Raw genomic sequence first — 44,319 nt, 5'->3', positions numbered from 1 at the left:
CAAACATCAACACCAACACCTGCGCCCAGCCGTCGTCAGCAACCTCAACGACGTACGCCGACCACCAGGTCGTCATCCAGAACGACGGTCAACACTAGTTCCTTGTCCGGCCGCCGGGAGGTCGGCGAACAGACTTCGTGCGTCGTCCCAGTACACGGCCCGCAACTGCGTCCATCGAACTCTCGCCTCTTCGCTCAACGATGCGACGCGGTCGCTGTCGCCCACCTGTTCGTGCAGCCGGGCGGCCGAACGTAAAGCAAGGACGAACATGTAGTCCAACGCGGCGTGTTTGCGAGCGGAGTGCGTGGAGCGATCGACGAACTCGTAGCTCCAGTCAATGAGATTCCAATGTCGGTCAGGAGGGAGGATGACATGGTCAGGTCCGACCCAGGATCGGAAGGTATCAAGGATCGCATCGATCTTCGGGAGGAAGCCCACGACGAACTCGGAGCTTCCCGTATAGAGCAGGAAATCCTCGAGGATGAATGTCACATAGAGGTTGGCAGCCGGCAGGACCAGCCAGTCGGGTGGCCGGACGTCTCCCAAAGCGGGAACATCACCGGCCGGAGCGACGGCAGGAACGAGGCCGTCGTCGCGCACTTGAGAAAAGAGCAGCCGCAGGCAACGTTCGGTGAGTCTGCCGTCACCGAACGCCTGCAGCGCGCTCAGGCTCTCGACCGGGACATCTGTCAGCCACAGCGCGTTCTCGCGCCATGGGCAGTCCACGAAGACATCCGTAGCACAGGACTTGAGCGTTTCGACGCAGGCGTTCCACACCTGGTTGAGCCTGGCGTCAGTGCACGAGAACGCGGCACGATCGACGTAGGGAAACCGCCGTTGAACCGCTCGGACCTCATGCAGGGTTACCGGCCCAGCGGCATCGCGGAAGACCAGTTCGACGAGCCTGAAACCGCGACGGCCGAAGATCCCAGTGACGGTTTGGCGGCTGCCAGAAAGGATGTGCCGGTCGGCGAACCGGTAGTCACCCGCGGCCGTCGACAGTCGCCGATTGCGGTTGAGCTGTTCGTCGTAGCCGAGATCGAGAACCGTGCCTCTCGGCGCGGTCACGGCGATCTCGACCGCCCCGTTGACAATCTCACCGAAGTCGATGATGAGGCCTACACCACCAGCCGCCGGCGGGCGCTCCAGTTCGATGCTTCGGGACGGCTCCTGCAGCAGGCCGCTCACCCCGGGAAGTGACAGGTTGGAGTGAGGCTCGGTCGCCAGGTTGCCGGCTATGCTGGCCTGTCCGTCCTCTGCTGGAACGGAGAAGACAGTCCGGACTGCGCTGGGACGGACCCGTTGGTCGGTCAGAAAGGGAATATCACGCGGGAACAGATCCTTGTCGATGCGGACGGCAGCGGCAGCCGTCCAACCCGCCGCCACGTCACCACCGACGGACCATGACGGGGCCAGGTCCGCGTGATTCTGCCATTCTGTAAAGCCGATCTGGAACGTGTACATCTCGACGTCGGGTCGCCAGCCGGGCATCAGGCAGACCTGCCACCGGGCATCAGTCGCTACGTCGTCGCCATCATCGAGTTGGGCAATGACGGCAGGCGCTTGGGGCGACGCCTGGAACGTCGGCGTGTTCGGCGAATGGGCGGCGATGGCGATCCAGTTTTCGCCGTCTTGCAATAGCTCGGTAACGTCATAAGTATCGAAATACGTAACCGCCGCCGTGCCGCGCACAGGGCCTCGTCCGGCGAGCGCACCATTGACGTAGAGAAGGTAGCTGCTCTCAGCCCCGATATGCAGAACCGAACGCCGTGGTCTGGACGAACCGAGCCTGAACGCATGCCGACAGAGAAAGGCCACGTTCGTCGCCCCCTCGGCCACGCTCGGGCCGATCCAGTTCGCGCGCCACCCAGGAGGTTCCTCGACCGGCCACACCTGGCGCACCCGCAAGTCGAGAGGCGATGACATCATCATCTCGCTCCTGGCGCCGCGTCGTAAACGGCCTCGCGCAAACGCGAAAGTTGGATGGGACGGTCCTCCTGGCACGACATCTCTGCGCCAAGAGCCGTGATCACGGCTTCGAGTCCCTCCCGCAGGCCGGCCGACGGTTCGATGGCGCTCCCGGCAGCTTGGATGACTGCTTGTCAACCGCGCTCTGTGATCAGGCGGCGCGATTTGCGCCGGCGATCGCGTCCAGGCGCAGCGGTCTGCCGAAGTAGCGCATCTCGTTCAGCGTCGGGCAGATCCAGCCGCCCTCGAGATTCTCGTTCCAGGCATAGATGAGGACGCTGTTGGCGGCCGTGTTCGACAGGTGGATCTTGGTCCAGTTCACCTGGCTGAGCTCCGGGCAGCCTGTGCCACGGCCGGTGTGAACCTCGAATGCTTCCTCGTCGACCATGGCGACATCACACACCCCGCCGAAGGTGACCACTGGATCGATTGGATCTCGGACTGGGTGCGCGTGGGAGAGGCGCTGGGAGCCGACAAGTTCGCGTTTCTGCCGGGAGCCAAGAGCCCACGAGCGCAACGATCTCCAGGAGCGTCGACGGACTGAGGACCCTGGCAACCCGTCATGAAGGGGCGCGCCTCCTGGTGGAGAACTGGCGGAACCTGCTGAAAGACGCACAGGTCACGCTGGGGGTCCTGAAGCGATGTGAAGGGTGAATCGGATTCCTCGCTGACTTCGGCAACTGGACCGGGCCGGGCAAGTACGACGAGCTCGCCCAGGTCGCCGGCTTCGCAGAAAGCTGCCAGGCGAAGGTCCGCACCTTCCCGGACGGATCGATCGACGCCGAAGACTTCACCGCGCGCCTCAACGTCATGGATTCGGCCGGATACACAGGTTCGCTGTCCCTCGCCTATGACCGTCATGAGGGAGACTTGTGGAGCAAGTTGGACGAGGTCTATGCACTGATTCGCTAGTTCTCGCCGCGTTTGACGGAGGCCAGCAGGAGCTGGGCGACGTCGGCGACCTCGACGGACTCGCGGGCGGAGCCGTCGGCCTGCTTGGCGGTGAGGCCGTCGGACAGCATCACCCGGCAGAACGGGCAGCCGGTGGCGATCTTGTCCGCGCCGGTCTCGACCGCCTCGGTGGTCCGGTTCAGGTTGATCCGGCTGCCGATCTTCTCCTCCATCCACATCCGGGCGCCGCCGGCGCCGCAGCAGAAGGACTTGGTCTGGTTGCGCGGCATCTCGGCGTACTCGGCGCCCGGGATGATGTCGAGCAGCTCGCGCGGGGCGTCGTACACCTGGTTGTGGCGGCCCAGGTAGCACGGGTCGTGGTAGGTGATCTTCTGGCCGTTGAGTGAGCTGTCGGCCGGGGCGACCGGGGTCAGCTTGCCGTCGCGGACCAGGCGGTTCAGCAGCTGGGTGTGGTGGATGACGTCGAGCTCGACGCCGAGCTGGGAGTACTCGTTCTTCAGCGTGTTGAAGCAGTGCGCGCAGGTGGAGACGACCTTGCGTACGCCGGTCTCCTTGAAGACCTCGGCGTTCTGCATCGCCAGCTGCTGGAAGACGAACTCGTTGCCGGAGCGCCGGGCCGGGTCGCCGGTGCAGGTCTCGCCGTCACCGAGGACGGCGAAGCTCACGCCGGCGATGTTGAGCAGCTCGGCGACGGCCTGCGTGGTCTTCTTCGCGCGGTCCTCGAAGGCGCCGGCGCAGCCGACCCAGAACAGGTACTCGACCTCGTCCAGCGACTCTACGTCCGAACCGACTTGCTTGACCTCGAACGGCAGGTCCTTGGCCCAGTCCATCCGGCCGGACGGGTTCATGTTCCACGGGTTGCCCTTGTTCTCCAGGCCCTTGAACAGCCCGTTGAGCTCGGACGGGAACGAGGACTCGATCAGCACCTGGTAGCGGCGCATGTCCATGATCGCGTCGACGTGCTCGATGTCGACCGGGCACTGCTGCACGCAGGCGCCGCACGACGTGCACGCCCACAACGCCTCCTCGTCGATGACCGCGACGTCGGCCGGGCCGACCAGCGGCTTGTCCTGCTCGGCGAGCACCAGCTCGGGCAGCGACTTGCGGGTGTCGTCGTCACTGGCCAGCAGGTACGGCGCCTTGGCGTACGCGTGCTCGCGCAGGTTCATCATCACCAGCTTGGGCGACAGCGGCTTCTCGGTGTTCCAGGCCGGGCACTGCGACTGGCAGCGGCCGCACTCGGTGCAGGTGGTGAAGTCGAGCAGGCCCTTCCAGGTGAAGTCCTCGACCTTGCCGACCCCGAGGGCCGCGTCCTCGTCCAGCTCCTCGATGTTCTCGAAGTCGATCGGCGCCCCGTTGACCATGATGGGCTGCAGGGCGCCGAGCGCCGTACCGCCGGAGGCTTCGCGCTTGAACCAGATGTTCGGCCAGGCGGTGAACCGGTGCCAGGCGACGCCCATGGTCGCGTTCAGCGAGATGGTGATCATCCAGGCGAACGAGATCAGGATCTTGACCATCGCGACCAGGTAGACCGCGTTCTCCAGCCCCTGCTCGCTCAGCCCGCCGAACAGGCTCTCGCCGATGAAGAACGTGCCGGGGAAGTGGAACTTGTCGCCGGCGCCGAGTTGGTACTCCAGGCCGCGTAGCAGCAGGATGCAGACCAGCACGCCGAGGATCGTGTACTCGACGTAGTACGCCTGCCAGGCGCGGGAGCCGAAGAACCGGCTGTACCGGGCCAGGTGACCCTTCGGCAGGTTGAGCAGCCGGATCACGATCAGCCCGATGATCGACACCAGGCCGGTCCAGGTCAGGAACTCCGTCACCCACTCGAAGACGAACCAGTGCCCGATGACCGGCAGCGCGTAGTGCGCGTCGAAGAGCTGGCCGAACGCGGTCACCAGGCTGAGGAACAGCCCGATGAAGCCGAACGCGACGAACCAGTGCAGGATGCCGATGTGGCTCCACTGCAGCATCCGGGTGTGGCCGAGCGTCTCCTTGGCCAGCGTGACGGTACGCTGCCCCGGATTGCCGGACCGGCCCGCGGTGGGCTGACCGAGCTTGATGACGGACACCATGTGCCCGATCGTCTTGCCGAACAACGCGACGCCGACAGCGGCGATCGCGAGCGAGACGACGATGGCGAGGATCTGCATGATGGCCATCCCTCAGTCGAAGTTGGTGGCGAAGAATCGGCTCGTCATCGGGCGAGCCAGACACCGTGGTCGCGCGCAAGGCGATCCGTCACGGTTTGTTTGCTGGCGACCAGGACATGCGCGTCCGCCGGAATTCGCCAGTCTGCGTCCCCGAAGTTGACGACGACCTGGGTCGAGACCGCGTCGCTCCGAATCTCGTACCCGAGGAGGTCCTCGCCCAGCTCGAGTTCGACAACTTCCCCGGCGCCCAGGCCACGGGCCCGCCGTACCCGCAGGAGTGCGCGGTACAGCTCCAGCGTGGATTCGCGGACGCCTGCCTGCTGATCGACAGCCAGGTCGCCGTACGCGGCCGGCTGCGGAAGCCACGCTTCACCGGTCGTGTTGAAGCCGAACGCCGGCGCGTTCTTCGACCACGGCATCGGGACTCTGCAGCCGTCTCGGCCAAGCGTTGCCCCTTCGGTGCGCCTGAAGGTGGGATCGCGCCGAGCGTCAGGCGGTAGATCGACCACCTCGAAGAGGCCTAGTTCCTCGCCTTGGTACAAGTAGGTGCATCCGGGAAGCGCAAGCATCAGCACCGCGGCGGCGCGCGCCCGGCGCAATCCGGCGGCAAGGTCGGCCGGAGGTTCGTCCGCCAGAAGCCAGCTGGTTTCGCGCGAGTTGGTGAAGCCGAGGCGGGTTGCAGCCCGTACGACGTCGTGGTTGCTGAACACCCAGGTGGTCGGCGCCCCGACCGCGGAGGCCGAGCGCACCGATTCGGCGATGCACTCTCGCAACGCCGGAGCGTTCCACTGCGTGGCGAGGAATGCGAAGTTGAAGGCCTGGTGACATTCGTCGGGCCGCACGTACCGGGCGAGGCGTTCGGCCGGTGCCACCCAAGCCTCGGCGACCATCGCAGGTTGATGGTCGTAGGAGTCGAGAACCTGTCGCCAGGTGCGGTAGATCTCGTGGACGCCATCCTGGTCGTAGAAGGGCGCCGTGTTCGTCGGCACCGCGAGACTGACGACGTCCTCCCACGAGCCATCCATGTCAGGCAGGCCGTCGGCCTTCACCAGACCATGCGCGACATCGATGCGGAATCCGTCGACCCCACGATCCAGCCAGAACCGGAGCACGCCGAGGAGCAGCTCGTGTACCTCAGGGTTGTCCCAGTTCAGGTCCGGCTGCTTGCTGTCGAACAGGTGCAGAAACCACTGCCCATCGGGAGCACGGTCCCAGGCCGGTCCGCCGAAATCGGATTGCCAGTTGTTCGGCAGCTCCGCGGAGTCGCGGAACCAGTAGCGCGCCCGCTCCGGCGATCCGGGACCGGCGGCGAGTGCCGCCTGGAACCAGGGGTGTTCGTCGCTCGTGTGGTTCGGAACGAGGTCGAACATGACCCGAATGCCGAGCTTGTGGGCTGTCTCGATCAGCGTCTCGGCATCCTGCACCGTCCCGAACACCGGCTCCACTTCCCGGTAGTCGATGACGTCGTACCCACCGTCGGCAAGCGGCGATCGGTAGAACGGCGAGATCCAGACCGCGTCGACGCCCAGGTCACGCAGGTACGACAGCCGGTCCGTGATCCCAGGCAGATCTCCGATGCCGTCCCCGTCGGCGTCCGCGAACGAGCGCGGGTAGACCTGGTAGACGACAGCGGACCTCCACCACTCTGCAGAGGAGTCGAGTACATCGTCGGGAACTTCGGAGGTTGGCATCGCGCTCCGTTCGTGGGTCCGGCCCGCCAACGCGACCACCCCGGGTGACACAATTGGCGATTGTCGACAATAATGTGCGATCGAGCGCAGGGCAACACCCTGTGCGAAAAGACCGGTCCAGAAGGTGGACCAGGAAGGACAGACATGGACGATCCTCGTCCCCGGATCCACTTCGCGCCGGAACGAAACTGGATCAACGACCCGAACGGGCTCGTCTGGCACGACGGCGAATACCACCTGTTCTATCAGTACAACCCGGCCGGAACGGATCACGCCAACCTCGCGTGGGGGCACGCGGTCAGCCCGGATCTCCTGACATGGGAGGAACTGCCGGTGGCAATCCCGGCTACCGATCGCGAGCAGGTCTTCTCCGGGTCGGTCGTGATCGACCACGAGAACACGGCCGGTTTCGGCGCCGGCACCATGGTCGCGATCTACACCGGATTCGACCCGGAGACGGGGCAGCAGAGCCAGTGCGTTGCCTGGTCGGCCGATCGGGGACGTACGTTCACGAGGTCCGAGTCCAACCCGGTCCTGGACATCGGTTCCACCGAGTTCCGCGACCCGAAGGTGCTCTGGTACGGCGATGCCGGCTACTGGGTGATGGCGGTCGCCCGACCGGAGGACCGGATGATCCAGTTCTATCGAAGCCACAACCTGACAGCATGGACGCACCTCAGTGACTTCGGCGCGGCCGGCTCGACCGAGGGAATCTGGGAGTGCCCCGATCTCTTCCCGCTCGCCGTCGACGGTGAGCCTGGAGCGACCGCCTGGGTCCTGTTGGTCAGCGTCGTACCCGGCGGACCTGCGGGAGGCTCCGCAACGCAGTACTTCCTCGGACGCTTCGACGGTGTCCACTTCGCCGTGGACGACCCCGAGGTGACGCGTTGGCTCGACTACGGCGCGGACTGCTACGCCGCCGTCTCCTTCTCGAACCTCCCGTCCGAGGAAAGGATCGTCATCGGCTGGATGAGCAACTGGGACTACGCGGCACAAACGCCGACTTCGACGTACCGGGGACAGATGACCATCCCGCGGCGGCTCACCCTCGAGCACAAGCAGGGAGAGCTCGTACTGCGCCAAACGCCTGTTGCCGGGGACGTCAAGCAGGCCGACAGCCAACGACTCCAGGTTGCAGCTGCTGAGTGCCTCGGCTCCTACGACATGCCCTGCCTGGTCAGCGCCCGGGTGAAGCGGCAGAACGCCGGCGAGGCCGGGTTCCAGATCGAGTTCGGTCGAGGTGACACGTTCACGGCGACCGTCTCGGCGGCAGGTGTACACGCGGATCGCACCGGGCTCGCAGACACCGGCTTCTCGCCGACCTTCGCAGCGCGACACACCGCCCCATCCGCTGACTGCGAGACCATCTCCGTGCTCATCGACCACACGGCCGTCGAAATCTTCGCGGACGAAGGGCGGGTCGTACTCTCAGAGGTGGTCTTTCCGAGCGGTACCGACCTTCAGCTGTCGGCAATCAGCATCGCGGGTGACACCGTGTTCGAGGACCTGTCCGTCAGACCTGTGTAGTGGCCCGTTCAGGTCCCGTCGCGAACATCGCTGGGGACCGTGCTCGTCAGGCGGATCTCTTCGAAGCGGGCCGTGCACTCCTCACCCCACGGGACCTGCACGAGCAGCCCGACCTGGAGTGATCCGCTGTTGCCGGAGAACCGGAACACGCGGACGAACTCCCAGGTCTCGCCATCCTCGGAGTCATGCATGACGAGTGTTTCGCCCGTACGCATAACCCGCAGGTACCGGCTGCCTACCGGCGCGGGCCAGTGCACGCCGTCGTCGGACCAGCCGTTGGTGACGACCGTGATGATGGACGGATCGCCCCGATGGTTTCGTTCGAAACACACCTTCGCCCAGCGTTCCTCGTCCTGCCACAGCAGCAACGCGCCGGACGACCACCGCCCGTCAGCCACAATGTGGGTGACCTTCGCCGAGAAGGCGAAGTCACCGGTCACCGGAAAGACCGCGGCCGGAGCGTCCGTCACTCTCGAGCTGTGCAGCGGCTCGTGGATCAAGTCGCTGCCTGGCGGAGCCGTCATGGTGAGTGCACCAGCCGCTGCGTCGAGCGACCAGGTCTCCGGCTCGACGAGCCAGCGACCTGCCGGCAGACCGGGGATCTGGACAGAACGTGACATTGCCGATTCCTTCCGACGCGCTGGGCGAATCCCCACGCAGCGTACCGACTGAGCGACCCGCGCGTCGCAAGACTCAGGCTCCGCTCGCAGCGATCTCGGGGCCAACGATCCGCACCTCGACACCGGCCTCGGCGAGCGCCGCACAAGCCTGCGGCGGGGCCATGGCGTCACTGATCACCAGATCCAGCTGGTCGGCAGGGCATACCTTCGCGGGGCCGCGACGGCCCCATTTCGCGCCGTCGATCAGGACAGCGGTCCTTCTCGCGATCGAGATGGCCTGCCGCTTGATGTCAGCTTCAGACGCGTCGACCGCTGTCAGCCCTCCTGCGGCCGACAGCCCGCAGGGACTGATCAGGGCAAGGTCGACCCGCATCGCCTGCAGCGAGGACACGGCCTGAGGTCCGACGAGGTACCGATCCGCTCCACCCGCTTCGCCCGCCGGCAGCACGAGGCGGACTCTCGGCGCGTCCCGCAGGAGCATCGCGCAACGCAGCGACAGCGGCACGACGGTCACCGCTCGCGAGACAAGCAGCTTCGCGACCTCGAGACCCGCAGGACCGTGGTCCAGGACGAGCGATTGGCCGTCGTCGATCAGCTCCACCACCGTCCGGGCAATCGCCTCATCGGTGACGGACGGCCTCCGATCCGACAACAGATACCTCTCGGCATCCTCGAGAATCGCTGGGACAGCACCGCCGCGAACGCGCTGCAGCGCGCCCCGCTCGTGCAGCAGGGCCAAGTCTCGCCGGATCGTCATGGCTGACGATCCGGTCAAGGACGCCAGCTCGTCGATGCTCACTTGGCGGCTGTTCCTGACCCGCTCGACGATGAGGCGAAGCCGCTGCTCGCTATCCACGCGGACAGCCATGCCGCGAGCCTGTCAGCAGCGTGTCCTTCAGGCTCTGATCGCGGCGCCGTCCACGCACGGGGAAAGCGACATGGCCTTCCACGAACGACTTGTGCAATTGGCCGAGAGCAACCGCCTGTGGCGACTGTACGGCGCAATCCTGACCGAGACCCTCATGCTGATCCACACGGAGCGGGGCGTTCACATGTCCTCCCGAACCGAGATGGCCCACCACTCAGACCGGTCCTGAGACTGAGCCGAGCTGGGTCCGCAGCTGGATCACGACATCCTTGGCGCCTGCGATCACACTCGGCTTTCCGCCAACGCCGACGAAGTCGTGCCAAACGCCACCCGCAGCCGGTACCAGCGCCCGTCCTGCGGCATAGTCCCATTCGGCCAGGCCGAAGCCGACGAAGGCATCGAGCCGGCCGGTCGCGATCGCCAGAAAGTCACACGCCGCCGATCCCGATCTCCGAAAGTCCCTGATCCTGGGAATCAGCTCACCGATCCTGGCATGTGCATGCACGCGGAGTTGAAGGTCGTACGGGAAGCCAATTCCGATGAGTGCGTCCTTCAGCTCCGTGGTGCTCGAGCAGCTCGGCTCTCCGGAACTGGCACTGATCCCCGCGGTCCCACCGACCAGCCACTCGTCGTCCATGGGCCGGTGGATCGCCGCGGCAACGACCTGACCTTCTACCTGAGCCGCGACTGCGACGGCGAAGTCGATCCGGCCGTGGACGAAATTGGTCGTCCCGTCCAGGGGGTCCACTAGCCAGCGCACGCCGGTTGTGCCGGGATGTTCACCGGTCTCCTCGCCGAGTACGGCGTCATCCGGCCGACGCCGTCGAATCACGCCGAGAACCGCGGCCTCGGACGCCCGATCCACATCGGTGACCAGATCGTGCCCGGCCGACTTGGTGTCGACACCGAACCCGGATCGCGCGGCCAGCCGCTCCCGGATCACGCCGGCGCCCGCGGCGGCAGCCTCCCTGGCTACGTCGGATAACGCCTGTACGGTCATTGCGATCCCTTCTCAGCTCTGTCGTTCCTCGACCTGCTCGGTCGCCGCCGGGAGGACCGTGTGCAGGTCACCCACGACGCCGAAATCGGCCAGTTCGAAGATCGGCGCTTCCGGATCCTTGTTGACGGCAACGATCGTCTTCGACGTCTGCATGCCCGCACGGTGCTGGATAGCTCCCGAGATACCAGCCGCGACATAGAGCTGCGGCGCGACCGTCTTGCCGGTCTGTCCGACCTGATAAGCATGCGGGTACCAGCCCGAGTCCACCGCGGCCCGGGAGGCGCCGACCGCGCCGCCGAGGGCATCGGCCAGAGCCTCCACCGGCCCGAAGTTCCCCGCCGTTCCCCGACCGCCTGAGACGACGATCGCGGCCTCGGTCAACTCCGGCCGGCCCGAAGCCTGTCTCGGCTCGGACGCGGTGATCCGCGCACCCTTGGCAGCATCGGAAATCACGACATCGACCGCCTGCACGGTGCCCGCGCCGTCGATGGGCTGGGCGTCGACGGCGTTCGGCTTCACCGCGATCACAGGCGTTTCGCCCAGCACCTTCGTACGGACCGTGTAGTTGCCCGCGAACACTGATTGCGTCGCCACCGGACCAGGCTCGAGATCAACCGCGTCGGTGATCAGACCGGAACCGAGCTTGACCGCCAACCGGCCGGCAATCTCCTTCCCCGCGGCGGATGCCGACAGGAGGACCACCGCCGACGGTTCAGCACCGACCCGGACAGCAACCTGAGCCAGCGCCTCCGCAACCGGAGCGACGAGGTAGCCGTTGATCTCGGCGTCATCGATCGTGTAGACCTTCTCCGCGCCGTACGATCTCAACGCCGCGATCGCATCACCGTTGGGTCGACCGATGAACACCGCCGACGGCTCGCCCAGACGCCGAGCCGCTGTCAGCAGTTCGTGGGTCGTCTTCCGGACTGCTCCGTCGACATGGTCGACGAGCACCAGCACTTCCTTCACTGTTTTCACCAAGCCTGTCTCGAAAGCCGTCACACGAATTTGCCGGCCGCAAGAAAGTCAACCAGCGCCTTGGCACCCGAGCCATCGTCGTCGGTCACGATTTCGCCCTTGCTCCGTGGCGGGCGAGCCGCCACGCTCTCGACCACGGTGCGCGCAGCCGCGAGCCCGACCTGGCCGGCGGAGATCCCGAGATCGCTGAGGCTCCGCGTCACGATCTCCTTCTTCTTGGCGGCCATGATGCCCTTGAACGACGGATAACGGGCATCTCCGGACTGGTCCGTCACGGACACCACGCAAGGCAGGCCGGCTTCCACCGTCTCGGTCGCGACGTCCGAGTCCCGCCGAACGACCACCGTGCCGCCGTCGAGGCTGAGCGCCGACGCGAACGTGACGCCAGGTACGCCCAAGCGCTCGGCCAGCATCGCCGGGACAACGCCCATCACCGCGTCGGTCGAGCCCATCCCGCAGATCACCAGATCGTGCGGGATGGTCTTGACGGCTTCGGCGAGAACCAGCGATGTGGCCGGCGCATCGGAGCCCGCGATCGCGTCATCGACCACGTGAACCGCGCGGTCGGCACCTATCTGCAGGGCCTTGCGAGCCGCGTCGATCGCGTTCTCCGGCCCAACTGTCAACACGATCACCTGGGTGTCGTCGTCGCGGCTCTCCTTGATCCGGAGCGCCTGCTCGACGGCGTACTCGTCCAGCTCCGACAGCAGACCATCGACGCCGGCACGATCAACCGTGAAGTCGTCCTGGAAGCGCCGTTCGGCGGTCGCGTCGGGGACGTACTTCAAACACACGACAATGTTCACTGAAACCTCTCGGTTCTGCAGTTCTCTCAGTCGAGACTGACGACGACCTGCTTGAGCCGGGTGAACTCCTCCAGCCCGGCGGCGCCACCCTCCTTGCCGTAGCCAGAGGCACCGAAACCGCCGATCGGAACCTCAGGACCGACGGCCATGTGGTTGTTGACCCACACATTGCCGAACTCCAGCTCACGCGAGACGCGCAACGCCCGGCCGACATCCCGTGTCCAAACCGAAGCAGCCAGTCCGTAAGGCGTGTCATTCGCGAGCCGGAGCCCTTCCTCCTCGGTCGAGAAGGTCTGCACCGTCGCCACCGGGCCGAAGATCTCCTCCTGCACGAGATCATCGGTCTGATCGAGCCGTCCGATGAGCGTGGGGTTGAAGAAGTAGCCAGCCCCATCGGGCGCGTCACCACCGACGATCAGGTCCGACGTGGCCGGCCTGCTCTCGACCAGCTTACGCACGTGGCCGAGCTGAGCCTCGCTGATCAGCGGGCCCAACCGCGTGTCCGGATCACCCGCGTCGCCGAGCTTCCAGGTCTGCAGATGCTCTCCCAGCTCCCGGACCAGCTCGTCGTAGATGCCCTCAGCGGCCAGGATGCGCGTACCGGACATGCATTCCTGACCAGCGTTGAAGAGGACAGCGTTGGTCAGCGTCGGAAGCGCCTTGTCCAGATCAGCGTCGTCGAAGACGACCACCGGCGCGTTCCCGCCCAGTTCGAGAATCAGTCGCTTCGGTCCGGCAGCCGCCAGCTCGGCGATCCTGCGTCCAGCCCGCGTGGATCCGGTGAAGGAAATCAGGTCGATGTCCGGGTGCCGTACCAGGGCTTCACCGACGGTCGTGCCGCGACCGTGGACGATGTTCAGCACGCCGGGCGGCAGGATTTGCGCCGCCAGCTCCACGAATCGCGTGGTCGACAGTGGCGTGTTCTCGGCCGGCTTGACGACAACAGCGTTGCCGGTGGCAAGGGCCGGAGCGATCTTCCAGACCGCTTGCCACAGCGGGAAGTTCCACGGCGTGATCGCGGCGACGACACCGACCGGCTCCCGCCGTACGAGAGTGGTGTTGTTCTCGATGTACTCCCCCGCGGTCGGCCCGCTGGAAGACCGGGCCGCGCCGGCGAAGTAACGCAGTGCGTTGAGGATGCCAGGAAGTTCCTCCTCGCGTGCCGTCGTGTAGGGCTTGCCTGCGTCGAGGCTCTCGATCCGGGCGAACTCGTCCAGGTTGTCACGCAGCAGGTCGGCGAGGCGGTGCAGGAGGTCGGACCGCTCTCCCGGGGTTGTGCGCCGCCACGTGCGAGCTGCCTCCTTGCCAGCGCGCACCGCCTCGCCGACTTCCTCCACTGTCGCCTCGTAGAACTGCGACAGCTGCTCTCCAGTGGATGGGTTGATGACTGGTACGACCCGATCGGTTCCACCCCGGACGGGCTTGCCCCCGATGAAACTCGTGACGTCGAGGTTGCTCATGATCAGGCCTTCACGTGCAGCTGGAGCTTCTTCAGGATGCCCTCGAGCTCGGTACGCCGCTCGTCGTTCAGCGCCGCGATCGGCGCACGGGACGGCCCGGCCGAGACACCGAGCGCGTCGAGCGCACCCTTGACGCCGGCCACGTAGCCGCCGGACACCAGGAACTGCATGAGCGGGAAGATGGTGTCCCATTCGCGCTTGGCCGTCGCGACGTCGCCCGCCAGGATCGAGTTGTAGATCGAGACGAGCTCGGGAGCGGCGAAGTTGCAGGCACCGACGATCGAGCCGGCGCCGCCCTCGAAGAACGTGGCGAAGAACAGGGTGTCCTGGCCGACGAACGTCGTGATGACCTCGGCATAGTCGTGGATCAGCCGACCGGCCTGCCCGAAGTCACCCGTGGTGTCCTTGACGTACTTGACGTTCGGGCTCTTCGACGCGAGGTCCGCCAACTCGTGCGGGAGCAGGTTCACCCCGGTCGCCACCGGCAGGTTGTACACCATCACCGGCACGCTGACCGCATCGGCGATCGCCCGGTAGTAGGCCTTGACCTCGTCCAGGTCGAGCGGCTCGTAGAACGGCGCAACGGCCATCACGGCCGCGGCTCCGGCCGCTTCGGCGTGCTTCGACAGCGCGATCGCCTCGCTCGTCGCCAGCGCACCGGTGTGCGCGACGACCGGCACCCGGCCACCGGCCTGGTCGATCACCGTCTCCACCACAAACCGCCGCTCGTCGGTGGACAGTGCTGCGAACTCACCGGTGGATCCGCACGGAACCAGACCGTGGATACCACCGTCGACGGTGCGCTCGACCAGGGTGCGCAGGCCGCTTTCGTCCACCGCGTAGTTCGCGTCGAACGGCGTGGCGACAGCGGAGAAGACACCGCGCAGGCTCATGGGAAGACCTCCAATTATTGGCGATTGTCGACAATCGTGCCCCATGTTTCGCCGGTTGGCAAGGCCCCGGATCAGCCAGAAATCCCGAGCAGTTCCTCGACAGTCAGAGCGCCGAGCTGCCGCTCGAGCCTGGTGGCCAGCACGATGAACACCTCAGCGGTGGTCATCGCGTCGCCCAGTGCGTGATGAGGCGTATGGACCGGGAGCCGCAACTGCAGTGCCAGTCCCTCCAAGGAAGGCTCACGCTCCCCTGCCTGGGCGATCTCCAGTCGACGTGCCATGGCGGCCGTGTCGACCAGGCGATCGGGCAGTCGCTCCTTCAACGGCTGCAACGCCCTGTTCAGAAAGGCTCGCTCGACCCAGGCAGCATGAGCGACGATCGCCGACCCGACAACCTGCGCACGCAGCCGCGGCAACACCTCAGCGAATGGCGGGGCAGCCGTCAGCTCCTCGGCCGTCAGCGAATGTACGCACATCGCGCTCTCGGAGATCGGGCGGCTCGGCCTCGCCACCTCGTAGAACGAGCGACTGCTGATCCGCCCCATCTCCACGATGGCCACGCCCACCGACACGATCTCGTCGCGGTTCAGATCAAGCCCGGTCGTCTCCACGTCGATGACAGCGAACGTTGTCTCCCGCCAGAGCCCTCGCTCCGGACCGTGCCACGGATGCGTACGACGCAGCGCGGTCCTCAGCCGATGCGGGACAACCATTCCGACTCCAGCCTGGACTGGACCCGCGAGATCGCCCGAAAGGCCTCACGAAGGTATCGACGGGTCAGCGAGTCGAGGCCCTTGGGATTCAGGTACGTCGATGCCGCGCGTCCGGAGCGGATCGCCTCGATCTCGTGACGGAACAGCAGCTCGAACATCTCGCGATGGGCGCCACGCAGCGTGTCCGATTCGTCCTGGGTGAGCAGGCCGGCCTGTGCGCCGTACGCCAGCCGGTCTTGGGTGGACGACACCGGCATCCTCGTGGTCACGGCGATCCATCGGCCGAGCCCGACGACCGGCGCAAGTCCGCCCCGCTTGAGATTCAGTTCCCCTTGGTGCTTACCGCCGGCCTCGACCACGAAGTCACGGACGAATCCCGTGGGTGGCCGAACGGCAAGCGCCTGGTCGAGCATCCGTTTCAGGAACGATTTATTCGTGGTCAAAGCACCGATGGAGCCGAGCAGCGCACGTCCTGTCTGCAGTCCGGTGATCGGGCGGCTGTCGGTGACCATTGCCGACAGCAACAGCGCGCCGGGGCCGTCCGGCCTCGCGATCCAATGCTGAGCGGACGCGAACCACGCCGCGCGGGACCGATTGAACAGTGGATTGCTGGCGTTGGCGCCGTCCGGGCAACGCGCCAGGCCGCACTTCTCCACGTTCGTGATCACCGACTCCGCTGCATCGACCAGACGCCGCGGGTCCCGTAACGGCCCGTCGGCGAGCTGCTGCCAGACCAAGGCGGTATCGACGTCCGAACACGGCAGTGGTTCACGGCGACCGAGCGAACCGAGCACCAGCCAGGACGTGTCGTACTCCGGATCGTCCCCACCGAAGGTCGGTTCCAAGGCCACACAGCGCTCGACGATGGCCTCGATGATGACCCCGAGCAGAGCACTCGTGCGGTCGGCCGGCAGCCCGGCCTCGAACAACTCGATCGCCGTCGGCCGTAGCAGCGCGCCAGCCGCAGCGAGATCGTCGATGCCCGCCGCCTGGTCGATCGCAGATCGGATCCGCAACGGATCCCGCACCTCTACCGAGGACAGGTCGAAGACCCGGGCGATGCCGACCGCGCGGCCGTCCGGCTCGACCACGACGAGATGGTGGACGCCGTGCATCAGCATTTCGAGGAACGCGGCCGAGACCGTCGTGCCGACGTCGACGACACGGGCCGGTGATGTCGCGATCGCACTCACCGGTGCGTCCACCGAAACTTCGCCGGTCGCAACCAATCGTCGGCAGTCGCTGTCGGTCATGATCCCGAAGCCGTCCTGCACCGGGAAGATGACGCAGGATTGACCGCTCTCGGTGATTGCCCGGGCAGCCTCTCTGATCGGCGTGTCGGGACGGCACCAGGCCGGCGGGCGCATGAGGTCGCGGACCGGTCGGTGCCCAGCATCGTTCGCGACCGAGGTCAGCCGGTCACGGCTCACCATCGTGTTGTAGTGCGCGAAGGTCAGGCGCTCCGGATGTTCGAGGATCGAGCGGGGATCCGGGAAGCGGTAGCACAGCGTTTCCGACACCGCCACGACCGACAACGGCGGTGGGAGGCCGCTGAGGACCGAGATATGGCCGAAGGTGTCCCCCGCCCCCAACTCGTCGACAACGCGGCTTCGGTCCACCACCTGCACCGATCCTGTCCGTACGACGTACAGGTGATCGAGCTGCGGCTGATACGCCTGGACGATCACCGTTCCGGCAGCGAAGAACTCGACCTCCACACATCGCCCCAGCCGCTGGAGATCAGCAGCGTCCAACCGGTCGTACGGGGCTTGTTTGCCGAGGAAGTCGATGTACTCCTGCACGGAACTCAGCCCACGGCTTGCGGGGGTTCGTGCGCCCCCGCCGGCGCGTTGGCCTGGTCCGCGATCTCAGCTCCCGGAGCGGAGTGGACGTGGTGGGCCAGCTCGTGCCGGAAGACGTCCATGTCGCCCTCGAGGGCAATCTCCGCGAGCCGCTCGTGCGCGACCGCGATGTCGTCGAGGTTCTGGTACGAACGGTGGTCGGCGGCCAGGAACAACCGCAACTTGGTCTCCCACCCGGTCCACATGTCCAGGAGTACGCCACTGCCGGAGCATTCGTAGAACAGACTGTGGAACTGCAGGTGGGCGTCGATGCTGGCCGGAATGTCGTTCTTGCGACCCGCGACGTGCATCGCCTTGATGGTCGCGAGCATCCGCTTCTTCTCGGTCGCCCTGAGTGCGTCCAGACTGAGCTCTGCGGCATAGGGCTCGACCAGGAACCGGACCGCCGCGATCTCCGCGATGGTCTCGGGACTCACCTCGGCGACAAACGCACCCTTGAAGCGGTACCGGGCGACCAGGCCCTCTTCCTCGAGCTTGGTCAACGCCTCGCGCAGCGGAGCCCGGCTGGTGCCCATGTCGGCCGCGATGTGGGCCTCACGCAGCTGGCTGCCGCCGGGTAGGGACCCGTCGAGGATCGCATTCCGCAAAATGAGATACACATCGTCGGAGTTGGTCCGCTGCTCGAGCGGTTCGAACCGTAGCGTCATGGGGCCGCCGTCTTCCGTGTTGTCGTTTGTCGACGATTCTAGCCACCGGCTCGATCAGGGCTCGCTCGGCCAAGTGTCTCCCAGCGCGTAGCCGGTCGGGAAGGGGTCGGTCGGGTCGAGGCCGACCTGGCACATTTCGGTGATCCAGGCCTGTCCGGTGACTGATGGCGTCACGGCGGGCACACCGCCGACAGTGGTGGTCTCGACGATCCGGGAGCCGAAAACGCTGCCGATGATCGACTCGTGCACGAACTCTTCTCCGACGCCGATCTCCCCTCGGGCATGCATGACCGCCAGCCGCGCCGACGTCCCGGTGCCGCACGGCGACCTGTCCAGCCGTCCGGGCGACACGATCACGGCGTTCTTCGATGTCAGCACGCCGTTCTCGCGCCGCATCGGTCCGGTGAACTCGGTCTGTGTGATCCCGGGGAACTCCGGATTCACCGGATGGACCGCCTCGAGCTGTTCAGCACCCGCCGCCTTGAGCCTCTGGCCGACCTCGCACAGCTCGCGCCCCTCGGATGGATCCAGGTCGAAGCCGAGCTTGCCCGCATCCGCGAGCACATAGGCCATCCCACCCCAGGCAACGTCGACAGGTACAGAGCCGATGCCCTCGACCTCGATCGTCGCGCCCAGGTGATAGACGAACGCCGGTTGGTTGACGAACGTGACACCGGTGACCTTGCCGTCCTTGCAATCACACCGGACCCGGATCAGCCCCGCGGGCGCTTCGAGAACCAGGTCTGTGACCGGTTCCGACATCGGCAGGATCCCGGTCTCCAGCAGCACGGTCGACGTACAGATCGTGTTGCTCCCGGACATCGCCGGGTATTCCGTGGACTCTGCGATCACGTAGCCCATGGACGCTTCCGGATCACTGCTCGGAACCAGGATGTTGACGCAGTGCGTCACTCCACCTCGTGGCTCGTGCAGAAGCAACCGCCGTACGTCGTCACGGTTGGCCTCGATGTACTTCATCTTCTCGAACACCGAGCCGCCGGGGACGTCACCGAAGCCGCCGACGAGCACCTTGTTGATCTCACCGCCGGCGTGAGCTTCGACGACGTTGAAGACACGACTCCAGCGCATTCAGTCCTCCTCGGGTGGCGATACGTAGAAGTGGCCCCGCTGCAGGACAGGTTCGAGGATTCCGTCCATGATCTCGTCGATGGCTTCCTCGGGACGGGCGATCTCACGACGCTGCCCGCCGTACCCGATCGCCTCGCGAACCGAGGGCACCATGAGGTAAGCCCCGCCGAGAACGGCAGAGAGCACTTGGAACGCGTCGGCATCGGAGGCGTGCAGATCCCGCAACCAAGCGAACAGGTCATCGGCGCCGGCGGTCGCGGCGACAGCGGCCACGACCTGGTCGAAGCTGTCGGATCTCGTCGCCAGAGCAATGTCGAGCTTCTCGGTGAATTCCGGGCACCTGCTCGGCGGCTCGGCCCGATCGGACGGGCCGCAGAGTGCGTCGGCAAGGGCGACAAGCGTGCCCCGTTCTTCGTCCGTGAGCGGCCGCGGAAGCGTCGTACGAGGCGGCGGAACCGACAGCCGGGTGGTTGACGTGGACATCACTGGGCCTTCCTGTCCTTGGCAGTCTCGGCGACGTGCTGACCGACACGGAGCGCCAGGGCGGCGATCGTGCAGGTCGGGTTCGCCGAGCCGCTGGTGACGAAGATGCTGCCGTCGGCGATGAAGAGGTTGTCGGCGTCGTGGGCCTGTCCGAACGAGTCGACCACCGACGTACCTGGATCGTTTCCCATCCGGGCGGTGCCGAGCAGATGACCTGGCTGATCGATCCAGAGCTCGACCGGAACAGTCGTCGTGGCTCCCGCCACCTGGTGGAGCTCCTCCATCTTCTCCACCGAGAACCGCAGCAGCTTTCGCGTGTTGTCGCTGATCCGGTAGTGGATCGATGGAGCCGGAATGCCGTGCGAGTCCGTCAGCTCGGAGTGGAGTGCGACGAAGTTGGTCTCGTCGGGAAGATCCTCGGTGTTGGCAGCCCAGAGGATGCCGTTGCGATGGGTCGCCGCTGTCTCCAGGAAGTTGGATCCCCACACCGAGTCGAATCCGAGCGGCCGTTGTGTCTCCACGGCGTTGAGCGGCCCAGGCGTCGGCAGGGCATGCAGCTTGATGCCTCGCACGAAGTCGTGGTCCGCCCTCGTGTCGTAGAACTCCAGGCTATGGATGAGCTGACCAGCAGGACCGCGCCAGCTCTCCAGATCGTCGTCGTAGAACCCCGTGACACTGGCGTTCGGATGCAGCATCAGGTTCTTGCCGACCAGACCTGACGAGTTCGCCAGTCCGTTCGGATGCGTCGCGGATTCGGACAGCAGCAGCATGCGTGCCGTCCCGATCCCGTTCGCGCACAGCACTACGGCGTTTGCACGCTGGCGGTGCTCGTCACCGTCGCGATCGACCCACGTGACGCCGGTGGCGCGACCGTCCGATCCGGTCTCGATACGCCGGACACGGGCGCCGGTCACAAGGGTGGCACCCGACCGCAGGGCGTGCGGCCAGTAGGCGACATCGAAGCTTGCCTTCGAGCTCTCCGGACAACCCCACTCACAGGTCCCCCAGCGAGCGCACTGCGCCAACTCCTTGAACTTCTGGCTCGCGATCGCGTTGGTTCCGGGCCACCAGTGCCAGCCGAGCTTGTTGCACGCCTCGGCCGCACGACGGCCGGCCTTGCCCAGCGGGTGCGGCGGCAGCGGATAGTCGAGGCCATCCGGGTACGCCGTGTCACCGCCGAGGCCGGAGACTCCGATGAAGCGGTCGACAGCGTCGTAGTACGGCGCGAGATCCTCGTACCTGATCGGCCAGTCATCGGCCAGGCCGTCGAGGGTCCGTACCCGGAAGTCGGACGGCAGCAACCGCGGCCACTCAGCGCCGTAGTAGATGCTCGATCCACCGACGGCGTTGAACATGACCGGCCACATGTCGGAGTCCTCGACGCCGACCGGATAGTCCGAGGGCAGCTTCCGCACATTCGGGTCGTGGGCCCACTGGTGCTGGATCTGCAACTCCCACTGTGGATTGTTCGCGGGATAGTCGGTGGGGTTCACCCAGTCACCCTGCTCCAGGCAGACGACCTTGAAGCCTCGCTCGGCCAAGGTGTGCGTCACCACGGAGCCTGAAGGGCCGGCCCCGACAACCACGACATCGGCGATCTCGTTCTCGACCATGTTCGTCTCGGCTCTCTCGTCGTACGGCTCGGGTGATCAGGCCTTGGACAGCACGCCGCCGTCGACGACGAAGGCCGTACCGGTGATCGCGGTGGACGCATCGGAGATCAGGAACGTCACGGGCTGGGCGATCTCCCGCGGCTCGATGGCGCGGCCGATCGGCTGGAAGGCCGGCAGGCCCTCCTCGAGGGCCTCGCGGCCGCCGAGCTTCGTGTAGTGAGGGACGTTCAGCGGCGTGTCGACGAAGCCGGGGCACAGCGTGTTGGCGCGGATGCCCGCCGCGGCGTGGTCGAGCGCGATCGCCTTCGTGAGCATCAGAACCGCGCCCTTGGACGCGGTGTAGAGGGCCAGCTGCGACTCGGCTGCCAGCGAGTTGATCGAGCCGAAGTTCACGATCGAGCCGCCGCCCCCGGCGAGCATCACTGGGATGGCGTACTTACAGCCCAGGTACACGCCCTTGACGTTCACGTCGAAATGCCGGTCGTACTCCTCGACGGTCGAGTTCGGCACGTCGTTGGGGACCAGCACACCGGCGTTGTTCACGAGACCGTCCAGGCGGCCGAAGCGACGGACGACGTCGTCGATGACCGCGCTGAAGCCCGCCGCATCGGTGACATCAAGATCGACCGCCAGCCAGCGGTCGTCGGAGTGCAGCTCGGCCAGCTCGTCGACCTGCTCCTTCTTCCTCGCGGTCGCGACGACCGTCGCGCCCTCGCGATAGAGGTCCTCGGCGATCGCCACTCCGATGCCGCCGGCCGCGCCGGTCACGATGACGACCTTGCCGTCCACCGAACCCATTTTGGTCTCTCCTTTGTCGACAATCGACCATTAGTCTGACCTTCACGACGCCGGTCGTCAAGGTCTGGAGGGCTGCGCGAGGCGGCCCAGCGACGCCGTCGATACCTGGTAGCGATCAGACGGACCTTCCCGATGTGCGCCGCCTTGCCGAGGATTCGTGCAACCGGGTACTCGATCCCGGAACGGCGAACGGAGGCAGGCACGGTGATCCGGACGATGCTGAAACTGCGGGCGATTCCCGACCGGCGCCCGGCGCTGATCGATCACTACCGAGAACATCGAGTCCTTGCCGCGAGCGCGCCGTACGGCTGTCTGAGCGGCGAACTCGCGGTCGACCCGAACAACGACCAGGCCGCCTTCGTCACTTCGCGCTGGCCCTCCGCAGCCGCCTACGAAGACTGGCTGTCGTCGCCGGTCCGCGACGGCATCATGCGCGGCCTGCAGGAACTGCTCGATCCGTCGCACCCACCGGAGATCCAGATCCTCGACGTGATCGACGAGGTCAGCACCGAGGAGTCCTCATGAGCAGCGCTTCGACCGAGCCGACGGTCCGAGTCGGCGACCCAGTGATCCGCCGTGCCGTGACGGCCGCGAGTGTCGGCAACTTCGTGGAATGGTTCGACTTCGGCTTCTACGGTTACCTCGCCGCCACGCTGTCGACCGTCTTCTTCCCGAGCGACAACCCGACATCCGGGCTACTTGCGACCTTCGCTGTCTTCGGAGCAGCCTTCGTCGTACGGCCACTCGGTGCGACGTACTTCGGTGCGATCGGTGACCGGCTAGGGCGCAACCGTGTACTCGCGATCACTGTACTGATGATGTCGATCGCAACGTTCGTCGTCGGGCTGCTGCCGGGTTATGCATCCATCGGAGTGCTCGCTCCTGTGCTACTGCTCGTACTCCGGCTCGTCCAGGGGTTCGCGGCCGGCGGGGAACCAGGCGGCGCTGCTACCTTCCTTGCTGAGTACTCACCTGATCGGCATCGGGGCGCGATCGTCAGCTTCTGGCACGTGTCCAGTTTTCTCGCCCTGATCGCGTCCTCGGGCTTGGCCCTGCTGCTCTACGCCGTGACCACGGACGCCCAGATGCTCGCCTGGGGATGGCGGATCCCCTTCCTCGCCGCGCTCCCGGCCGGGTTCATCGGCTTGTACATCCGGCTCCGCATCGAGGACACGCCCGCGTTTCGCTCGCTCGAGAACGCCGGCGAGAAGGCCCGGACTCCGCTTCGCGACGTCATCCACTACGATCTCAGGCGCATCGTGAGGGTGTTCCTGCTTGCAGCCGTCCAACAATTCGCGTTCTACACGATCTTCGTCTACATCGCCATCTACATGCGAACTCAGGCGGGCTACTCATCCACCGACGGGACCGCGGCCACACTCGTCGCCGTCGCGTCGGCGCTGATCGTCGTCGCTCCGGCCGGCGCACTCTCGGATCGGATCGGCCGCAAACGCGTCCTGATCGCGAGTTGCGTACTGCTCGCCATCCTCGCCTGGCCGATGTTGTCCCTGATCAACAATCACCGGCTGGCGCTTGCAGTGATCGCCGCGGTCGGGCTGTCGATACCCCTCGCCGGATTCATGGGCGCCGCGGCCGCCACGTTCCCCGAGGCATTTCCGACCCGGCGACGGTACGCCGGCATGTCGTTCGCGTTCGGCATCGCCGCAGCGGTCTTCGGCGGCACAGCGCCGTACCTGTCGACGTGGGCGATCGATCGCATCGGCGATCCGCTCGCACCGGCGTACCTGCTCATCGGAACCGCGATCATCTCGCTGATCGCCGCCTGCACGTTGCGTGAGACAGCCGGCAAACCACTGACAACGGACTGATCAAGGAGCACACGCTTGCCTACCACTGCCTACCGGGCGCGATGGTGCTACGACGGCCTCGGCAACCCACCACTCGAGGACGCAACAGTGACCGTCGCGGACGGCCGGATCGCCGCCGTCCGCACCGGCACCAGACCGGCAGCGAACGTGATCGATCTCGGCGACGCCACGCTACTGCCAGGCCTGGTGGATGCACACGTCCACCTCGTCTGGGGTGCCGAAGGAACCCCACATCGTGAGGTCGAGCTGGACGACTCGGCCACGACGCTCCTACGGATGGCAGGACGCGCCCGCCGGACTCTCCTCGCGGGTACGACGACTGTTCGCGACCTCGGCGCCACGGATTCCCTCACTCTTCCGCTGGCCGCCGCCATCGAGCGCGGCGACATCCCGGGGCCGCGGCTCGTCGCAGCTGGCCGCGCAATCGCCATGACCGGCGGTCATGCCTGGCAGATCACCCGCGAGGCGGATGGAGTCGACCAGGTGCGCTCCGCGGTCCGGACCGAGGTCAAAGCCGGCGCGCGGGTCATCAAGCTGATGGCCTCCGGCGGTGTGTACGACGAGCGTGCGGGTCTGACGGATCGTCAGTTCACCGACGCCGAACTGCGGGCGGCGACACAGGAAGCCCACCGTGCGGGCTGCTCCGTCGCCGCGCACGCCTACACTCCCGGCCCGATCCGGGCCGCGCTGGATGCCGGGGTGAACTCGATCGAGCATGGCAGCTTCGCCGACGAGGCGACACTGACCCGGATGGCGGAACTCGGTGTCTACTTCGTACCAACCGCGATGGCAGCAGAGCTCATCGTCCGCAACGCCCGGGCCGCAGGCACGCCGGATCACATGGTCGGCAAGGCCGAACAAGTCCGGCGAGCTGTCCGGCACGCGATCAAGCTTGCCCTGCACCTGGGCACACCGGTGGCTGCTGGAACCGACTCCGGCGGTGCGGGCATCCAGCACGGCACCTTGTACGAGGAGGCCGCCATCCTGCACAGCTGTGGAGCGAGCGTCGCGGAGACGATCCGGATTTGTACGTCGGCCGGCGCCGAGCTCTGTGGAGTGGCCGACGAGACCGGAACCCTCGAACCCGGACGGCGCGCAGACCTGATCGCGGTCGAGGGGAATCTTGCGGAGGACATCTCGAACCTGCGTCGCGTGGTCCTCGTGGTTGCCGGAGGCAAGATTCACCGCAAGCGGCTAACCGATGAGATTCCTGAGCAGACTCAGTAGCCATTGATGTCCAGCGTCCACCGCTCGGTTCGGATGCCAGGTCGCGTACTGCTCGATCCGTGGAAGGGGGACAACGGGATCCACTGATTGCAGGCCGTCGCCGGAGTGTCCCAGCAGCAGCCGCTCCGGAACGTGTGCGACGAGGCGCGTACCACGGATCAGCTGCGGGACCAGCATCTGGCTGTCGGTACGAACCTCCACCCCCGGATTGACGCCTTCCGCTTGCAGCGCACGGTCGGCGAGGCCACGCAATCCTCCGGGACCGTACTCGACGTATGGCAAGCACTCGAACTCCGCGACGGAAGCGCCTGCACGCAACGCCTCGTTCTCCGCCGAGCCACACAGTCGGAAGCGATCGGTGAACAAGAGCATCGACGGGTAATCGGACAGGTCGTGGGCGTGCAGCCTGCTCGAGATGAGCAGGACATCGACCTCGTCTCTGCGCAACACCTGCCGATAATCGTCTCGTAGCTCGCGGAACTCGAATCCACACGACGGCGCGGTCCGGTCGACGGCGTCGATGAGCCGCGGACCGACGACGTGCGCCGCGTAGTCGCTCGCCATGATGCTGAACGTGCGATGTGCGCCGGCCGGGTCGAACTCCGGGCGCCACTGGGCGATCTCACCGACCTGCCGCAAGATCTCCCGCACCGGCTCGAGCAGAGATTCCGCGTACGGCGTGAGCACCAGGTCTCGTCCTACCCGGACAAGCAGGGGGTCATCGAGTGCATGGCGCAGCCGGCGGAGGACCGCACTCGTCGCGGACTGACTCAGATGCAGGCGCTCGCTCGCCCGCGTCACATTCCGCGTCTCGAGCAGCACCTGCAACGGGCGAAGCAGGTTCAGGTCCAGGTGCTCGGGATTCGTCACGTCAGCGCCACTGCTCCACGATGGTCCTCACACCGCTCTTGCGGCGGGCTGCACGGACGGCAGTCCGCCGGACGTTCACCATCCGCACCTCTCGCGTCGCTCGCATCAACGGGAGGTCTGACAAGCTGTCCGTGTAGACGACGTGCCACGGGGGCGGTACCAGTTGGGCCAACTGCCGTGCCTTCTCGCGCCCGTGATTGTGGGGACGTAGCGACAGACCGAGGCGCGCCTCTCGAAGCCGCGACGCCAGTAGCTCTGCCTTCTGAAGACCCAGCGCGTCTAGGTACGACCTGGCCAGGTTGGCTTCTGTCGCTGTCACGACAATCACCCGGTCTCCTGCCGCCAGGTGCTCTCCGACGCGCTCGACAGCCGTGCCCATGGGCCAGTCCGGCTGTTTCGCCAGGTGCCCACCGAGCCGCTGCAGCTCTCGTTCCACGTCAGTGAGCGCGCGCCCCAGCAACGAGATACGAGCTCCATAGTGTGCGATGTGCCGGCGCCATTCGAGCACCGGGCACATCGCCAGTAGCAGCGGAACAGGCAACAGCAACGGCAAGCGCCACGGACCGCGGACGACAGACAACCGAACGAACTCGGTGAACGTGTCCCGTCGGCTCAGTACGCCGTCCAGGTCGAAGACCGCCACCCGGCGATCACCGTGCACTGATCCGCACCGGCCCTCCCGCCAGGTCGACTCGATCGAGCATCCCGGCCGGGAGACGGAAGATCCGTCCAGGGGCCGCGGGCCATGGCACCCGCTTCCGCACCAGCACCTGGCCGGCTTGTTCAACGGTGACCGTCGGCAGGCGGATGAGCTCCTCCGGCCAGAGTAGCAACCGGTCCCGCGGAGGCGCCGGATCATCCGCACGGAGCAGGCCTGGTGCGACCCAGCGGAACGGCGGCCCGGCGACGAGCGGCACACTGGCACCCGCCGAACTGCGGGTGTCGAGCCACTTCCGCACCTGATCTGCGACGTGCAGACCGTCCAGGGCCGCGACATCGGCCGTGTCAACCGGATGCACCAAGTTGCCTGCGGCAAATACACCTGGGCGGCTCGTTCGCAGCGTCCGGTCCACCACCGGCGCGAGCGATCCAGGGTCCATGGTGAGGCCGGCTGCGCGGGCGAGCTCGTTGTCAGGGATCCAGTCCGCGGTGAACACGACCGTGTCGCACTCGACCGTGGTTCGATCCGCCGTGACCGTGTTCTCCACCTCGACCGCTTCGACTTGGCCCCGGCCGATGACCCGGACGACGCGGGTGCTGTGCGCGACCTTGACGCCGTACATCATCCGCCCCGGCACGCTGAAGGCCAGATACACCTCGGTCTGCGGATACGCACTGGTCATCAGCACAGTCCTGCAGTCAGCGTGCTTCAACGTCAGGACCGAGGACCAGCTGACCAACTCACTGCCGACGACGACCGCCCGCTTCCCGACAGGCTGGTGGTGCAGGTGGACCAGGTTCTGCAGCTGGCCAGTCGTATACACACCGCGGGGACGATCGCCAGGAATCCGGCGAGCAGGTCGAGGACGCTCGCGTGCTCCGGTGGCGAGCACGATCGCAGGCGCCTCCAAGCGGATCAGCCCACGTGGCGAGGTGACCTGCACCGCGGTCTCCCCCTCCCAGCCGGTGACCATCGAATCGGTCATGATCGTCACGCCGGCCGCACGGGCCGCGTCAGACAGGAAATGCGCGTAATCCGGGCCGCGCAGGACTCGCCTGAGATCGCGGATGCCGTAGCCGGTGTGATCGCTGTGCCTCGGGATTCCTCCGGCTTCCCGCTCGCGCTCCACGACCAGTACGTCGGTCCCGGTCCGCGCAAGCTGAGCTGCGGCCGTGAGCCCAGCCGGTCCACCTCCGACGACCACGACCTCGGGACTCAGCTCGGTAGCCATCAGTTCCTTCCCTGCTTCCTGGCCATGGCCGCGACGTTGGCACCGCAGAAGAAGCCCTGACAGCGACCGTTCATCGCCCTGGTCCGCCGCCGCAGCCCCTCCAAGGACTGCGGTGGGATCGTCGATAGGTAGGCGTCCCGGATCTCGCCGGCGGTCACCCGCTCGCAGAAGCAGACGACACGGCCGTACGCCGGGTCGGCCGCGATCCGTTCAGCATCCTTGTACGGACGGATCCCGGCCTCGCCGAGGTTCGGCATCGTCGGTGGCGCAGGCAGGTCATCCCGCGGTTCGAGCCGAAGGCCCGCGTCACGCAGCAGTTGTACGACGTACTCCGCGATCGCCATGCCTGCGGTCAGGCCCGTCGATCTGATACCGCCCGCGACCAAGTAGCGCTGTTCGGGATCGACTTCGATCAGGTAGTCCGGCCGGTCGATCGCGGCGCGAAGGCCGGCGTAGGTCGCGGTGACTTCCTCGCGGAGAAGTTCCGGCATCAACTTCTCGCCCTTGTCCAGCAGGAAGGCGAACCCCTGCTCCGACGTGCTGGTGTCCGTGCGGTCGTCGAGGTCCTCGGCCGTCGGGCCGAGCATCACGTTGCCGTAGATGGTCGGGCTGACCAGAACCCCCTTGCCGCGCGACGAGGGCACCGGGAGGACGATCTTGTCGACCATCGGGCGAGCCAGTTTGTCGAAGACGAACAACTCACCGCGGCGTGGCGTGACCGTGAAACGCTCGAAGCCGAACATCCGGTCGACGATGTCGGCACCGAGCCCCGCAGCGTTCACGATCCACCGCGCAGATACCTGACCGCCCGAGGTCTCGATGGTCGAGACGTCGGCGGTGATCTCGACTCCGCTGACCGAATGGCTCAACAACAGCGTTGTGCCGCGCTGCACCGCTTCGGTCGCCAGTGCGATGTTCGTCGTCCAGGTACAGATGATCGACTCGTCCGGAACTGTGAGCCCGCCCAGCGCGCCGGCGCCGAGCTTCGGAACCTGGCGATAGACCTCGTCCGGTCCGACGAGCTCGCATTGGGTGTAGCCGTTCGCCTCGGCCTTGGCCCGCAAGTCCGGGAGAGCCTGCAGCTCCTCATCGGTCCAGGCGACCAACAGCGCGCCGGTCCGTTCGACCGGGATGCCGACGACCTCTGCGTACTTGCCGAGGAGCTCGCAACCACGGCGCACCAGGCGAGATTCGACGGTGCCCGGCTTGGCATCGAAGCCGGTGTGCAGGATCGCGGTGTTCGCCTTGCTGGTTCCGTCGCCGACATCGTCCCGGCTCTCCACCAGCGCGACCGAGAGCCGATGGCCCGACAGCTCGCGCGCGATCGCGGCGCCGACGATGCCACCACCGATCACCGCGACGTCGTAGACCTGGTTGTCGGTGCTCATTGGATCGGCTCCTGTGTGCGGTGTCGCTCGACCGCCGTAGTCCATCGATCGAGATATTCGGCCGCGCGGTCCAGCGACCACTGCGGTTCGTACGTGATCGCTGCACCGGCGCCCGGCAAGGCCTCGTCCAGTCGCAACTGAGGCTCTACTGCGAGCCGGGCAAGGCCCGCCGCACCGAGCGCGGTCGCGTGCGCTGACGGGAACACCTCGACCGGAAGCTGCGACAGATCGGCCTGGGTCTGCATGAGCCGAGCCGACCGAGTCAGCCCACCGTCGACCCGGAGCCGCGTCAGCGGTTTGCCGAGGTCGTCTGCGACCAGTCGGCAGAGTTCGGCGACCTGCGCGGCGATACCTTGCAGGACCGACAAGACGATCTCTCCCCTGCCGGTCGACAGCCGGAGACCGTCGAACGACGCCGTCGCGTCCGGTTGCCACCACGGACCGCCGAGCCCGGCGAAAGCGGGGACACAAAGCACATCTGCCGCGTCGCCGGCCGCCACTGAGTCAAGCTCGGCCGCACCTCCGATGAGACCGACATCCTGAAGCCACCGGATCGCCGATGCCGCGGTGTAAACCTGCCCGTCGAGGCAGTGCGCCGTCACATTCCGGGCCCGCCAGGCGACCGACGACGTCAGACCGCTCGCCGACAGAACCGGAGCGGTCGCGGTGTTGGCCAGGAGGAAGGCGCCCGTGCCGTAAGTGCACTTCACATCGCCGGAGCCAAGACATCCCTCTGCGAAGAGAGCGGCCGGCTGATCGACGACCACACCTGCGACCGGCGTCGACGCTCCGAAGGCCTCGGTCGTGCCGACCACCTCGTCGCAAGCGGCGATTCTCGGCAGGTCCTCCGCTCCAAGACCGAACAGGTCCAAGAGTTCGTCGTTCCATTCCTCCTCATCGAGCTTGACGAGCATCGATCGGCTCGCGGTCGCGCGATCCGTCACGAACTCCCCGGTCAGCTGGTGCAGGAGCCACACGTCGGACGTGGTGACGACGCCTGCGCTCAGTCCTTCCCGCCGCAGCCAAGCCATCTTCGGGGCCGAGAAGTACGGATCGAGCGCCAGTCCGGTCTCATGCTCCAAGAACGCAGCCTCGTCGGCGAGCTCGCGACACACACTCTCAGCGCGCCTGTCCTGCCAGACGATCGCGTCCGACAGCGGCCGGCCAGTGTCGCGATCCCAGGCCATGACCGTCTCGCCCTGATTGGCGAGAGCGACGGCATCGACCGGCCGTCCGGCCGCCTCGCAAGCCTGTCGACCGGCATCCAGGACCGAGGACAGCAGCTCCGCCGGGCTTTGCTCGACAGCGCCACCTTCGGCGTAGCGCGGACGCACCGGCACCTCGGCCGCGGCGACCACGCCGTCGTCGGGGTTCCAAACGAGGGCCTTCGTCCCGGACGTGCCCTGGTCGATCGACAGGATGTTCATGCGGCACCTTGGTATAGACCATGCGGATGGCCCTCATGGTATAGGCCATGTCTGCTAAGCTGCAAGAGTGCCCCAGTCCTCGTCTCCGACACCGGCCTACGTCCGGATCGCGGCTGCCCTCCGCGAGGAGATCCGGCTGCGTCCGGCGAACACGCTCGTGCCGTCGGAGCGGGAACTCTCGGACCAGCACGGCGTGAGCCGGATGACCGCCCGCAAGGCTGTCGATCTCCTCGAGAGCGAGGGCTTCGTCTACCGCCGGCCACCGCGGGGCACCTTCGTCGCCGAGCCACGGCTGACGCTCCGGATCGGCAGCTTTACCGAGGAGGTCGTGCGGCTGGGCCACAGTCCGCAGGCCACTGTCTTGCGAGCCGTGCAGGAACAGGCCGACCCGACAGCCGCCGAAGCCCTCGGACTGCCCGACGGTGGCGAGGTGTACGTGATCGAGCGCCTTCGATCGGCAGACGGCGACGCGATGGCGATCGAGTCCACGATCATGCCGGCCGGCCTCGCACCCGGACTGCTCACGCGTGATCTCACGTCGTCCCTCTGGTCGCTGCTGCGCCGGGAGTTCGGCGTTCGCCCGGAACGAGCCGTCGCCCGGATCGAATGCCTGCCGCTCGAAGAGACCGCGAGCACTCGTCTCGGGGTCCGGCAGGCGTCGCCGGGCATCGTCCTGACCAGACACACGTACGACGGGGACGGCCGCTGCATCGAGTTCGCGACCGACATCTATCGTGCCGACCGGACGGCGTTCCTGGTCTCCGAACAGATCGGCACGATCGACTAGTCATCGCGCAAGAACTGTCTGAGTACGTTGCCGGTCAGGCGGGCGACGTCGTTGTCGTAGTTGCTCGCAGCCATCGCGCCGGCCCAGCAGATCGAGCCGGCCGAGAACACCGCTCCGCCGTTCGCCGTCTCCAGCAGCACCACATCGGAGCGAACCTCGGGGTTGTGCTCGCCGTCGCAGTCCGGCTCGAGCGACTGGACCGCTTCGAGCGTCGGCAGGTACTTCGAACCGTGCCGGGAGCTGAGCAGCACTTTGGCGTGGGCCGGCGTCCCGGCCGTGTAGTCGGCGCTGTCCAACTCGTCGCCGGCCGCGCCGCCCAGGACCAAGCCCACCTCCCCGAGTTTGTCTCCGATCACACCGTCGAAGGCGAACTCGACCGTGGGGTCCCAGCTCGCGTCGGTGCGCGAGTACCCCGAGGCCGCTCCCCAGCCTGCGCCGCACATGGCGACGCCGAACAGTTCCCTGGAGTTGCGCCCACGATGCAGCCAGGCGCCACCCTGCTCGCCGGTCGAGCTGTGAAAGACCTCAGCCGGATGCGAGGTCCAGTTGCGCTGTGCGGCGACACCGCGACGGCACTCGATGATCGAGCGCGTCTGATCGGTGAAGCTCGTCACCCAGAAGAACCCGTTGCCTCCGAGGTACATGAGCCTGCCTCCGCCGGCCGCGTACGCCTGCAACGCGTCGTACTCGCGCGTGGTGACGTACTCGGGATGGCTACCGGTCACGACCACCTGGTACCGCGACAACAGATCTACACCGAACGAGTCGAGATCCTCGTCGGTGGCAACGTCGTACTCGATACCGAGGTCCTCGAGCCAGCCGGTCAGGTAGAAGTCCGCAGCGAAATGACGACGGCCTGCCGTCAGCCAGGTGATGTAGTCCGGCTGGAAGTTCAGGACGGGTCGCCGACGCGACGAATACATCGTTCCGGAGCCATCCGCGTGCACGTCGTACAACGACAAGCCCAGCTCGGGGTGCTCGCGGAGATACAGATCCTCGGCAGCAAACTGGATCGGCGCGGCCATCATCGACTCGTGCGCCTTTCCGCGAGCACCGTGCCCCAGATGCTCGTTCGCGTAGGCCAGGTACGTATTCGTGGGGCCAAGGAACAACACTCGCGCTTCTTCGGCCTTGCGTGCCTTGACGTAGAACGGCACCTCCAACACTTCCTCGGCCTGGCTGATCCGGGCGGCGTAGATTCCGCTGGGCAACGAGTCCGGCAGCCGAAGGGCGAAGTCGTCCTCCCACTCCGCGTCGGTCAGGTCGTCCTGATGGAAATGAACCGCGCCCCACTCGGACGGCGCGTCCGCGAACCGGAGCGACTTGCCCGACCAGGCGTGCCCGGTGACAGCCCGAGCCGGCTGGTTGACCAGCCGCCCGTGGAACCCCCGAGGACCGATGTCGTCGAAGCGATCGGAGCTCATGCCGGCCGCGAAATCCCACCGTGCCACGGCCTCGGCCAGGTCGAGCTGACGTAGGGTTTCTTGCACCGACGCCCCGGCGAACCGAACATACTCAGTCAGACGAGGCGACTCGAGCCTCCCGTGGAACGACGCACGCGGCCGGCCCGATTCCCAGTCGGCGGCGAACAATACGCCCTGTGAGACGAGCGTGGACGCAGATCGCGGGGCCGCCGCGACGGAAGCCAGTTCGATACGGTCTCGATCCCATCGGCTCTGACCGCGCACCGCGATCCAGACATCGCCGGCCGGATCGTAGCCTGCGGCAACGTTCAGCCATTGCCGCGAAACGGCGGGAAGACGGCAAGTGGCCTGCGTTGCGCCACCATCGGGACAGGAAACAACGAAGCTGATCGAACCTCCGGCGATGGACAAGCGCCACGACGGATTCGCGTCCACCGGCAGTGCCGCCATGAGCGTGCCACCGTCCGGATGCGTCGGAAGGCACCAGAGGTCGACGCAAATCGCGCTCAAGGTCACCAGGCTCTCGAACATCGCGATTCCGTACGAGCCGGCATGGATCGGTTGCAGTCGGCCCGTAGAGACGGACGTGTTCATGCCTGGCACCGGCTCACGACGGACATGCCCGTGTGGACCGTGGCCTTGGTCGACACCGCCCAGCCGCACGAGATCCACCTCGTACGGCGTGGGCGCTGCGCTGACCTTGAAACCGACCGAGTCACCGGGAAACACACTCAAGTGCTGCGGATATCCGAGGAGCACAGCCGGAACCTCCTAACTCGATCGTCGGAAACCGCCGGACAGTGCGCCGTCGACCGCGACGGCGAGGATCAGGATGGTGCCCTGCACGATCAGCTTCACCTGCGCCTCGGCGCCGAGCAGGTCCAGACCGTTGGAGATGCTGCCGATCACCAATGCGCCCAGCAACGCAGCCCACACGGAGCCCCGACCGCCGAACAGGCTCGCTCCGCCGATCACCGCCGCCGCGACCGCCTCGAGCAGCAAGGTGCCACCACCGGACTGGCTCGAGACGCCCAACGTCCGCGAAGCCGCGACCAAACCAGCCACCGCGGCAAACCCGCCGGCGAGCGCGAACGTCGTGACCTTGACCCACCGGACGCGGATACCCGCCCGCCGCGCCGCCTCGGCATTGCCACCAATCGCGTAGAGATAGGTCCCGAAGGTCGTCTGCGTGGCCACGTAGGCCATCACACCTAGGCATCCGAGCAGAATGAGAACTGCGACCGGTACGCCGCGGTGAGCGTTGAGCAGCGCGACCACGACGAACGAACCAGCAAGACAGACGACCGTCGGAACCACCACGCGCCGCACTATCGAGGTCGCGTGCTGCTGTCGCCGATTGTGCCGAAAGGTCTGCATTGACAGCAGGGCGACGAGCGCAGTAGCCAGGAGCGCGATGACGTACCCCGTGCTCGCGACCAGGTACGTACCGGTGACGAGTTCAACGGCGGTGCCGGCCAGCGGAATCTGCCCGGTTCGAGGCAACAATTGGAGCAGAACGCCCTGCAGGATCAGCGATGATCCCAGCGTCACGATGAACGCGGGCGCCCGGAACCGGGTGACGATGATCCCCTGCGCGATGCCGACCGACACACCGGTCGCGATGCCGGCGGCGATGGCGATCGAGGCTGGCAAACCCAGCTGCACCAGTAGGCGGGCCATCACCGCCGAGGTGACGCCACCGAGAGCCGCGACCGAAAGGTCGATCTCCCCGACGAGCAACACCAGAACGAGTCCGAGCGCCAGGATGCCGGTCACCACGATCTGTACGGAGAGGTTCGACAGATTCCGTGCCGAGAGGAACGCGGGCACCTGGCTCGCGAAGAACAGCCAAATGAGGGCCAGCGTCGCGAGCACAGGGATCATCCGCCAGCGCCCGTTGAAGGCGTCGACGAGCTGCCCGACCCGGCTGCTGCTGACCCAGCGGTCCGCTCGGAGGTCACGACTCGGCCGCGCGAGAGTGTCAGCCTTCATGCTTTGGCTCATGACTCGACTCCCATTCCGGTGATCGCCGCGACACACTGCTCGCGGGTGTAGCCGTCCTTCGTGAACTCCGCGACCAGCGACCCCAGTCGCAGGACCAGTACGCGATCGGCGATCTGCTGTACGTCGGCCAGGTCGTGGGACACGAGGATCACGGCGCGGCCGGCGTCGCGGAGTCGCCTGATCAGGTTCAGGACTTGTTCCCGTTGCGCGACGCCGAGTGCGGCCGTCGGCTCATCGAGCAGCACGACACCCGGGTCCCAGAGCACCGAGCGGCAGATCGCAACCGACTGTCGCTGGCCACCGGACAGCCCACCGACCGGGATGCTGATGTCACGCAGAGTCGTGACACCGAGATCTGCCAGCACCTTCCGCGTCCGGTGCTCCATGTCGGCACGGCGCAAGCGGCCTCCCAGCAACCGCCTTCCGCGCAGTTCCCTGCCGAGGAAGAGGTTCTGCACGGTGTCGAGGTTGTCGCACAGCGCGAGGTCCTGGTAGACGGTCTGGATACCAACCGACGCGGCGTCTTGCGGGCTTGCGATCGACACCTCCTGGCCGTCGCGGTAGAAGACACCGGAGTCCGGTGACACGATGCCGGAGATGGTCTTCACGAGCGTGGACTTGCCGGCGCCGTTGTCTCCGACCAAAGCCACCACTTCACCTGGGCAGACCGATAGGGAGACACCGGCCAGAGCGGTCACCCCGCCATAGTGCTTGGACACCTGGCGCAGTTCCAGCGCAGGCACTTCCTCGCGGATCGAGAGTGCTTCAGCAGTCACGATGTCACCCCTTGCAGAAGGACGTCGCAACAGCAGGTCCGCCCGAGCAGAGCTCCTTCCTACTGAGGATGCCGGGATCGATCAGGGTCTGCTGGATGTTGTCCGGCGTGATCAGGACGTTCGGCAGAAACGCGGTCGGAACGTCCTTTTTCTTGTTGTTGTAGGTGCCGTTGACCAGCGCACTGTCCGGCTTCTTGCCGGTGAGCTCGGCGACGAGGATCTCGATCGCGGCGTTGCCCATCTTGTCGTACGGCGGGCGCATGTCGGTGCTGATGTTCCCGGCCAGCAGTTGCTGGATCGTGCCTGCCTCGGCGTCGTACCCGCCGAAGACCTTGACCTTGCCCGCAAGGCCGTCGTTCGCCAGTGCCGCGATCACGCCGTTCGCCGTGCTGTCGTTGGTCACCAGTACCGCGTCGACCTTGTCCCCGACGCGCGTCAGGCATTGCTCCATCGCACGGCGGGCGTTGCTGGTGTCGTAGCCGATGCTGTCCGCCTCGCAGACAACGTTGATGTCACCGGCATCGACGTACTGCTTCAGCACTTTGTCGTGGCCCTTCGCCTGCTCGGAGTAGAAGAAGAAGGCTGGGTCGCCGTAGATCTTGGCGAGCCGGATCTTCTGTTGCCTCGGTTTCATCGTGGTCACCAGCGCCTTGGCCGACTCCGCACCGATCTGCTCGAACGGAACGGTGACGTAGTAGTCCGGATCGCTGTTGTTCGCCTCGTGTGCGTACGCGACGATCGGGATGCCGGCGTCATGTGCCTTCGCCGTGATGGCGGCCGTCTGGTCCGGATCGGCCGCGGTCATGATGATGGCCTTCGCGCCGCCCGTGATCGCGGCCTCGGCCTGCTGGACCTGCTTGGTTGCGTCGTCCTGCGCGTTGTAGAGCTTGATGTCCATTCCCGGGGCGAGACTGCCCAGGGACTTCTTCATCGCGGGAAGGTCGAACTGGGACCACCGGACCACGGTCTGGTTCGGCGCCAGGAACGCGATCGTCCCACTGAGCTGCTTCGCGTCGGACTCGACCTTGACAGGTTCGGAGGTCTGAGTCGTGCACGCCGCGGCGAGCAAGGCTGCCACGCCGATGGCCGCGACAAGTCGTGTCTCTTTCATGCCTACTCCTAGCTGGTTGTGGTCAACGGGGCCGGCGACGTTGAGTGCTGGACGATGAAGCTGCCGATCTGCTCGGCGACGTGCGCGTGGGACAGGTCGTTGACGATGTCGTGGAAGCCCGCGACCGAAACGACCGTTGCATTGGGCAATCGGCTCGCCCACGCCCGGGCGGTCGACGCCGGCGCGAAGACATCTCGATCGCCGTTGACGAACAGCACCGGTACGCCGATCTGTTCCCAGCCCGCGCGGAGCTCGGCACTGCAGACGCCGATGGCCCGCCACAAGGGGCCTTCGGCCGGAGCCGTGTCGAACCCGAGGGGGTCGGTCGCGAGCGCGTCCAGATAGAACTGGTCCTGGGACATGATCGCCTCGTCTGGAACGTTCGCCGGCAGACCGTCGAGTGGCGCGCCGGTAAGAACAAGCCCCGCCGTCTTTCGACCACGTACCGCAAGCAGTCCGGCGACGATCCCGCCCAATGAGTGGCCGACGACAAAAACCGGCCGGCTGGGATCGTCCGCCTCGATGCGGTCGAGGAGAAGCGCTGCGTTGTCTGCCAAGGCGTCCACCGTCTGGAACAGGCCGCGTTCCCCCGCCGAGAGTCCGTGACCCAGGTGGTCGAGCCCCCAGACATTCATGCCGCGGTTGCTCAAGGCAAAGGCCAGGCGGTGGTAATGGCCGCTGTGCTCCCCGAATCCGTGCAGGAGGAGAACGGATGCGACGGCGGGCGCAGCCGCCCAATGACGGAAGTACACGGCGTCGGTGTCGTCTAGATACGGCATCTCACCCTCCCACGGTCGCATCCGCCGCAGCGAGGTTCTGCAGCCAGATCGGCGACGTGAGCCACTCGAGCGGGATGGCGGGGCTCGGGTAGCCGGCGACCAGTACGACGCTCCCGTGGACCGCGTAGTCACCGGTCTGGACGAAGACCTTGACCCGGTCACGCAGCTCGTAGAAGTCGGGAAGGTAGCGCAGCTCGTGGACCGCGTCCGCGCCGAGGAGATCGTCGACGAGCGCGCGCCCCTCCGGGTTGGCCCGAGCCATGTCCTCGGTGACGATCGCCGCCTCGAAGTCACCCGTGGCACACAGGACCGGGAGCAGGTCGGCGACCGACGGGACGCCGGTGACGACGCCGACATCGATGATTTGCACATCGTCGGCGAGAGGTACCAAACTCTTCGCGTGGGTCCCGGACCCAGCATCGGCGACGAACACCATCTCGCCGTGTCGCAGCGTCGCACACACCGCGGCGAGCTCGGGATGAAGTAGACGTCTTTTCACATCGGCTCCTGGTGACAGGGCTCACATTTGGTCGACAATCGACGATAAGTCCCTGTCTGTCAGGACCGGAAGGCCGGAATGTGCGATACCAGCCACCACCTCACTCGATACCTTGCAGGGAGCGAGTCGTCGAGCGACAGGAGCGGTCATGGAGCTGTCCCGGATGAACCTCAACCTGCTGGTTCCGCTCGCGACGCTGCTGCAGACGCGCAACGTCACCAGGGCCGGCGAGCAGCTCAACCTCAGTCAGTCGTCGATGAGCGCCATCCTGGCCAGGCTGCGTACGGCGTTCGACGACCCGCTCCTGGTCAAGACCGGGCGGGAGATGACGCTGACGCCATACGCGGAGTCGCTGATCGAACCGGTACAGCAGATCCTGACCGACATCGAGCGCGTGGTCACCCACCGGCCCGGATTCGACCCGTCCATCGACGGCCGGACCTTCACCGTCGTGGCCAGCGACTATTCGACACTCTTCCTGCTCCGGCCGTTGCTTGAGCAGCTCGAAGCAGAAGCCCCGAATGTGACGCTGGAGGTGCATCCGCTCCTGGACGACTACGCCGATCGGATCAAGCACGACGACGCCGATCTGCTGGTGGTGTCGGAGCAGCTTGCTGCCGAGTTCCTGCCTGAGTATCCGCGGCGGACCATGTTCAGGGACCGCTTCGTGGTCGCGGCCTGGAAGGGAAACGAGGCTCTGACCGACGACACGACCTTGGAGGACTTTGCGCTGATGCGGTTCGCGCAGTACGTCACCGGTCAGCGCCTCAACCTCGCGGACAAGGCATTGGACGACCTGGGCGTCGTCCGTCAGGTGGAGGTCCGCACAGCCAGCCAGCTGCTCGTGCCGTTCTTGCTCACCCGCACACCCCTGGTGGCGCTGATCCCCGAACGTCTCGCTCGCGCGACGCGGGAGCCGGCCGAACTCCGCTACATCGATCCCCCGGTCCCGCTCCCCGTGATCAGCGATGCCTGTCTGTGGCATCCGCGGCGGACCGGGGATCCGGGCCACCAGTGGTTCATCCGGCGCCTGAGCGATCTGGCGTCGTCACTGTGACGACTACATTGAGAAGGAATGGGAATCGAGCAAGGTATGACTGAGGACGACGCCAACGTGGAGCGCGAGCCGAGCGAGATCACATACTCCGAGCAGTTCTATCCGGCGCGCCCGAAAGCCCTGCGCCCGCGGGCCCGGCTGCGCTCGCAGGGCAGCCCGACGCACGCGGAGGAACTGACCGGCGATCCGGTCGGGACGAACCCCTTCTACGTAGCCTGGCTGCAACGCGAGTCGATGCTGCAGGACGCGATCACGATCGCCGCGCAACTCTCGGGCCAGGGCAGCATGTGGCAGAACCCCTATGCCAATCCCGATCCGATCATGGCCATCGAGACGGCGCCCGTCTGGTTCACCGCCTATCCCCTGTCCCTTGTGACCAAGAACGGCCGGTCCTTCCTGGGTACGCTCGCCGATCCCGGCTTGTGGAGCGTGTTCGAGCAGATCGGCATCCGCGCGATTCACACCGGCCCGGTGAAGCGCGCGGGCGGTCTCCGCGGCTGGGAACCCACCCCGAGCGTCGACGGGCACTTCGACCGGATCAGTACCCAGATCGACAGCATCTTCGGTACCGAAGACGACTTCCGGAGCATGTGCGAGATCGCAGGCGAACACGGCGGCACGATCATCGACGACATCGTGCCAGGTCACACCGGGAAGGGACCGGACTTCCGGCTCGCCGAGATGAACGTCGGCGACTACCCCGGCATTTATCACATGGTGGAGATCCCGGAAGAGGACTGGTACCTGCTGCCCGATGTGCCCGAAGGACGTGACTCGGTCAACCTGACCGCCGAGGCGGAGGACGCCCTGACCAAAGCCGGCCACATCATCGGGCAGCTCCAACGGGTGATCTTCCACGATCCTGGAGTCAAGGACACCAACTGGAGCACCACCCGGGCGGTAGTCGGTCCGGACGGTGTATCCCGGCGCTGGGTATATCTGCACTATTTCAAGGAGGGACAGCCGTCCATCAACTGGCTCGACCCTTCGTTCGCCGGGATGCGCCTCGTGATCGGCGACGCCCTGCACACCCTGGGCGACCTGGGCTCCGGTGCCCTTCGTCTGGACGCGAACGGCTTTCTCGGCGTCGAGAAGAGTGCGGAGGGCCTGCCTGCCTGGTCAGAGGGGCACCCGCTGTCCGAAGCCGCGAACCACCTGATCGCAAGCATGGTGCGCAAGGTCGGCGGATTCACGTTCCAAGAGCTGAACCTCACCATCGACGACATCCGCATCACCTCCGAAGCCGGCGCTGACCTCTCGTACGACTTCATCAACCGACCGGCCTACCATCACGCGCTCGCCACGCAGGACACGGAGTTCCTCCGGCTGACGCTGAACGCTTCACTCAAGCAGGGCGTCGCGCCCCTCAAGTTGGTCCACGCCCTGCAGAACCATGACGAACTGACGTATGAGCTCGTCCATTTCGCCACGCTCCACAAGGAAGAGGTGTTCGCGTATCAGGGCGAGCCGATCGAGGGTGGGGCACTCGCAGAGAAGATCCGGGCCGATCTCGTCGCGACGCTCACCGGCCCGTCGGCGCCGTACAACGCGATCTTCACCACCAACGGCATCGCATCGACCACGGCGAGCGTGATCGCAGCATCGCTCGGGATCAGCGACTACGCGCAGATCGACGACGAGGCGGTACAAAAGATCAAGAAAGCCCACCTCCTGCTGGCGATGTTCAACGCTCTGCAGCCGGGCGTCTTCGCGCTGTCAGGCTGGGATCTGTGCGGAATGCTCACGCTGGACAGGGCCGAGGTCGCCGAGCTGATCGCCGGCGGGGACACGCGCTGGATTCATCGAGCCGCCTACGACCTGATGGGGTACGAGGGCGACACGACCTTCCAGGGCATGGCGCGCGGACGCAGCTTGTACGGCACGCTGCCGCAGCAGTTGGCCGACCCAGACTCGTTCACCTCCGGCCTGCGGCGAATCCTGCAGATCCGGGAGGCCTGCCACCTTCCGACGGCCAACCAGATCGACGTACCGCCGGTGTCCCACAAGGGGATGCTGGTGATGGTCCACGAGATTCCTGATCGGGCGACGCAACAGGTGACTGTGCTCAACTTCGCCCAGGAGGAGGTGACCGGGACCATCCAGTCGGAGCACCTCGTTCCTGGTTCCACGATAACGAACATGTTCGACGCCGAGCCGCTGGGCGAGGTCGACGACCTCCAGAGCTTCAGCGTGACGCTCGGCCCGCACGACGGGCTCTCGTTGCGGCTCACACTACCCAAGGAATGAAGGACGTCTGCCGGCGTCGCCCTAGGCCCTGTTTCATAAGTCTGCGGTGGCTTGGAGCCATTGGTTGATGGTGGCGATGCGGACGGTGGCTTGGTAGCGGACGGCGAGTTTGTCGTATCGGGTTGCCACGGCCCGGTTTTGCTTGAGCTGGTTGATGCCGCACTCGACGGCGTGACGTTGCTTGTAGTGCTCGGTGTCGAAGGCCGGTGGGCGGCCGCCGGCGGAGCCCTTGTTGGCCCGGTTGGCGGCCTGGTCGGCTTTGACGGGAATGGTGGTCTTGATGCCGCGCCGGCGCAGCCAGGCGCGGTTGCCGGCCGAGCTGTAGGCCTTATCGGCCAGCACGGCGTCCGGGCGGGTCCGTGGCCGGCCCGGACCCAGCCGTGGCACCGCGATGGCGTCAAGCACGGTGGTGAACTGTGGGCTGTCACCGCGCTGCCCGGCGGTGATCACCACCGACAAGACCTTGCGGCCCTGCTCGCAGGCCAGGTGGGTCTTGGTGGTCCATCCGCCCCGGGAACGACCAAGCGCGTGATCGGCCGGCTCGTCCTCGAGGCCACCGGGTGGTTCGGCCTGCAGATCACCGTCGCGGCGGGCACCCGCAGCGTGCTGGTGGGCCCGGGCGATGGTGGAATCCACGCTGACATCCCACACGATCGCCCCGGCGGCATCGGCGAACGCCTGCAACATCTTCACGATGAACGCCCACACCCCCGCACGCTGCCAGCGCCGGAACAGCCCGTAGATCGTCTGCCAGCACCCATAACGTTCGGGCACATCCCGCCACGGCGTGCCCGTCCGGGTCCGCCACCGGATGCCATCGACCAACTGCCGTTTCGTCCACTTCGGCGGGCGGCCCGCCTTCTTACCGCGAGGCAGCAACGGAACCAACCGGGTCCACTGCCCGTCGGTCAGATCCGCCCGCCCCGCCACCGATACGCTGGCCACGAGGTCTCCGGTATTCAGGTTCTGCTTGGTCGCTGAACCATCTACCGGAGACCTCGCCACATCCAGCACACCAACACGCCACCCAACCGACCCAACAGCCCACCCAGCCCCAGGTCCGAACCCACTTATGAAACAGGCCCTAGGTCCGACGCCGGCAGACGCCGATTCACTGCTGGAGCTCGCTCGAGTGGTCGACCCCAGAGATCTTGCCGCGCCGCGACGCCGGGATCAGCAGGTAGAGCACCCAGCCGACGGCGATGGCACCGACCATGCCCAGACCGACGTTCTTCCAGTCGGACCAGACCAGCAGGACGCACAGCAGGACGGACCACAGCACGGCGCCGGCAAAAACCGGAATCGACGCGGGGCCCAGCCGCCATGGGTGCGTCGGCAACTGCTTCCTGACTACCGCCCGCAGACCCGCCGTGACCACCACGCCGTACGCCAGCGCCCAGGCCAACGCCGTCAGAGCGGCCAGTACCGACAGGGCTGATGACCAGAAGACGAACACGATCGACAGGGCCGCGCAGACGAAAGTGGCGTTGACCGGGATCCGGTTACTGCTCACCTTCCGCAGCCATGTTGCCGCTGGCAACTGGCCGTCGCGTGCCTGGGACCACACGACCCGCACACCGGTCAGCTGGAGCATGGCCATCGTCGCCAGTAGCGCGACGATCGCGATGACCTCGAAGAGGCTGGTGACCGTACGTCCGACGGCGGAGTCGAGAATGTCCTTCATCGGTGTCTCGCTGGTCATGATCCTGTCAACATCGGGGATCGCCCGGATGGCCAAGAACATGAAGACCAGCCCAACGACATATGCCAGCGTGTTGGCCAGGAACGTACCCATCGGGGCAGTCTTGGCCGCGTTCTTGGTTTCTTCGGCTGCGTTGCCGGTGGCATCAAAACTCGAGATCAGGTACGCGGGCAGGATCATGGCGAAAAGGAGTGGCTGAACCCACCCACCGGTCGTCGTACCGCCGGTGTTGCTCAGGATCGACAGCGGCTGGGTGTCGTGCTTGACGACCAGCAAAGCACCGATGATCAGCACCGCACCGACGATCTCCGCGACAACGCCGACGTTGTTCAGCAACGCTGCCGCCTTCACCCCAGCCAGGTTCACGATCGTGACGAACACAACCAGCGCCAGAGCGAACAGCGATGTCTGGAAGCCGCTAAGGTCCCCGAAACCGAACCAGTTGGCGAGGAACGGCACCAGACTCACCGCCACGGCGGCGGTCGCCACCGTGTGAGCGATCACCAACCACCAGCCGCTCTGCCATGCCAACCAGCGGATCCGCGTGATCCTGGTGATGATCTGGTAAACACCGCCCGAGAGCGGGTAGGCCGACACCAGTTCACCGACAGCCAGGCCGACCAGGAACACCTGCGCGGCGCCACCGATCGCGTACGACCAGAACGAGGCCGGCCCGAAGAAGCCCAGGCCGACGATCAAGGTCGTGAAGAGCGCCGAGGCGATGGCGATGGAGCTGAACTGCACGCCGAAGCTGGAGAACAGGCCGAGTGCCCGATTCAGCTCCTGCTTGTAACCGAGCTTGCGGAGCAGCTCGATGTCCTCGTCGATGCCGGGGTCCCACGTCGGCTCGGCCGCGCTCGCGGAACGCTTGGCGTCCGCATCCGTCGGGACAGCGGATTCGTCACTGTTCATGTCTGCTCCCTCACGAAGCGTGGCTGGAACCCAGCCAACCCGCAGTCGTCTCGCCGAGCCGGGCAGCCCCCGCGGCGCCGGTCGGCGCCCGCATCAACTCGGTCCATTTTGTCGATTGTCGACGATCGTGACACCAACATCACGAGTGCGCAAGGGCTCAGTCAGACGAGTTTGAGCGTTCGCTGAGATGGCTCCATGACGTCACAAGGAGTGCAGATCAGCACGAGATCGCAGCGGGCGCGCGGCACGCAGACCCCGCACCGACCGTCAGCCAACCGCCGCTGCCTCGTCCCGCCGTGGCGCGATG

At 66.2% G+C, this 44,319-nt stretch carries 39 protein-coding genes (1 of these 39 cut by a window edge); 8 read left to right on the top strand and 31 right to left on the bottom strand.

Features of this window, described 5'->3' with window-relative positions; translation table 11 throughout:
* Positions 1-72 precede the first annotated feature (72 nt).
* From ACIBL3_RS41455 to ACIBL3_RS41440, 4 genes are all read right to left on the bottom strand, one after another.
* A complete protein-coding gene (locus ACIBL3_RS41455; RefSeq protein ID WP_396359483.1) occupies positions 73-1,932 on the bottom strand; it encodes a family 78 glycoside hydrolase catalytic domain in 1,860 nt (619 codons plus the stop codon).
* 187 nt (positions 1,933-2,119) lie between these two features.
* Positions 2,120-2,389 (bottom strand): hypothetical protein, encoded by a 270-nt coding sequence (locus ACIBL3_RS41450; RefSeq protein WP_396359482.1) that lies wholly within the window; start codon positions 2,387-2,389, stop codon positions 2,120-2,122.
* 487 nt (positions 2,390-2,876) lie between these two features.
* The gene (locus ACIBL3_RS41445; protein ID WP_396359481.1) at positions 2,877-5,033 is read right to left on the bottom strand and encodes a (Fe-S)-binding protein; all 2,157 of its coding nucleotides are present in this window, start codon (positions 5,031-5,033) and stop codon (positions 2,877-2,879) included.
* Positions 5,034-5,077: 44 nt separating this feature from the next.
* Complete coding sequence (locus tag ACIBL3_RS41440; RefSeq protein WP_396359480.1) at positions 5,078-6,724, bottom strand: glycoside hydrolase family 13 protein; 1,647 nt, start codon at positions 6,722-6,724, stop codon at positions 5,078-5,080.
* A 144-nt stretch (positions 6,725-6,868) separates the two neighbouring features.
* On the opposite strand from ACIBL3_RS41440, the gene ACIBL3_RS41435 reads away from it, so the two are divergent.
* Positions 6,869-8,251, top strand: a complete 1,383-nt coding sequence (locus ACIBL3_RS41435; RefSeq protein ID WP_396359479.1) for a GH32 C-terminal domain-containing protein — start codon at positions 6,869-6,871, stop codon at positions 8,249-8,251.
* An 8-nt stretch (positions 8,252-8,259) separates the two neighbouring features.
* Here ACIBL3_RS41435 and ACIBL3_RS41430 read toward each other — a convergent pair whose 3' ends face one another.
* The 14 genes from ACIBL3_RS41430 to ACIBL3_RS41365 form a co-directional block, all read right to left on the bottom strand.
* Complete coding sequence (locus ACIBL3_RS41430) at positions 8,260-8,871, bottom strand: DUF1349 domain-containing protein (protein ID WP_396359478.1); 612 nt, start codon at positions 8,869-8,871, stop codon at positions 8,260-8,262.
* A 73-nt stretch (positions 8,872-8,944) separates the two neighbouring features.
* Positions 8,945-9,739: a DeoR/GlpR family DNA-binding transcription regulator gene (locus ACIBL3_RS41425; protein WP_396359477.1), complete on the bottom strand. Its 795-nt coding sequence runs from the start codon at positions 9,737-9,739 to the stop codon at positions 8,945-8,947.
* Positions 9,740-9,953: 214 nt separating this feature from the next.
* On the bottom strand, positions 9,954-10,739 hold the full coding sequence (locus ACIBL3_RS41420) for an inositol monophosphatase family protein (protein ID WP_396359476.1): 786 nt from the start codon (positions 10,737-10,739) through the stop codon (positions 9,954-9,956).
* Positions 10,740-10,751: 12 nt separating this feature from the next.
* Positions 10,752-11,708, bottom strand: coding sequence for an electron transfer flavoprotein subunit alpha/FixB family protein (locus tag ACIBL3_RS41415; protein WP_396359475.1), 957 nt, complete (start codon positions 11,706-11,708; stop codon positions 10,752-10,754).
* A gap of 29 nt (positions 11,709-11,737) precedes the next feature.
* Positions 11,738-12,523 (bottom strand): electron transfer flavoprotein subunit beta/FixA family protein, encoded by a 786-nt coding sequence (locus tag ACIBL3_RS41410; protein WP_396359474.1) that lies wholly within the window; start codon positions 12,521-12,523, stop codon positions 11,738-11,740.
* Between the two features lie 26 nt (positions 12,524-12,549).
* The gene (locus ACIBL3_RS41405) at positions 12,550-13,983 is read right to left on the bottom strand and encodes an aldehyde dehydrogenase family protein (protein WP_396359473.1); all 1,434 of its coding nucleotides are present in this window, start codon (positions 13,981-13,983) and stop codon (positions 12,550-12,552) included.
* A 2-nt stretch (positions 13,984-13,985) separates the two neighbouring features.
* Positions 13,986-14,876, bottom strand: a complete 891-nt coding sequence (locus ACIBL3_RS41400) for a dihydrodipicolinate synthase family protein (protein WP_396359472.1) — start codon at positions 14,874-14,876, stop codon at positions 13,986-13,988.
* 71 nt (positions 14,877-14,947) lie between these two features.
* Positions 14,948-15,589: a PolC-type DNA polymerase III gene (locus ACIBL3_RS41395; protein ID WP_396359471.1), complete on the bottom strand. Its 642-nt coding sequence runs from the start codon at positions 15,587-15,589 to the stop codon at positions 14,948-14,950.
* Entirely contained in the window at positions 15,568-17,391 is a 1,824-nt protein-coding gene (locus tag ACIBL3_RS41390; protein ID WP_396359470.1) for a putative nucleotidyltransferase substrate binding domain-containing protein, read from the bottom strand. Before ACIBL3_RS41390 ends, ACIBL3_RS41395 begins: the two co-directional genes overlap by 22 nt.
* A 5-nt stretch (positions 17,392-17,396) precedes the next feature.
* The gene (locus ACIBL3_RS41385; protein ID WP_396359469.1) at positions 17,397-18,098 is read right to left on the bottom strand and encodes a GntR family transcriptional regulator; all 702 of its coding nucleotides are present in this window, start codon (positions 18,096-18,098) and stop codon (positions 17,397-17,399) included.
* A gap of 54 nt (positions 18,099-18,152) precedes the next feature.
* On the bottom strand, positions 18,153-19,187 hold the full coding sequence (locus tag ACIBL3_RS41380) for a proline racemase family protein (RefSeq protein ID WP_396359468.1): 1,035 nt from the start codon (positions 19,185-19,187) through the stop codon (positions 18,153-18,155).
* Positions 19,188-19,670 (bottom strand): hypothetical protein, encoded by a 483-nt coding sequence (locus ACIBL3_RS41375; RefSeq protein WP_396359467.1) that lies wholly within the window; start codon positions 19,668-19,670, stop codon positions 19,188-19,190.
* Complete coding sequence (locus ACIBL3_RS41370; RefSeq protein WP_396359466.1) at positions 19,670-21,283, bottom strand: GMC family oxidoreductase; 1,614 nt, start codon at positions 21,281-21,283, stop codon at positions 19,670-19,672. The genes ACIBL3_RS41375 and ACIBL3_RS41370 overlap by 1 nt, the downstream gene beginning before the upstream one ends.
* Before the next feature lie 36 nt (positions 21,284-21,319).
* Complete coding sequence (locus ACIBL3_RS41365) at positions 21,320-22,081, bottom strand: SDR family NAD(P)-dependent oxidoreductase (protein WP_396359465.1); 762 nt, start codon at positions 22,079-22,081, stop codon at positions 21,320-21,322.
* A gap of 144 nt (positions 22,082-22,225) precedes the next feature.
* Here ACIBL3_RS41365 and ACIBL3_RS41360 point away from each other — a divergent pair, with 144 nt between their 5' ends.
* Genes ACIBL3_RS41360 through ACIBL3_RS41350 form a run of 3 tightly spaced genes read left to right on the top strand, consistent with a single transcriptional unit; the run spans position 22,226 to position 25,137 of the window.
* On the top strand, positions 22,226-22,606 hold the full coding sequence (locus ACIBL3_RS41360; RefSeq protein ID WP_396359464.1) for a putative quinol monooxygenase: 381 nt from the start codon (positions 22,226-22,228) through the stop codon (positions 22,604-22,606).
* On the top strand, positions 22,603-23,910 hold the full coding sequence (locus tag ACIBL3_RS41355; protein ID WP_396359463.1) for an MFS transporter: 1,308 nt from the start codon (positions 22,603-22,605) through the stop codon (positions 23,908-23,910). Before ACIBL3_RS41360 ends, ACIBL3_RS41355 begins: the two co-directional genes overlap by 4 nt.
* A gap of 15 nt (positions 23,911-23,925) precedes the next feature.
* On the top strand, positions 23,926-25,137 hold the full coding sequence (locus ACIBL3_RS41350; protein ID WP_396359462.1) for an amidohydrolase family protein: 1,212 nt from the start codon (positions 23,926-23,928) through the stop codon (positions 25,135-25,137).
* On the opposite strand, the gene ACIBL3_RS41345 is transcribed toward ACIBL3_RS41350, so the two are convergent.
* From ACIBL3_RS41345 to ACIBL3_RS41325, 5 genes are read right to left on the bottom strand one after another with little or no spacing between them, the layout of a single operon-like run.
* The gene (locus tag ACIBL3_RS41345; protein WP_396359461.1) at positions 25,105-26,007 is read right to left on the bottom strand and encodes a LysR family transcriptional regulator; all 903 of its coding nucleotides are present in this window, start codon (positions 26,005-26,007) and stop codon (positions 25,105-25,107) included. The genes ACIBL3_RS41350 and ACIBL3_RS41345 overlap by 33 nt on opposite strands.
* A gap of 1 nt (position 26,008) precedes the next feature.
* Complete coding sequence (locus ACIBL3_RS41340; protein ID WP_396359460.1) at positions 26,009-26,650, bottom strand: haloacid dehalogenase-like hydrolase; 642 nt, start codon at positions 26,648-26,650, stop codon at positions 26,009-26,011.
* A gap of 7 nt (positions 26,651-26,657) precedes the next feature.
* The gene (locus ACIBL3_RS41335; RefSeq protein ID WP_396359459.1) at positions 26,658-27,899 is read right to left on the bottom strand and encodes an NAD(P)/FAD-dependent oxidoreductase; all 1,242 of its coding nucleotides are present in this window, start codon (positions 27,897-27,899) and stop codon (positions 26,658-26,660) included.
* On the bottom strand, positions 27,899-29,287 hold the full coding sequence (locus ACIBL3_RS41330; protein ID WP_396359458.1) for an NAD(P)/FAD-dependent oxidoreductase: 1,389 nt from the start codon (positions 29,285-29,287) through the stop codon (positions 27,899-27,901). Before ACIBL3_RS41330 ends, ACIBL3_RS41335 begins: the two co-directional genes overlap by 1 nt.
* Positions 29,284-30,714: an FGGY family carbohydrate kinase gene (locus ACIBL3_RS41325; RefSeq protein WP_396359457.1), complete on the bottom strand. Its 1,431-nt coding sequence runs from the start codon at positions 30,712-30,714 to the stop codon at positions 29,284-29,286. The genes ACIBL3_RS41330 and ACIBL3_RS41325 overlap by 4 nt, the downstream gene beginning before the upstream one ends.
* Positions 30,715-30,781: 67 nt before the next feature.
* Between ACIBL3_RS41325 and ACIBL3_RS41320 the strand changes: the two genes are divergently transcribed.
* Positions 30,782-31,501 carry a GntR family transcriptional regulator gene (locus tag ACIBL3_RS41320; protein ID WP_396359456.1) on the top strand — a complete coding sequence of 240 codons (720 nt, stop codon included), beginning with the start codon at positions 30,782-30,784 and terminating at the stop codon, positions 31,499-31,501.
* Here ACIBL3_RS41320 and ACIBL3_RS41315 read toward each other — a convergent pair.
* From ACIBL3_RS41315 to ACIBL3_RS41290, 6 genes are all read right to left on the bottom strand, one after another.
* Positions 31,498-32,925 (bottom strand): N,N-dimethylformamidase beta subunit family domain-containing protein, encoded by a 1,428-nt coding sequence (locus ACIBL3_RS41315; RefSeq protein WP_396359455.1) that lies wholly within the window; start codon positions 32,923-32,925, stop codon positions 31,498-31,500. The genes ACIBL3_RS41320 and ACIBL3_RS41315 overlap by 4 nt on opposite strands.
* 771 nt (positions 32,926-33,696) lie before the next feature.
* Positions 33,697-34,917, bottom strand: a complete 1,221-nt coding sequence (locus tag ACIBL3_RS41310; RefSeq protein ID WP_396359454.1) for a sugar ABC transporter permease — start codon at positions 34,915-34,917, stop codon at positions 33,697-33,699.
* Positions 34,918-34,925: 8 nt separating this feature from the next.
* On the bottom strand, positions 34,926-35,705 hold the full coding sequence (locus ACIBL3_RS41305) for an ATP-binding cassette domain-containing protein (RefSeq protein WP_396359453.1): 780 nt from the start codon (positions 35,703-35,705) through the stop codon (positions 34,926-34,928).
* A gap of 4 nt (positions 35,706-35,709) precedes the next feature.
* Positions 35,710-36,816 (bottom strand): substrate-binding domain-containing protein, encoded by a 1,107-nt coding sequence (locus ACIBL3_RS41300; protein WP_396359452.1) that lies wholly within the window; start codon positions 36,814-36,816, stop codon positions 35,710-35,712.
* An 8-nt stretch (positions 36,817-36,824) separates the two neighbouring features.
* Complete coding sequence (locus ACIBL3_RS41295; protein WP_396359451.1) at positions 36,825-37,595, bottom strand: alpha/beta hydrolase; 771 nt, start codon at positions 37,593-37,595, stop codon at positions 36,825-36,827.
* A 1-nt stretch (position 37,596) separates the two neighbouring features.
* Positions 37,597-38,094, bottom strand: coding sequence for an RbsD/FucU domain-containing protein (locus tag ACIBL3_RS41290; protein ID WP_396359450.1), 498 nt, complete (start codon positions 38,092-38,094; stop codon positions 37,597-37,599).
* 148 nt (positions 38,095-38,242) lie between these two features.
* On the opposite strand from ACIBL3_RS41290, the gene ACIBL3_RS41285 reads away from it, so the two are divergent.
* Together ACIBL3_RS41285 and treS are read left to right on the top strand one after the other, a co-directional pair.
* Positions 38,243-39,151, top strand: a complete 909-nt coding sequence (locus ACIBL3_RS41285) for a LysR substrate-binding domain-containing protein (protein ID WP_396359449.1) — start codon at positions 38,243-38,245, stop codon at positions 39,149-39,151.
* Between the two features lie 36 nt (positions 39,152-39,187).
* Positions 39,188-41,398 carry a maltose alpha-D-glucosyltransferase gene (gene treS / locus ACIBL3_RS41280; protein ID WP_396359448.1) on the top strand — a complete coding sequence of 737 codons (2,211 nt, stop codon included), beginning with the start codon at positions 39,188-39,190 and terminating at the stop codon, positions 41,396-41,398.
* Between the two features lie 33 nt (positions 41,399-41,431).
* Here the strand turns inward: treS and ACIBL3_RS41275 are convergent, their stop codons facing one another.
* Together ACIBL3_RS41275 and ACIBL3_RS41270 are read right to left on the bottom strand one after the other, a co-directional pair.
* Positions 41,432-42,361 carry an IS5 family transposase gene (locus tag ACIBL3_RS41275; RefSeq protein ID WP_396359485.1) on the bottom strand — a complete coding sequence of 310 codons (930 nt, stop codon included), beginning with the start codon at positions 42,359-42,361 and terminating at the stop codon, positions 41,432-41,434.
* A gap of 148 nt (positions 42,362-42,509) precedes the next feature.
* The gene (locus tag ACIBL3_RS41270) at positions 42,510-44,012 is read right to left on the bottom strand and encodes an APC family permease (RefSeq protein WP_396359447.1); all 1,503 of its coding nucleotides are present in this window, start codon (positions 44,010-44,012) and stop codon (positions 42,510-42,512) included.
* 195 nt (positions 44,013-44,207) lie between these two features.
* Here ACIBL3_RS41270 and ACIBL3_RS41265 point away from each other — a divergent pair, with 195 nt between their 5' ends.
* On the top strand, positions 44,208-44,319 hold the start of the coding sequence (locus tag ACIBL3_RS41265) for a GlxA family transcriptional regulator (protein ID WP_396359446.1). 365 nt of this gene lie beyond the right edge of the window; the window shows 112 of its 477 coding nt (coding positions 1-112); it begins with the start codon at positions 44,208-44,210; its stop codon lies beyond the right edge, outside the window.

The sequence above is a fragment of the Kribbella sp. NPDC050124 genome (genome assembly GCF_044460355.1).
Taxonomy (GTDB): domain Bacteria; phylum Actinomycetota; class Actinomycetes; order Propionibacteriales; family Kribbellaceae; genus Kribbella.
Note: the sequence above shows the minus strand (reverse complement) of the source record. Positions and strands in the feature narration are given on the sequence as shown.

Coding starts and splice junctions, on each gene's coding strand:
- ACIBL3_RS41455 (WP_396359483.1), bottom strand. CDS start 1,932: ATGATGATGTCATCGCCTCTCGACTTGCGGGTGCGCCAGGTGTGGCCG.
- ACIBL3_RS41445 (WP_396359481.1), bottom strand. CDS start 5,033: ATGCAGATCCTCGCCATCGTCGTCTCGCTCGCGATCGCCGCTGTCGGC.
- ACIBL3_RS41440 (WP_396359480.1), bottom strand. CDS start 6,724: ATGCCAACCTCCGAAGTTCCCGACGATGTACTCGACTCCTCTGCAGAG.
- ACIBL3_RS41435 (WP_396359479.1), top strand. CDS start 6,869: ATGGACGATCCTCGTCCCCGGATCCACTTCGCGCCGGAACGAAACTGG.
- ACIBL3_RS41430 (WP_396359478.1), bottom strand. CDS start 8,871: ATGTCACGTTCTGTCCAGATCCCCGGTCTGCCGGCAGGTCGCTGGCTC.
- ACIBL3_RS41425 (WP_396359477.1), bottom strand. CDS start 9,739: ATGGCTGTCCGCGTGGATAGCGAGCAGCGGCTTCGCCTCATCGTCGAG.
- ACIBL3_RS41420 (WP_396359476.1), bottom strand. CDS start 10,739: ATGACCGTACAGGCGTTATCCGACGTAGCCAGGGAGGCTGCCGCCGCG.
- ACIBL3_RS41405 (WP_396359473.1), bottom strand. CDS start 13,983: ATGAGCAACCTCGACGTCACGAGTTTCATCGGGGGCAAGCCCGTCCGG.
- ACIBL3_RS41400 (WP_396359472.1), bottom strand. CDS start 14,876: ATGAGCCTGCGCGGTGTCTTCTCCGCTGTCGCCACGCCGTTCGACGCG.
- ACIBL3_RS41395 (WP_396359471.1), bottom strand. CDS start 15,589: ATGGTTGTCCCGCATCGGCTGAGGACCGCGCTGCGTCGTACGCATCCG.
- ACIBL3_RS41385 (WP_396359469.1), bottom strand. CDS start 18,098: ATGACGCTACGGTTCGAACCGCTCGAGCAGCGGACCAACTCCGACGAT.
- ACIBL3_RS41380 (WP_396359468.1), bottom strand. CDS start 19,187: ATGCGCTGGAGTCGTGTCTTCAACGTCGTCGAAGCTCACGCCGGCGGT.
- ACIBL3_RS41375 (WP_396359467.1), bottom strand. CDS start 19,670: ATGTCCACGTCAACCACCCGGCTGTCGGTTCCGCCGCCTCGTACGACG.
- ACIBL3_RS41370 (WP_396359466.1), bottom strand. CDS start 21,283: ATGGTCGAGAACGAGATCGCCGATGTCGTGGTTGTCGGGGCCGGCCCT.
- ACIBL3_RS41365 (WP_396359465.1), bottom strand. CDS start 22,081: ATGGGTTCGGTGGACGGCAAGGTCGTCATCGTGACCGGCGCGGCCGGC.
- ACIBL3_RS41355 (WP_396359463.1), top strand. CDS start 22,603: ATGAGCAGCGCTTCGACCGAGCCGACGGTCCGAGTCGGCGACCCAGTG.
- ACIBL3_RS41335 (WP_396359459.1), bottom strand. CDS start 27,899: ATGGCTACCGAGCTGAGTCCCGAGGTCGTGGTCGTCGGAGGTGGACCG.
- ACIBL3_RS41330 (WP_396359458.1), bottom strand. CDS start 29,287: ATGAGCACCGACAACCAGGTCTACGACGTCGCGGTGATCGGTGGTGGC.
- ACIBL3_RS41325 (WP_396359457.1), bottom strand. CDS start 30,714: ATGAACATCCTGTCGATCGACCAGGGCACGTCCGGGACGAAGGCCCTC.
- ACIBL3_RS41315 (WP_396359455.1), bottom strand. CDS start 32,925: ATGAGCTCCGATCGCTTCGACGACATCGGTCCTCGGGGGTTCCACGGG.
- ACIBL3_RS41310 (WP_396359454.1), bottom strand. CDS start 34,917: ATGAAGGCTGACACTCTCGCGCGGCCGAGTCGTGACCTCCGAGCGGAC.
- ACIBL3_RS41300 (WP_396359452.1), bottom strand. CDS start 36,816: ATGAAAGAGACACGACTTGTCGCGGCCATCGGCGTGGCAGCCTTGCTC.
- ACIBL3_RS41295 (WP_396359451.1), bottom strand. CDS start 37,595: ATGCCGTATCTAGACGACACCGACGCCGTGTACTTCCGTCATTGGGCG.
- ACIBL3_RS41285 (WP_396359449.1), top strand. CDS start 38,243: ATGGAGCTGTCCCGGATGAACCTCAACCTGCTGGTTCCGCTCGCGACG.
- treS (WP_396359448.1), top strand. CDS start 39,188: ATGACTGAGGACGACGCCAACGTGGAGCGCGAGCCGAGCGAGATCACA.
- ACIBL3_RS41270 (WP_396359447.1), bottom strand. CDS start 44,012: ATGAACAGTGACGAATCCGCTGTCCCGACGGATGCGGACGCCAAGCGT.